Source organism: Chromohalobacter nigrandesensis (assembly GCF_023061285.1).
Classification (GTDB): Bacteria; Pseudomonadota; Gammaproteobacteria; order Pseudomonadales; family Halomonadaceae; genus Chromohalobacter; species Chromohalobacter nigrandesensis.
Map to the genome: position 1 here is coordinate 1 of NZ_JAKGAM010000004.1, position 57,671 is coordinate 57,671.

51 protein-coding genes and 4 tRNA genes (1 of these 55 running past the window's edge) are annotated in these 57,671 nt (G+C 60.3%); 38 read left to right on the plus strand and 17 right to left on the minus strand.

Translation table 11 applies throughout. From position 1 onward, the window contains the following. Positions 1 to 51: 51 nt before the first annotated feature. Together L1073_RS06750 and acnB are read right to left on the minus strand one after the other, a co-directional pair. The gene (locus L1073_RS06750) at positions 52 to 654 is read right to left on the minus strand and encodes a porin family protein (protein WP_246897856.1); all 603 of its coding nucleotides are present in this window, start codon (positions 652 to 654) and stop codon (positions 52 to 54) included. Positions 655 to 951: 297 nt separating this feature from the next. Next, positions 952 to 3,555 (minus strand): bifunctional aconitate hydratase 2/2-methylisocitrate dehydratase, encoded by a 2,604-nt coding sequence (acnB, locus tag L1073_RS06755; RefSeq protein ID WP_246897858.1) that lies wholly within the window; start codon positions 3,553 to 3,555, stop codon positions 952 to 954. 274 nt (positions 3,556 to 3,829) lie between these two features. On the opposite strand from acnB, the gene L1073_RS06760 reads away from it, so the two are divergent. From L1073_RS06760 to L1073_RS06770, 3 genes are read left to right on the plus strand one after another with little or no spacing between them, the layout of a single operon-like run. Continuing rightward, positions 3,830 to 4,297, plus strand: coding sequence for a DUF1289 domain-containing protein (locus L1073_RS06760; RefSeq protein ID WP_246897859.1), 468 nt, complete (start codon positions 3,830 to 3,832; stop codon positions 4,295 to 4,297). Positions 4,298 to 4,331: 34 nt separating this feature from the next. Continuing rightward, positions 4,332 to 4,958, plus strand: a complete 627-nt coding sequence (locus L1073_RS06765) for a MiaE family protein (RefSeq protein WP_246897861.1) — start codon at positions 4,332 to 4,334, stop codon at positions 4,956 to 4,958. Positions 4,959 to 5,001: 43 nt separating this feature from the next. Next, complete coding sequence (locus L1073_RS06770) at positions 5,002 to 8,883, plus strand: ATP-binding protein (RefSeq protein ID WP_246897863.1); 3,882 nt, start codon at positions 5,002 to 5,004, stop codon at positions 8,881 to 8,883. Positions 8,884 to 8,900: 17 nt separating this feature from the next. Here the strand turns inward: L1073_RS06770 and L1073_RS06775 are convergent, their stop codons facing one another. Next, complete coding sequence (locus tag L1073_RS06775; RefSeq protein WP_246897864.1) at positions 8,901 to 9,629, minus strand: UDP-2,3-diacylglucosamine diphosphatase; 729 nt, start codon at positions 9,627 to 9,629, stop codon at positions 8,901 to 8,903. An 83-nt stretch (positions 9,630 to 9,712) separates the two neighbouring features. Further along, positions 9,713 to 10,207, minus strand: a complete 495-nt coding sequence (locus L1073_RS06780; protein ID WP_246897867.1) for a peptidylprolyl isomerase — start codon at positions 10,205 to 10,207, stop codon at positions 9,713 to 9,715. Between the two features lie 167 nt (positions 10,208 to 10,374). Here L1073_RS06780 and L1073_RS06785 point away from each other — a divergent pair, with 167 nt between their 5' ends. Next, positions 10,375 to 12,054 (plus strand): glutamine--tRNA ligase/YqeY domain fusion protein, encoded by a 1,680-nt coding sequence (locus tag L1073_RS06785; RefSeq protein ID WP_246897868.1) that lies wholly within the window; start codon positions 10,375 to 10,377, stop codon positions 12,052 to 12,054. Positions 12,055 to 12,066: 12 nt separating this feature from the next. Then, the gene (gene cysS / locus L1073_RS06790; protein ID WP_246897870.1) at positions 12,067 to 13,452 is read left to right on the plus strand and encodes a cysteine--tRNA ligase; all 1,386 of its coding nucleotides are present in this window, start codon (positions 12,067 to 12,069) and stop codon (positions 13,450 to 13,452) included. A gap of 102 nt (positions 13,453 to 13,554) precedes the next feature. Here the strand turns inward: cysS and mtnN are convergent, their stop codons facing one another. From mtnN to folD, 3 genes are read right to left on the minus strand one after another with little or no spacing between them, the layout of a single operon-like run. After that, the gene (gene mtnN / locus L1073_RS06795) at positions 13,555 to 14,262 is read right to left on the minus strand and encodes a 5'-methylthioadenosine/S-adenosylhomocysteine nucleosidase (RefSeq protein WP_246897872.1); all 708 of its coding nucleotides are present in this window, start codon (positions 14,260 to 14,262) and stop codon (positions 13,555 to 13,557) included. A gap of 27 nt (positions 14,263 to 14,289) precedes the next feature. Beyond that, positions 14,290 to 14,757: an S-ribosylhomocysteine lyase gene (locus L1073_RS06800; protein WP_246897874.1), complete on the minus strand. Its 468-nt coding sequence runs from the start codon at positions 14,755 to 14,757 to the stop codon at positions 14,290 to 14,292. Positions 14,758 to 14,817: 60 nt separating this feature from the next. Then, positions 14,818 to 15,681, minus strand: coding sequence for a bifunctional methylenetetrahydrofolate dehydrogenase/methenyltetrahydrofolate cyclohydrolase FolD (folD, locus tag L1073_RS06805; RefSeq protein WP_246897876.1), 864 nt, complete (start codon positions 15,679 to 15,681; stop codon positions 14,818 to 14,820). Between the two features lie 208 nt (positions 15,682 to 15,889). On the opposite strand from folD, the gene L1073_RS06810 reads away from it, so the two are divergent. From L1073_RS06810 to L1073_RS06855, 10 genes are all read left to right on the plus strand, one after another. Further along, positions 15,890 to 15,966 (plus strand) — tRNA-Pro (locus tag L1073_RS06810). 56 nt (positions 15,967 to 16,022) lie between these two features. Further along, positions 16,023 to 16,099 (plus strand) — tRNA-Arg (locus L1073_RS06815). A gap of 113 nt (positions 16,100 to 16,212) precedes the next feature. Next, positions 16,213 to 16,287 (plus strand) — tRNA-His (locus tag L1073_RS06820). A gap of 33 nt (positions 16,288 to 16,320) precedes the next feature. After that, positions 16,321 to 16,395, plus strand: a tRNA-His gene (locus tag L1073_RS06825). Between the two features lie 279 nt (positions 16,396 to 16,674). Continuing rightward, on the plus strand, positions 16,675 to 18,027 hold the full coding sequence (gene tig / locus L1073_RS06830; protein WP_246897877.1) for a trigger factor: 1,353 nt from the start codon (positions 16,675 to 16,677) through the stop codon (positions 18,025 to 18,027). A gap of 96 nt (positions 18,028 to 18,123) precedes the next feature. Further along, positions 18,124 to 18,744, plus strand: coding sequence for an ATP-dependent Clp endopeptidase proteolytic subunit ClpP (gene clpP / locus L1073_RS06835; protein ID WP_246897879.1), 621 nt, complete (start codon positions 18,124 to 18,126; stop codon positions 18,742 to 18,744). Positions 18,745 to 18,833: 89 nt separating this feature from the next. Further along, the gene (gene clpX, locus L1073_RS06840; protein ID WP_246897880.1) at positions 18,834 to 20,114 is read left to right on the plus strand and encodes an ATP-dependent Clp protease ATP-binding subunit ClpX; all 1,281 of its coding nucleotides are present in this window, start codon (positions 18,834 to 18,836) and stop codon (positions 20,112 to 20,114) included. Positions 20,115 to 20,286: 172 nt separating this feature from the next. Next, on the plus strand, positions 20,287 to 22,695 hold the full coding sequence (gene lon / locus L1073_RS06845; protein WP_246897882.1) for an endopeptidase La: 2,409 nt from the start codon (positions 20,287 to 20,289) through the stop codon (positions 22,693 to 22,695). 176 nt (positions 22,696 to 22,871) lie between these two features. Beyond that, positions 22,872 to 23,144 carry an HU family DNA-binding protein gene (locus L1073_RS06850; protein ID WP_246897884.1) on the plus strand — a complete coding sequence of 91 codons (273 nt, stop codon included), beginning with the start codon at positions 22,872 to 22,874 and terminating at the stop codon, positions 23,142 to 23,144. Positions 23,145 to 23,375: 231 nt separating this feature from the next. Next, complete coding sequence (locus L1073_RS06855) at positions 23,376 to 25,184, plus strand: SurA N-terminal domain-containing protein (protein WP_246897885.1); 1,809 nt, start codon at positions 23,376 to 23,378, stop codon at positions 25,182 to 25,184. A gap of 88 nt (positions 25,185 to 25,272) precedes the next feature. Here L1073_RS06855 and L1073_RS06860 read toward each other — a convergent pair whose 3' ends face one another. The 8 genes from L1073_RS06860 to L1073_RS06895 form a co-directional block, all read right to left on the minus strand. Further along, on the minus strand, positions 25,273 to 25,533 hold the full coding sequence (locus L1073_RS06860; protein ID WP_246897887.1) for a YkgJ family cysteine cluster protein: 261 nt from the start codon (positions 25,531 to 25,533) through the stop codon (positions 25,273 to 25,275). 48 nt (positions 25,534 to 25,581) lie between these two features. Continuing rightward, entirely contained in the window at positions 25,582 to 26,421 is an 840-nt protein-coding gene (locus L1073_RS06865; RefSeq protein WP_246897889.1) for a 6-pyruvoyl trahydropterin synthase family protein, read from the minus strand. Beyond that, a complete protein-coding gene (gene queE, locus L1073_RS06870; protein ID WP_246897891.1) occupies positions 26,421 to 27,065 on the minus strand; it encodes a 7-carboxy-7-deazaguanine synthase in 645 nt (214 codons plus the stop codon). Before queE ends, L1073_RS06865 begins: the two co-directional genes overlap by 1 nt. Continuing rightward, complete coding sequence (gene queC, locus L1073_RS06875; RefSeq protein ID WP_246897892.1) at positions 27,065 to 27,820, minus strand: 7-cyano-7-deazaguanine synthase QueC; 756 nt, start codon at positions 27,818 to 27,820, stop codon at positions 27,065 to 27,067. Before queC ends, queE begins: the two co-directional genes overlap by 1 nt. 132 nt (positions 27,821 to 27,952) lie before the next feature. Continuing rightward, positions 27,953 to 28,990, minus strand: coding sequence for an asparaginase (locus L1073_RS06880; RefSeq protein ID WP_246897894.1), 1,038 nt, complete (start codon positions 28,988 to 28,990; stop codon positions 27,953 to 27,955). Between the two features lie 48 nt (positions 28,991 to 29,038). Next, on the minus strand, positions 29,039 to 29,527 hold the full coding sequence (locus tag L1073_RS06885) for a hypothetical protein (protein WP_246897896.1): 489 nt from the start codon (positions 29,525 to 29,527) through the stop codon (positions 29,039 to 29,041). A gap of 74 nt (positions 29,528 to 29,601) precedes the next feature. Beyond that, on the minus strand, positions 29,602 to 30,216 hold the full coding sequence (locus tag L1073_RS06890; RefSeq protein WP_246897898.1) for a CBS domain-containing protein: 615 nt from the start codon (positions 30,214 to 30,216) through the stop codon (positions 29,602 to 29,604). A gap of 70 nt (positions 30,217 to 30,286) precedes the next feature. Continuing rightward, on the minus strand, positions 30,287 to 30,787 hold the full coding sequence (locus L1073_RS06895) for a hypothetical protein (protein ID WP_246897900.1): 501 nt from the start codon (positions 30,785 to 30,787) through the stop codon (positions 30,287 to 30,289). A gap of 251 nt (positions 30,788 to 31,038) precedes the next feature. Here L1073_RS06895 and fliD point away from each other — a divergent pair, with 251 nt between their 5' ends. The 23 genes from fliD (at position 31,039) to L1073_RS07020 (ending at position 55,560) form a co-directional block, all read left to right on the plus strand. Further along, complete coding sequence (fliD, locus tag L1073_RS06900; protein WP_246897901.1) at positions 31,039 to 32,421, plus strand: flagellar filament capping protein FliD; 1,383 nt, start codon at positions 31,039 to 31,041, stop codon at positions 32,419 to 32,421. 10 nt (positions 32,422 to 32,431) lie between these two features. Then, positions 32,432 to 32,830, plus strand: a complete 399-nt coding sequence (fliS, locus tag L1073_RS06905) for a flagellar export chaperone FliS (RefSeq protein ID WP_246897903.1) — start codon at positions 32,432 to 32,434, stop codon at positions 32,828 to 32,830. A gap of 1 nt (position 32,831) precedes the next feature. Beyond that, the gene (gene fliT / locus L1073_RS06910; RefSeq protein WP_246897905.1) at positions 32,832 to 33,215 is read left to right on the plus strand and encodes a flagellar protein FliT; all 384 of its coding nucleotides are present in this window, start codon (positions 32,832 to 32,834) and stop codon (positions 33,213 to 33,215) included. Then, positions 33,212 to 34,426, plus strand: a complete 1,215-nt coding sequence (fliK, locus tag L1073_RS17305) for a flagellar hook-length control protein FliK (protein WP_246897907.1) — start codon at positions 33,212 to 33,214, stop codon at positions 34,424 to 34,426. The genes fliT and fliK overlap by 4 nt, the downstream gene beginning before the upstream one ends. Next, the gene (locus tag L1073_RS06920) at positions 34,419 to 34,727 is read left to right on the plus strand and encodes an EscU/YscU/HrcU family type III secretion system export apparatus switch protein (RefSeq protein ID WP_246897909.1); all 309 of its coding nucleotides are present in this window, start codon (positions 34,419 to 34,421) and stop codon (positions 34,725 to 34,727) included. Before fliK ends, L1073_RS06920 begins: the two co-directional genes overlap by 8 nt. Before the next feature lie 342 nt (positions 34,728 to 35,069). After that, the gene (gene flhD, locus L1073_RS06925) at positions 35,070 to 35,399 is read left to right on the plus strand and encodes a flagellar transcriptional regulator FlhD (protein ID WP_246897911.1); all 330 of its coding nucleotides are present in this window, start codon (positions 35,070 to 35,072) and stop codon (positions 35,397 to 35,399) included. Positions 35,400 to 35,410: 11 nt separating this feature from the next. Beyond that, positions 35,411 to 36,022: a flagellar transcriptional regulator FlhC gene (flhC, locus tag L1073_RS06930; protein ID WP_246897913.1), complete on the plus strand. Its 612-nt coding sequence runs from the start codon at positions 35,411 to 35,413 to the stop codon at positions 36,020 to 36,022. A 156-nt stretch (positions 36,023 to 36,178) separates the two neighbouring features. Beyond that, the gene (motA, locus tag L1073_RS06935; RefSeq protein ID WP_246897915.1) at positions 36,179 to 37,060 is read left to right on the plus strand and encodes a flagellar motor stator protein MotA; all 882 of its coding nucleotides are present in this window, start codon (positions 36,179 to 36,181) and stop codon (positions 37,058 to 37,060) included. Between the two features lie 2 nt (positions 37,061 to 37,062). Beyond that, the gene (motB, locus tag L1073_RS06940; RefSeq protein WP_246897916.1) at positions 37,063 to 38,058 is read left to right on the plus strand and encodes a flagellar motor protein MotB; all 996 of its coding nucleotides are present in this window, start codon (positions 37,063 to 37,065) and stop codon (positions 38,056 to 38,058) included. 24 nt (positions 38,059 to 38,082) lie between these two features. Next, on the plus strand, positions 38,083 to 40,275 hold the full coding sequence (cheA, locus tag L1073_RS06945; RefSeq protein WP_246897918.1) for a chemotaxis protein CheA: 2,193 nt from the start codon (positions 38,083 to 38,085) through the stop codon (positions 40,273 to 40,275). After that, a complete protein-coding gene (cheW, locus tag L1073_RS06950) occupies positions 40,272 to 40,766 on the plus strand; it encodes a chemotaxis protein CheW (RefSeq protein WP_133696443.1) in 495 nt (164 codons plus the stop codon). The genes cheA and cheW overlap by 4 nt, the downstream gene beginning before the upstream one ends. 78 nt (positions 40,767 to 40,844) lie before the next feature. Beyond that, complete coding sequence (locus L1073_RS17205; RefSeq protein ID WP_281506017.1) at positions 40,845 to 43,061, plus strand: methyl-accepting chemotaxis protein; 2,217 nt, start codon at positions 40,845 to 40,847, stop codon at positions 43,059 to 43,061. Beyond that, positions 43,058 to 43,930 carry a CheR family methyltransferase gene (locus tag L1073_RS06965; protein WP_425531570.1) on the plus strand — a complete coding sequence of 291 codons (873 nt, stop codon included), beginning with the start codon at positions 43,058 to 43,060 and terminating at the stop codon, positions 43,928 to 43,930. The genes L1073_RS17205 and L1073_RS06965 overlap by 4 nt, the downstream gene beginning before the upstream one ends. Positions 43,931 to 44,108: 178 nt before the next feature. After that, positions 44,109 to 45,173 (plus strand): protein-glutamate methylesterase/protein-glutamine glutaminase, encoded by a 1,065-nt coding sequence (locus L1073_RS06970; RefSeq protein WP_281506018.1) that lies wholly within the window; start codon positions 44,109 to 44,111, stop codon positions 45,171 to 45,173. 76 nt (positions 45,174 to 45,249) lie between these two features. Next, positions 45,250 to 46,962, plus strand: coding sequence for a methyl-accepting chemotaxis protein (locus tag L1073_RS17210; protein WP_281506019.1), 1,713 nt, complete (start codon positions 45,250 to 45,252; stop codon positions 46,960 to 46,962). A gap of 136 nt (positions 46,963 to 47,098) precedes the next feature. Beyond that, positions 47,099 to 47,488 carry a chemotaxis response regulator CheY gene (cheY, locus tag L1073_RS06985; protein WP_246897920.1) on the plus strand — a complete coding sequence of 130 codons (390 nt, stop codon included), beginning with the start codon at positions 47,099 to 47,101 and terminating at the stop codon, positions 47,486 to 47,488. A gap of 22 nt (positions 47,489 to 47,510) precedes the next feature. After that, complete coding sequence (cheZ, locus tag L1073_RS06990) at positions 47,511 to 48,200, plus strand: protein phosphatase CheZ (protein ID WP_246897921.1); 690 nt, start codon at positions 47,511 to 47,513, stop codon at positions 48,198 to 48,200. A gap of 199 nt (positions 48,201 to 48,399) precedes the next feature. After that, a complete protein-coding gene (gene flhB / locus L1073_RS06995) occupies positions 48,400 to 49,569 on the plus strand; it encodes a flagellar biosynthesis protein FlhB (protein WP_246897923.1) in 1,170 nt (389 codons plus the stop codon). Then, the gene (gene flhA / locus L1073_RS07000) at positions 49,566 to 51,650 is read left to right on the plus strand and encodes a flagellar biosynthesis protein FlhA (RefSeq protein WP_246897925.1); all 2,085 of its coding nucleotides are present in this window, start codon (positions 49,566 to 49,568) and stop codon (positions 51,648 to 51,650) included. Before flhB ends, flhA begins: the two co-directional genes overlap by 4 nt. Continuing rightward, positions 51,647 to 53,848, plus strand: a complete 2,202-nt coding sequence (flhF, locus tag L1073_RS07005; protein ID WP_246897926.1) for a flagellar biosynthesis GTPase FlhF — start codon at positions 51,647 to 51,649, stop codon at positions 53,846 to 53,848. The genes flhA and flhF overlap by 4 nt, the downstream gene beginning before the upstream one ends. 10 nt (positions 53,849 to 53,858) lie before the next feature. Continuing rightward, entirely contained in the window at positions 53,859 to 54,296 is a 438-nt protein-coding gene (locus tag L1073_RS07010; RefSeq protein ID WP_246897927.1) for a hypothetical protein, read from the plus strand. Next, positions 54,293 to 54,724, plus strand: a complete 432-nt coding sequence (locus L1073_RS07015; protein WP_246897929.1) for a flagellar protein FlhE — start codon at positions 54,293 to 54,295, stop codon at positions 54,722 to 54,724. The genes L1073_RS07010 and L1073_RS07015 overlap by 4 nt, the downstream gene beginning before the upstream one ends. A gap of 137 nt (positions 54,725 to 54,861) precedes the next feature. Then, on the plus strand, positions 54,862 to 55,560 hold the full coding sequence (locus L1073_RS07020) for an RNA polymerase sigma factor FliA (protein WP_246897931.1): 699 nt from the start codon (positions 54,862 to 54,864) through the stop codon (positions 55,558 to 55,560). A gap of 15 nt (positions 55,561 to 55,575) precedes the next feature. Here L1073_RS07020 and L1073_RS07025 read toward each other — a convergent pair whose 3' ends face one another. Both L1073_RS07025 and pqiB read right to left on the minus strand, forming a co-directional pair. Next, entirely contained in the window at positions 55,576 to 56,205 is a 630-nt protein-coding gene (locus L1073_RS07025; protein ID WP_246897932.1) for a PqiC family protein, read from the minus strand. A gap of 14 nt (positions 56,206 to 56,219) precedes the next feature. Further along, on the minus strand, positions 56,220 to 57,671 hold the 3' portion of the coding sequence (gene pqiB, locus L1073_RS07030) for an intermembrane transport protein PqiB (RefSeq protein WP_246897934.1). The gene runs 195 nt beyond the window's last position; the window shows 1,452 of its 1,647 coding nt (coding positions 196-1,647); its start codon lies off the right edge, out of view — the gene reads right to left on this strand; it ends in the stop codon at positions 56,220 to 56,222.

A 57,671-nucleotide genomic window follows, 5' to 3' on the forward strand; every position in this document is an offset into this window, starting at 1 on the left:
ACGCCGGGCAAGGCCCGGCGCCTTGTATAGCGCTGCACGCCGAGGCGTTCTTTAGAACTGCCAGCCTACGGATGCGGAGAAGGAATCGATCTGGTAGTCGCTGTCGAAGTCGTAGCGTTCATATTCGGCGCGCACCAGGAAGGGGTTGAAGTTAAACTGCGCACCGGCACCGTAGACCGGGTCTACGCCATCGTTGTCCTTCAGGTCGGTGCTCGCACCGCCGAGATTACCGTCGACGTCGGTTTCCCACTTCGCCATGCCCGCCTTGGCGAAAAGCTCGAACCAATGGGTGATGGGCAGCTTCCCGACCAAGCTGACGCCGTAGGCTTCTGACTCGAGGTCAGTATTGGCCGTGTCGTTGCCCTTGAGCTCGACACGCCCGAGGTCCGCATAGAACGCCTCGGTGGCGAAGTAACGGTTGAAATTGTAGCCGACGAAGCCCTTGAAGACATTGTCGTCATCGTCGGTATCGAAGTCCTCGCTACCCGACTCGATAAAGTCGTCAACGTCGTCGTCATCGTTTTCCAGCGAGCTGAAGCCGGTCCCGATGCCGACGTATAGGCCTTCGGGATTAGGAGCGGCCATGGCGTTGGGTGCGAGGACGAGCAGCCCCGAGGTGGCGACGGTGGCGGTTAGCAAAGCCTTGAGTTTCATGAGGTTCTCCTTGATTGTCTCATCACGACGTATCCTGGTGCATTGGCTTCGTTGCGTGGCACTGGGGCGGTCGTAATGGCATGGCATCCTGCCGTTCATTCCATGCCCATTTGGCATGTAGAAGCGAACGAGCGTTTTATATCTAAGCGTCTGTCTGGCCCATTGACAAGGCGAACAGTGTTAAAAAACGTACTCGGGCGTAGGCATATGGCGACGCCCATAAAAAACGCCCCGCATTGGCGGGGCGTTTCGGTGACCTGCACTCTTTCTCAATAGGCGAGCATTGGAAACGAGTGGTCAGGCTTCCTCGGCGACTGGAATAACATTCGCAGCCGCATTCTGGAACTCTTCGATTTCATGGAAGTTCATGTAGCGGTAGATTTCACCCGCCATGGCGTTGAACTCGCTCATGTAACCCTTGTATTCCTCGACGCTCGGCAAGCGTCCCTCGACGGCCGCGATGGCGGCCAGCTCGGCGGAGGCAAGATAGACATTCGCGCCATCGCCGAGACGGTTGGGGAAGTTGCGCGTGGAGGTCGAGACCACGGTGGACTTGGGCGCTACGCGTGCCTGGTTGCCCATGCACAACGAGCAGCCCGGCATTTCCATGCGTGCGCCAGCGCGCCCGTAAATGCCGTAGTAACCCTCTTCCGTCAACTGATGTTGGTCCATCTTGGTGGGCGGTGCAAGCCACAGGCGGGTCTTCAGGCTGCCGGGGGGCTGTTTCTCGAGCAGTTTGCCGGCGGCGCGGAAGTGGCCGATGTTGGTCATGCACGAGCCGATGAAGACTTCGTTGATCTTCTCGCCGGCGACGTCGGAGAGCAGGCGTGCGTCGTCAGGATCGTTGGGCGCGCACAGCACAGGCTGGTCGAGTTCGCTCATGTCGATCTCGATCACGGCAGCATATTCGGCGTCGGCATCGCCACGCATCAGGCTGGGGTCGGCCAGCCACTCTTGCATGGCCTGGATGCGGCGCTCCAGCGTGCGGGCATCGCCGTAGCCATTGTCGATCATCCACTTGAGCAGGGTGACGTTGGAGTTCAGATACTCAGCGACTCGTTCCTCGCCCAGGGTGATCGTACAGCCGGCGGCACTGCGTTCGGCGGAAGCGTCGGAGAGCTCGAACGCCTGCTCGGCAGTGAGATCCTCGAGGCCTTCGATTTCCAGAATACGGCCCGAGAAGAAGTTCTGCTTGTTTGCCTTCTCGACGGTCAGCAGGCCGTCCTTGATGGCGTAATAGGGAATCGCATGTACCAGGTCACGCAGCGTGATGCCGGGCTGGCGTTCGCCCTTGAAGCGCACCAGCACGGATTCCGGCATGTCCAGCGGCATGACGCCGGTGGCGGCGGCGAAAGCGACCAGGCCCGAGCCCGCCGGGAAGGAGATGCCCATCGGGAAGCGGGTGTGGGAATCGCCGCCGGTACCGACCGTATCCGGCAGCAGCATGCGGTTGAGCCACGAGTGGATGATGCCGTCACCCGGGCGCAGCGAAACGCCGCCACGGTTCATGATGAAGTCGGGCAGGGTGTGATGGGTCTCGACATCGACCGGCTTCGGATAAGCCGCTGTATGGCAGAACGACTGCATGACCAGGTCGGCCTGGAAGCCGAGGCACGCCAGGTCCTTGAGCTCGTCGCGGGTCATCGGGCCGGTGGTGTCCTGAGAGCCCACGGTGGTCATCTTGGGTTCGCAGTACATGCCCGGACGCACGCCGCCCATGCCGCAGGCCTTGCCGACCATCTTCTGCGCCAGGGTGAAGCCCTTGCCGGTATCGATCGGCTGTTCCGGCTTACGGAAGATCTCGGAGGTGTCGAGGCCGAGTTCGTTACGCGCTTTCTCGGTCAGGCCACGGCCGATGATCAGCGGGATACGGCCCCCGGCGCGCACTTCGTCGAGGATCACCTGCGTCTTGAGCTCGAAGGTGGTGATGATCTCGTCGCTAGCGTGACGCGTCACCTTGCCTGCATAGGGATAGACGTCGATGACATCGCCCATGTCGAGCTTGGAAACATCCATTTCGATGGGCAGGGCGCCCGCGTCTTCCATGGTATTGAAGAAGATCGGTGCGATCTTGCTGCCGAATACGAACCCGCCGGCACGCTTGTTGGGTACGTTGGGAATGTCGTCGCCGAAGAACCACAATACGGAGTTGGTGGCCGACTTGCGCGACGAGCCGGTGCCCACGACATCGCCGATATAAGCGACCGGAAAGCCTTTCGCCTTGACCTCGTCGATCTGGGTGATGGGGCCCTTGCTGCCGGGCGCATCCGGCGTAATGCCATCGCGGGGGTTCTTGAGCATGGCATTGGCGTGCAGCGGGATATCCGGGCGCGACCAGGCATCCGGTGCCGGAGAGAGATCGTCGGTGTTGGTTTCGCCGGGCACCTTGAATACCGCGATACTAATTTTCTCGGGCAGGGCCGGCTTGGCCAGGAACCATTCGGCTTCGGCCCAGGATTCGAGCACGGCCTGGGCGATGGCGTTACCGTTCTTGGCGCGTTCGGCGACATCGTGGAAGGCATCGAACATCAACAGGGTGTGCTTGAGCTGTTCGCCGGCTTCCTGGGCGAGGGCGTCATCGTCGAGGAGTTCTACTAGCGTGGCGATGTTGTAGCCGCCTTGCATGGTACCCAACAGCTTGACCGCGTGCGTCTTGTCGATCAGCGGAGAAGAGGCCTCGCCCTTGGCGAGGGCGGTCAGGAAGCCGGCCTTGACGTAAGCGGCTTCGTCCACGCCGGGCGGGACGCGGTTGGTGAGCAGTTCGAGAAGCGTTTCTTCCTCGCCGGCGGGCGGCGCCTTGAGCAACTCGACCAGTTCGGCGGTCTGCTCGGCGTTGAGCGGCTGGGACGGCACGCCTTCGCGCGCGCGCTCCTCGGCATGTTGGCGGTAGGCTTCAAGCACGTTGGGACCCTCGTCAGTCATCGAAACCAGGGCGGGGGCGATGCGCGTGGCGATGATCACTTCTTACGCACGCACATGGCGAACACGACCGACCTGGCGCAGGTTGTCACCGGTCTAAATAGGCAGCGAGATTCTACTCGAAACTGTCGACAATGTTAAGAAGGCCTTCTATGACAGGAGCTGAGAGGATGGTCAGCGGCATTGGCCCATGCACGACGGTCGCTGTAGCGGCGCGCTCGCGATACCATGCGTGCTTGGGCAAAAGGGAGTCGAGATGGCCGCCAACGAGAGCAAGGCAAAGCGTATCCAGTCGCCATGCGTGGGATTGTGCTCGACGACCGTGGGTGACCGCGTCTGTCGGGGCTGCCAACGCACGGAAGACGAAATTCGCGACTGGTTCACGCTCGACGTCGAGGCCCGTACAGCGCGCATACAGGCATTGGATGCGTTGCGTGTGCGGGTCGCCTCGCGCTTCTTGCATGTCGACGATCCGGCATGCCTGGAGGCGCAATTGATACGCCATCGAATTCGCTTTCGCAGCGAGCAGCCATCGTTGTCACGTGCCGTGGAATTGCTGCGCGTAGGGCGTACGCGCATGCAGGACTTGAGTCGCTATGGACTACGCCTACATGCAAGCGTCGCTCGACTCGCGCCCGATACCTTGTACGCGGCGCTGCAAGAAGCGTTGATGCAGGAAGCGCTCCACCGCCTGACGACAGCACCGACCGAGCCTTCCATTTAACTTTCATGACCCTCTCAATGGATAGAAGAAAGCCATGTCCACTGACGCAAACGCCTTGCTACCCCAGGAACTAGTGAACTTCTTGCCGTGCGCGACCCCGGATGCCTGGGTTCAGGCAGCGCTGGCGCATCCGTCGCTGTTGCTCATCGATCACGCGCAATGCGAGAAAAAGGCGGCCTCCACGGCGATGAATCTGATGTATCGCTATGTCGAGCATACTGAGTTGCTGACCAAGATGTCGCAGCTGGCCCGCGAGGAGCTTCTGCATTTCGAGCAGGTGGTGACCTTGATGCGCGAGCGGGGCGTGCGCTATCGCCAACTCAGCGCCTCGCGCTACGCTGCGGGTTTGCGCCAGCATGTGGGTAAGGACGATCCGCAACGCCTGGTCGATACGCTGATCGTCGGCGCCTTCATCGAAGCGCGTTCGTGTGAACGCTTCGCGTCTCTGATCCCTTTTCTGGATGATGAGCTTGCCAAGTTCTATCGCGCTCTGGTTAAGTCGGAAGGACGCCATTACGAAGATTATCTGGCGCTGGCGCGGCAGTACGCCACGCAGGATATCGCGCCGCGTATCGCCTTTTTCGCCGAGCGTGAGCGCGAGCTGATCGAATCACCGGATACCTGCTTTCGCTTCCACAGCGGTGTGCCATCGGCAGCGTGATCGCGCTCGCCGGCGGTAGCGGCCCAATCAGGGTATGACGACGATGACTCAGGAAACCCCGGCACTGCCTCGATTGACGCTGTTCGGGCATTTTTCGATGACGCTGGGGGACACCACGCTCACCCAGTTCAGCTATGACAAGGTCAAGGCATTGTTGGTCTACCTGTTGCTCAACGAGCAGGCGGCCAATCGTGCCGGGCTGGCGGAAATGCTGTGGCCCGATCAAGGCCTGTCGTCGGGGCGTACCAATTTGCGCCATGCGCTGCATTGTCTGCGGCAACGTCTCGGCGATGAGGCCGAATCGGTTCTGACGGTTTCGCGTCAAAGCATCGAATTGCGTCTGTCATCGCATTGGATGATAGATGTGCGTCGCCTCGAGACGTTGCTGCAAGCGCCGCCCGAGATCGGTGCCATCGACGAGTTGCTCACCTTGTATCGTGGCGACCTGGTCGAAGAACTGCACTTGCCGCAGTGCAGTGATTTCCAGCGCTGGTTGGTCAAGGTACGCGGCGAATGGCGCCAACGCATGATCGCTTATATCGAATGTGCGTTGGACGGCGACGATAACGTCTCCGAGGAGGTGTTGCGTCAGTTGGTGAGCCGTTTTTCGGGGTATGGTCCCTTTCATGAACGCTTGGTGCACCAACTGGCCGAGAAGGGACAAATTGCCGCCGCGCATGAGCAGTTCAATGCCTATCTGGAACTGCTGGCGCTGTCCGGTCAGCAGCCCGATGCCGAGTTTCTGCAGCTGGCGCGCTATTGGTCGGATGGCGCGCAGCCGACGGCGCCCACCTCGCCCCAGGGCGCTTTTTCGCGGACCGTGGCGCTGGACAGTGCCCCCGTGCGTGAAGACGAGATCGATTATCGCCAGCTATCGGTAATGGCGATTCGCCTGCATCTTCAGGGCGATTGGCAGGAGCGTGCGCAGGGACATGCCTGTCTGCTCCTGCAGGTGGAGCTGATGCGTTGGCTGGAGCGCCAATGCCATCTACTGGGTGGTTTCTGGCTGCCTGGCGCCACCGGCGGGCTGGGGCTGGCCTGTTTCGGCACTCACGGGCCGGCGCATCAGTTGGCGGAGCTGGTGGCGCTGTATGAGCATTGTCGTCGCCAGCTCCCCGAAGAGATTCAACGTCACTGGTCGGGTAGCGACCCTGCGCCGCGTTTCGAACTGGCTGCGGGGCTCAACAGCGGGCGTGGGTTGTATCTGCCCGAGCGCCGCCTTGCCGACCCCCTTGGGCAGGTGACGCAACCGGCGCTTGAGCTCATGAGTGCCGCTCAGGGCAGCGAGTTGGTGATTTCGCAAGAGGCGAGTCAGCACATGCCCCCCGCGCTGGATCTGCAGCCGCGCCTGACGACGCGCCTGCTGGCCGCCGACGGACGAGTACGCCTGCGCGCGTTGGTGCTGGGAGTCGACGAAGGCGGACGCGATGCCACGCCGCCGAGCCTGATCGGACGCGAAGCGGCACTGCGTCAGTTGCGTGATGCCTTGGCCAGGGTGGTCATCGGGTTGCGCCAGAGCGTGCTGGTGCAAGGTGCGCTGGGCATGGGCAAGTCGGCGTTGCTGGTGAGCTTCCGGCAACTGGAGCAAAGCCAAGAGGTTGCCCTGTGCTGGCAGCCGACGACGCGGTTGTCGACCCAGACGCCTTACGGCGTGGTGCGCGCACTGTTGCGCTGGTATCTCGACCGAGATGTCGATGCCTCGACGCTGGCCACCTGGTTGGCCAATGAACCGGCACTGGACGAATCGCGGCGCGAGGTGCTTTACCATGCGCTGAGCGATGACGATGGTGGTGACGGCGATATCGGCGAGAGTCTCGAGCCGGTCACGGAACTCTTTCATTCGCTGGTCGAGCGTATCACCGCGAGCCGCCCGCTGGCCTTGGTCATCGATGACCTGCAATGGCTCGATGAACTCTCGCTCAAGGTGTTACTGGCATTGCAGGCACGCCTGCCGATCAATGTTCCCTTCATGCTGATTGCCAGTCACCATGGGCGCGAGGCGTTGCCGGTGCGACTCAACTGGGACCAGCACATCGTGCTGGGGCGCCTGGACAGCACCCAGTCGTCACGCCTGCTGGTGCAGCTCGCCAAGCATTATCGCTTGCACATCAGCCCGCGCCTGCGTGAGCAGCTCATCGAGCGTTGCGATGGGGTGCCGCTTTACTTGCAGGAAATTTGCCGACGTCTCGACATGGATCGCCGCGAGGGGCGTCGCGTCCAGGTGGATGAGTTGCCACGCGGGTTGCTGGGGCTTCTTTCCAGCCGCATCGAGCAGCTCGATGCCGACCGCGATGTGGCCCATGTCGCGGCGGTGCTCGGGCGTCAATTCCGGGTCGCCTTCCTGCGCGAATGTACTGGGCTTGGCGAGACACGTCTAAAACAGGTGCTCGATCACATGCAGCGCCTGGAGATCATCGAGCCCTGCCATGGCGAGAGCCCGTTCGACTATCAGTTCGTTCATCAACTGTTGCAGGAAGCCGCGTACCTTTCTTGTCCTCGCGATGTCAGAGGGCGGCTACACCATCAGGTCGTCACGCTCATCGAGGAGCGCTTCCCGGCCTTGATTGGCCAGCATCCGGGATATTTCGCGTCGCACTTGCGTCGTAGCGGTGACCATGCGCGTGCAGCGCGTTACTTCGAGCTTGCTGCGCGGGCCGCTCTCAAGTTGAGCGCCAACCGCACGGCGCTAAAGATGGCCGATTCGGGGCTGGAGTGCCTGCAAGATCTCGCTTCGCAGGAAGAGCGCTATATCAGCCTGTTGACGGTGCGCGGCCAGGCGGCCTTTGCGCTCGAGGGGCATGGTTCGCCCACGGCGCATGAGAGCTTCGTGCGCGCCAAGGACATGTTGGGAACGCTGGAGGCGCGGCGCGTCGAAGACGACGAAGCGGATGATGAGCAGCCATTCCTGGTGACTTGGGGGCTATGGGTCGGCTGCAGCCAGCGCCACGCGCATGCCGATGCGTTTGCCTTGGCGGCGCGCTTGTCGGCGTTCGCCGAGCGCCTCGTCGATCCGCGTTACCAGCGCCTGGCGGATTACGCGCGGGCGCATTGCGAATATTGGGCAGGACGCGTGCGTCATGCTTTTGAGCATCTCGAGGAAATCGATCCTCTGCATCAGCCGATGGTGCTCGATTGGTTGCCGTTTTCCGATCACCCACAGGTCGCAGCGGCTTGCTACCATGCCTGGGCCTTGTGCCTGCGCGGCGATTATCTGCGTGCCGAGCAGCAGATCGAGGCGGCGATACGCCTGGCCGAGGCTATCAAGCATCCGGGGTCGTTGGCGCTGTCGCTGATTTTCGCCGCGGCCTTGTATCGCCAGCTCGGGCATGTGCACATGGCGGCGACTCGCGCCGAGCGCGCGCGCGAGGTGACGTCGACGCCGGATCTGCATCTCTGGCATTACGCGGCGCAAGGCATCCTCGGCTGGTACAAGGCGATGAGCGGCGATCCGCAAGGCCTGGCGCTTCTCGAAGAGAGTATGGAGCAAGTGGCCGAGGCTACGGGGCAGGATCGTTATCAGCGTCCTTTGCTGTGGTACGGCGATGCCTGCCTGGCGCTGGGGGAATATACCCGGGCCGAGGACTATCTGGACCAGTGCTTGATGATCGCGCGTGAACGCGGTTCGTTGTATTTACCGGAACTGACCCTGCAAATGGTACGTGTCCGTCACGCGCTGGGGTATGCACCCCAGGAAGTGCGTCGCTTGGCCGAACAGGCCTGTCGCGTGGCGAGCGAACAGGAGAATCGGCATCACCAGATCAATGCCTGCGAGATCTGGCTAACGCTGATCGACCCCGATGATGACGATATGCGGCAACGCTTCCGTCAATTGCTGGGTCAGGTTTCGTTGACCGACGCACCGATGCTGGTGCGCTGGCGCTTGCAACTGGATCGTGCCTTCGAGCCACAGCACGAGCGCTCATGATTGCAGGCTCAGTGTCGTCAGATCGCGAATTCGCGTAACTGCGGCTCGGCGCCGTCCTCGACACGTATTTCCCAGCCGCTGCCGGGTCGCCAATCGCCGAGGACGATGCGCTGGGCAGGCTGACCGTCGAGGTCGACGTCGTGAACTGCCGGGCGATGCGTGTGGCCGTGAATGAGCGTGGTAACGCCGTGCGTGCGCATGGCCGCTTCGACTTCCGCCGGCGTCACGTCCATGATCGCGTCGGCTTTTTGCGTGTTGGCATCCGCGGATTGCAGGCGCAGGCTCTTGGCGAGCTCCAGGCGTTGTTCGACGGGCAGGGCGAGAATCTGGGCTTGCCATTCGGGATCTCGCGACATGGCACGAAACTTCATGTACTCCTCATCGCCGGTGCACAGGCTATCGCCGTGCATCAGCAGCACGCGCTTATTGCCCAGGGTCACCAGGCTCGGGTCCTCGAGCAAGGTGGCGCCGGCAGCCTCGGCGAAGGCGTGACCGACGAGGAAGTCTCGATTGCCATGCATGAAATAAATCTGGGTGCCGGCGTCGCTGAGGCGTTTCAGCGCATCGATGACTTGACGCTCCAGGTCACCGAGATAGTCGTCGCCGATCCAGGCTTCGAAGATATCGCCGAGCAGGTAGAGCGTGTCGGCGTGGCGTGCCTCGGTTTCCAGGTAGTTCAGAAAGCCGTGGGCGATGTCCGGCTGGCCCGCGTGGAGGTGCAGATCGGAAATCAGCAGGGTGGTCATCGTGCTGGCGTCCTCATGGGCGTGCGTGTGGCGATCGTCAGATTCGGCCGCGCCGCGCCGAATCGGCGCGGCGTCGCGCCTTATCAGTCTTCGACGGAGGCGCGCTCGAGAATGACGTCCTCGGTGGGCACGTCGGCGTGCATGCCACGGCGCGTGGTGCGCATGTTCTTGATCTTCTCGACCACCTCCATGCCCTCGGCGACCTCAGCGAAGACGCAATAGCCCCAGCCTTGCATGGACTTGTCGCGGTGGTTGAGGAAGTCGTTGTCGGCGACGTTGATGAAGAACTGTGCACTGGCGGAGTGTGGGTCCTGGGTGCGTGCCATGGCCACGCTGCCCTTGACGTTCTTCAGACCGTTGTCCGCTTCATTGTCGATCGGCGCGCGGGTGGGCTTTTGTTCGAACTGGGTGTCGAAGCCGCCGCCCTGGACCATGAAACCATCGATGACGCGATGGAACAGGGTGTCGTCGTAATGGCCGTCGCGCACGTATTGCTCGAAGTTGGCCGCGGTCTTGGGCGCGTTTTCATGGTCGAGGCGCAGACGAATGCTGCCGTAATTGGTTTGCAGAACGATCATGGACGTATCCTGGCGAAGAGAACTGAGCGCGACTTGGCGTCGCGCGCTGGCGTCGCGCTATAATAGCGGCTTTGCACCCGCGGGCGAAACCGTGTCGAGGCGCCAGTCGGTGCTTTGACGTGCCCTCCGGCCACTCCGCGAACGAACAGAGGTTCTGTAGAAAGCCCATGAGCGTAGATAGCCACTCCGCCCCGAATTTCATCCGCAATCAGGTTCGCGAGGAAATCGAGGCCGGTCGCCAAGATGCCATCGTCACTCGGTTTCCGCCGGAACCCAACGGGTTCCTGCATATCGGCCATGCCAAGTCGATCTGTCTGAATTTCGGGCTTGCCGAGCAGTTTGGCGGTCAATGCCATCTGCGTTTCGATGACACCAACCCCGCCAAGGAAGAACAAGCCTATATCGATGCCATCAAGGCCGATATCACCTGGTTAGGATTCGAGTGGGACGGGGCAGTGCGCTATGCTTCGGATTACTTCGATCAGTTGTATGCCTGGGCGCAGCATTTGGTGCGTGAGGGCAAGGCGTATGTCGATGACCTATCCCCCGATGAGATTCGTGAATATCGCGGCACCTTGACTGAGGCCGGCAAGCCGAGCCCGTATCGTGATCGTGCGCCCGAGGAAAACCTCGATCTGCTCGAACGCATGCGCAAGGGCGAGTTCGCCGAGGGAGAAAAAGTGTTGCGTGCCAAGATCGACATGGCCGCGTCCAACATCAATCTGCGCGATCCGATTCTGTATCGCGTTCGCCATGCTCATCACCATCAGACGGGCGACAAGTGGAAGATCTACCCGTCCTACGATTTCACGCATGGCCAGTCGGATGCGCTCGAGGGCGTCACGCACTCCATCTGCACGCTGGAGTTCGAGGATCATCGTCCGCTTTACGAGTGGTTCCTCGAGAATCTCCCGGTACCGGTCAAGCCGCGTCAGATCGAGTTTGCGCGCCTCAATCTCGCGCATACGGTGACATCCAAGCGCAAGCTCAAGCTGCTGGTCGACCAGGGTATCGTGGATGGCTGGGACGACCCGCGTATGCCGACGATTTCGGGGATGCGTCGGCGCGGCTACACGCCGGGTTCGGTGCGTAAATTCTGCGAGATGATTGGCGTGACGCGGGCCGATGGCGGCATGGTGGATATCGCCATGCTCTACCATGCGATTCGCTCCGACCTGGAAGACAACGCGCCACGCGCGATGTGCGTGCTCAAGCCGCTCAAGGTGGTGTTGACCAATCTCCCCGAGGATCATGAGGAAACCTTCGAGGTGGCCGGCCATCCGGCGCGTGATGACATGGGCGTGCGCCATCTGCCGTTGACGCGCGAGGTATGGATCGACCGTGACGATTTCATGGAAGAGCCGCCCAAGAAGTTCTTCCGCCTGGCGCCAGGCAAGGAAGTGCGCCTGCGCAATGCCTATGTGATCCGCTGCGACGAGGTCATCAAGGACGCCGATGGCGACATCCAGGAGCTACGCTGCAGTGTCGATTTCGATACCCTGGGCAAGAACCCCGAGGGGCGCAAGGTGAAAGGCGTCATCCATTGGGTGAGCACCGTGCACGCCGTGCCGGTCGAAGTGCGTCTCTACGATAATCTGTTCCAGGTCGAAGCGCCGGACCGCGATCGCGACGGCGATTTTCTCGAGCATTTGAATCCCGAGTCGCTGCGTGTCGTCGAGGGCTATGCGGAGCCGAGCCTGGCCGACGTCGAGCCCGAGAGCCGTTATCAGTTCGAGCGCGTGGGCTATTTCTGTGCCGACCGTTACGCCTGCCGCGATGGCAAGCGGGTCTTCAATCGTACGGTGGGGCTCAAGGATGGTTGGGCCAAGGCACAGAAGAAAGGCTGAGAGGGGTTCGTCGTGCAGATCTACAATACGCTGACGCGTCGCAAGGAAACGTTTACGCCACTCGATGCGAGTCGAGTACGCATGTACGTCTGCGGGATTACCGTCTACGACTACTGCCATATCGGCCATGCCCGCGTCATGGTCGCCTTCGACATGATTACTCGCTATCTGCGTTGGCGGGGGTTCGAGGTCGATTACGTGCGCAATATCACCGATATCGATGACAAGATCCTCAAGCGGGCCGAGGAGAATGGCGAACCGATTGCGGCGCTGACCGCGCGCATGATCGACGCCATGCACGAGGACGAAGGGCGTCTTGGGGTTTTGCGTCCCGATCGTGAGCCACGTGCCACGGCGCATGTCGACGATATCATCGCCATGGTCCAGCGCTTGGTCGACAAGGGGTATGCCTACCCAGCCGCCAACGGTGACGTTTATTATCGCGTGCGGCGTTTCGAGGGGTACGGCAAGCTCAGCAATCGTGATCTCGATGACATGCGCTCGGGCGCGCGTATCGAAGTCGAGGCCGCCAAGGAAGACCCGCTGGACTTCGTGCTGTGGAAGGCCGCGAAGCCGGGCGAGGAGAGCTGGCCATCACCATGGGGCGCGGGGCGGCCAGGTTGGCATATAGAGTGCTCGGCGATGTCGACGTGCTGCCTGGGGGATACCTTCGATATTCATGGCGGTGGCCCGGATCTCGTGTTTCCACACCATGAAAACGAGATCGCGCAAAGCGAGGCGGCGACCGGGCAAGCCTACGTCAACACCTGGATGCATGCCGGGGCGGTGCGGGTCGATCACGAGAAGATGTCCAAGTCCTTGGGCAACTTTTTCACGATTCGCGAAGTGTTGGAGGCGCATGCTCCTGAAGTCGTGCGTTATCTACTTCTGGCCAGCCACTACCGTAGCCCCATCAATTATGCCCCCGACGCGTTGGGCGAGGCGCGTCGTTCGCTGGAGCGTTTCTATAACGCCCTGCAGGGCGTGACGCCGGCTGAAGGTGAGGTGGCGGCGGATTATCGCGAACGTTTCGTGGCCGCGATGGATGACGATTTCAATACCGCTGAGGCGTTGGCGGTGTTGTTCGATCTCGCGCGCGAGTTGAACCGCACCAAGCAGGAAGCCCCGCAGCGTGCACCCGCATTGGCTTACGAGCTCATATCGCTAGGCGAGGTGCTGGGGCTCTTCGGGCAAGCGCCCGCCGATTTCCTGCAGAAAGGGGCGGGGCAGCTGCCGATGACCGAGGACGAGATCGAGGAACGCATCGAGGCGAGGGCGCAGGCCAAGAAGGCCAAGGACTTCGCTACCGCCGATGGCATACGCGATGAATTGGCGGCGCTGGGAATTGTGTTGAAGGATAGCCGCGAGGGCACGACCTGGGTGATCGAAGGCCGCTAAGCGCTGTCTGAAACGTCGGCGAGCGCAGAAGATCCATAAACGACAGAGCCCGCGACTCGATCGCGGGCTTTGTCGTTCGGCCGGGTGCGTGTCGCGATCGACTCAGGCCGGTGTGCCCAGGCGCTTGACCATGGCTTCGACCATCATTGCCGAATGCGTGGCGGCTTTATCGATGAAGGCCTTGAAGGAAAGGTTGGACTCCTTGCCGGCGATATCGGAAAGCGCACGAATGACGACGAACGGGCAGTCGTAAAGGTGACACGTCTGGGCGATGGCTGCCGCTTCCATCTCGGCGGCCAGCATGCTCGGAAAGCGCTCGCGTGCCTGCGCCACCATGGCCTCCTCGGCCATGAAGATGTCACCCGTGCAGATGAGGCCTTCCGTGACGCGTAGCTCGCCAAGGCCCTCGATGCATTCCCGGGCGGCCTCGACCAGACGAGGGTCGGGAAGATAGGCGGGTGGCATCTGCGGTACCTGGCCGTATTCGTAGCCAAACACCACAGCATCGACGTCATGGTGGCGCACCTCACTGGAGATGACCACGTCACCGACCTCGAGGTCGGCCCCGAAGCCGCCCGCCGAGCCGGTGTTGATGATCACGTCGGGCTGGTGGAGCTCGAGCACCTGAGTGGTGCCAACGGCGGCGTTCACCTTGCCGATACCCGATTGCAGGATAACGACCTCGACACCGTGCAAGTAGCCGGTGTGAAAGGTCGAGCCGGCATGCTGGCGGGTCTGGCCGTTTTTCAGGTGCGAGGCGAGGAGTTCGACTTCCTCTGCCATGGCACCGATGATGGCGATCTTGCGCATGTGGGGTGGGATCCCTCTATCTATCGATCAGGCGAACACCTGGTTCCATTCGTTGCGTTTGGCCAGCAGGTCGCGGGCCAAGGCTTGGGCGCCTTCCAGGCTGTGGCTGGCGGCCCAACCGCACTGCATCTCGTTGCAGGCCGGCACGTCTTCGGCGACGAGGACGTCATTGAGGGTCTTGTCGATCATGTCAAGCACCTGGTCATAGTCGTCATGATTGATCAGGGTGACATAAAAGCCGGTCTGGCAGCCCATGGGGCTGATGTCGAGGACCTTGTCGGTATGGTTACGCGACAGTTCGGCCATCAGGTGTTCCAGAGAATGCAGCGCGGGCATTTCCATGTGCGCCTTGTTGGGCTGGCAGATACGCAGATCGTACTTGTGAATCGCGTCGCCATGCTCGCCGCTCTTGATGCCGGCCAGACGCACATAAGGTGCCTTGACCTTGGTATGGTCGAGGTTGAAGCTTTCGACGTTCATTTCCTGGTCGCTCATCTATCGACTCCTTTTCGCTATCCGAATTTCGGTTTAGACACTCATTGTAACGTCTGTCTGTCAGGCATGCATGTCGTCGTGGAGTTCAGCGGCAAGCAGGGTGTTTTCCAGCAGCGAGGCGACTGTCATGGGGCCCACGCCGCCGGGTACGGGCGTGATGAAACTGGCACGCTCGGCGGCGGATGCGAACTCGACATCGCCCGCAAGCTTGCCATCGGCTTGGCGATTGATGCCCACATCGATGACCACGGCCCCCTCCTTGACCCACTCGCCCTTGACGAGCCCGGGTTTGCCGACGGCCACGATGAGCAGGTCTGCGCGCCGAATATGGGATTCGAGATCGTGGGTAAACCGATGGCAGACGGTCGTGGTGCTGCCGGCGAGCATCAGTTCCAGTGCCATGGGGCGCCCGACGATATTGGAGGCGCCGACGATGACGGCATCCAGGCCGCGTGCCTGGATGCCACTCTCCTGCATCAGCGTCATGATGCCCTTGGGCGTGCAAGGGCGCAGCACGGGGAGCCGCTGGGCGAGCCGGCCGAGGTTGTAGGGATGAAAGCCATCGACGTCTTTATCGGGGCGGATGCGTTCGAGAATCGGGCGTTCGTCGAGATGCTCGGGCAGGGGAAGTTGTACCAGGATGCCGTCGATACCGGCATCTGCGTTCAGCGAGTCGACCAATGCCTCGAGTTCCGCCTGTGTGGTCGTGGTGGGCAGCTGGTGTTGCACGGAATGCAGGCCGGCCTGGTCGCAGGCGCGGTGCTTGTTGCGGACGTAGACTTCGGAAGCGGGGTCTTCGCCAACGAGGACGACCGCGAGCCCTGGGGCGCGCTTATCGGCATGGCGGCGCGCCTGGACCTGACGAGATACCTGTTCGCGGACGTTAGCGGCAATCGCCTTGCCGTCGATCAACTGAGCGGTCATCGACTCGTTCCTTTGACATGCGTGGCCCGGTGTCGGGCGGCGTTAGAAAGAAGCGTGATTTTCGCACGCTGGGAGGTGCAGTCAATGTATCCCTCGCATGAGTAAGGCGGAAGGTGGAACGTAAGGGCTTGACCTGGCAAGGAAGATGCGTAGAATACGCTGCGCATCGACGGGCTCGATTGGCCATGCCCAAGCGGTCTCGGGGCGACGGGGTATAGCGCAGTCTGGTAGCGCGCCTGCTTTGGGAGCAGGATGTCGGGGGTTCAAATCCCTCTACCCCGACCAGCATCCGGATCCTTTCGAGGGTCGGTTCAAGGTTGGGTCTGTGCCGGCGTTATAAAGCGCTCATAGCTCAACCGGATAGAGCAACGGCCTTCTAAGCCGTAGGTTGCAGGTTCAAGTCCTGCTGGGCGCGCCAGGCACAAAGCCAACGCTAGGTTCAAAGCCAACGCTAGGTTCAAAGCCCAAGATAGGCTCAAGGCCAAGAAAAGCGTCGATGTCGGGATAACTCCCGTTGCGTATCAGGTTATGGTGGATGTAGCTCAGTGGTAGAGCCCCGGATTGTGGCTCCGGTGGTCGTGGGTTCGATCCCCATCATCCACCCCATGCTTGAACGTGTCGCAACAATTCGTCGTCGTGGTGGATGTAGCTCAGTGGTAGAGCCCCGGATTGTGGCTCCGGTGGTCGTGGGTTCGATCCCCATCATCCACCCCAGCGATGACTTTCCTCCTTATTGCCCCCTTCGTTTGTTTTTTCCTAGCGTAATCTTCGTTCTTATAGGTTGTATTCTGCACGTCTGTATCGAGGCGCCTCGTTAGACTTTCTTGTCTCGTGACGATGGCCATTTGCTTTTTTCGTGTCTTCTCCCTTGTAAGATGAGACATCCAGCCCCATAAACCACGCATTGCGCTTGCCAGCGCGGATGGGGATTCATAGAATCTTCGTCTTATTACTTACGCTTTTTCAGAACGCCCAGTCGGTAGAGGATCATTCATGCAAGTTTCCGTTGAGTCGACTTCCCAGATCGAACGTCGTGTCACCGTCCAAGTGCCGGCGACCGAGGTCGATCAAGCCGTGGCTACCCGCCTGCAGGAAACCGCCAAGAACGTGCGGCTGAACGGCTTTCGGCGTGGCAGGATTCCGATGACGGTCGTACGTCAACGTTTCGGCCAAGAAGTCCGCAACGAAGTAGTGGGCGAAATGATGCGCCAGCATTATGTGCAGGCGATCACTCAGGAAAGCCTCAATCCGGCCGGTTCTCCGCAGGTCGAGCCCACCGTCGACGAAGACGGTAAGGATCTGGAGTTCGTTGCTACCCTCGAGGTGTATCCCGAGTTCGAACTCAACTCGATCGAAAACACCGAGATCGAACGCCCTCAGGCGGAAGTGACCGAGGCCGATGTCGATCAGATGATCGATACCCTGCGCTCGCAGAACGCCGAGTGGGAAGAAGTCGATCGTGCCGCCGCCGAGGGCGACCAGGTAACCATCGATTTCCAGGGTTTTCTGGGCGATGAGCCGTTCGAAGGCGGTTCTGCCGAAGGCCACGAACTGGAGCTGGGCTCCAATAGCTTCATCCCGGGCTTCGAAGAGCAACTGGTGGGAGCCAAGGTCGGCGACGATCTCGAGATTCAGGTGACCTTCCCCGAAGATTATCAGGCGGAGCATCTGGCGGGTCAGGAAGCCAGTTTCAAGGTGAAAATCCACAAGGTAGCCGGCAAGCAACTGCCTGAGGTCGATGACGAGTTCATCAAGCGCTTCGGTATCGAAGAGGGTGGTGTCGCTGCCTTCCGTGCTGACGTGCAGAAAAACATGGAGCACGAGCTATCTCAGGCCGTGACCAATCGCGTCAAGCAGCAGGCGCTCGAAGCGCTGCAGCAGGCCAATGATATTCAGGTCCCGCAGTCTCTGATTCAGCAGGAGACCGAGGGACTCAAGCGTCAGGCCGCGCAGCAGTTCGGTTTGGGTGAAGACTTCGATGTTTCCCAACTGCCCGATGAACTGTTCGCCGATCAGGCGAAGAAGCGCGTTCAGGTGGGCCTGCTGCTGGCCGAAGTTGTCAAGGTCAATGAGCTCGATGCCAGCGACGATGAAATCAAGGTGCGCGTCGAAGAGTTGGCACAGCAATATCAGCAGCCTGAGCAGGTGGTTGAGCATTACCTCAAGAACGAGGAGATGAAGAACCAGGTCAAGTCCTCGGTGCTCGAAGACAAGGCGGTTGACAAGTTGCTGGAGCAAGCTCAGGTTAAGGATGTCGAAATGTCCTACGAGCAGGCTTTGCAAGCGGCCCAGCAGCAGCAAGAAGCAGATGATGAGGACGAAGCGCAGGAAGAGACCAACGCTTAAGCGTTCTTTCGCGTGCCGTCGCAAGTGCCTGGACCCGGCTACGGCCGGGTCTCTAGTCACTGGAGCAATCAGTCACCGGATTAAGGAAGCCACGCAATGGGCAATGAGTTCGATATCAGCAACGCCGGCGGTTTAGTCCCCATGGTGGTGGAGCAGAGCGCGCGTGGCGAGCGGTCCTACGACATATACTCTCGCCTGCTCAAAGAGCGCGTTATCTTTCTGATTGGCCCAGTCGAAGACTACATGGCCAATCTGGTGGTGGCTCAGATGTTGTTTCTCGAATCCGAGAACCCCGACAAGGATATCCACCTGTACATCAATTCGCCGGGCGGCTCTGTGACGTCGGGGATGTCCATCTACGACACCATGCAGTTCGTCAAGCCTGACGTATCCACCGTGTGCGTTGGCCAGGCTGCGAGCATGGGGGCATTGCTGCTTGCCGGTGGCGCCGAGGGCAAGCGCTACTGCCTGCCGCACTCACGGATGATGATTCATCAGCCGTTGGGCGGTTATCAGGGTCAGGCGGCCGATATCGAGATCCACACCAAGGAAATTCTCAACATCCGCCAGCAGCTCAACGAAATTCTCGCCCGGCATACCGGCCAGGATGTGGAAACGGTCGCACGAGATACGGATCGCGATAATTTCATGAACGGCTCACAGGCGGTCGAGTACGGCCTCATCGATGCCATGCTGGATAAGCGCCCGGTATCCTGATAGCGTTTGACCAAACATGGTAGCGATTAGCCAGACATGCATTTATTACCGGCGGTTCGTCAGGGCCGCCGCTATAACGAGGTACACGAATGGCTGACGGCAAAGGCAAAGACGAGAGCGGCAAGTTGCTGTACTGCTCGTTCTGCGGCAAGAACCAGAACGAAGTGCGCAAGCTGATCGCGGGTCCTTCCGTCTACATCTGTGACGAATGTGTCGATCTATGCAACGACATCATTCGCGAAGAAGTGCTGGAGGCCGATGCCGAGGGCGATGACGAACGTCTGCCGGCACCGCGCGAGATCCGTTATACATTGGACGATTATGTCATCGGGCAGGACCGTGCCAAGCGGGTGCTTTCGGTGGCGGTCTACAATCACTACAAGCGTCTGCGTGCCGATGTGAAGACCGACGATGTCGAGCTTGGCAAGTCGAACATTCTCCTGATCGGCCCGACCGGTAGTGGTAAGACCTTGCTGGCCGAGACCATGGCCCGGCTGCTTAACGTTCCGTTCACGATCGCCGATGCGACGACCTTGACCGAAGCCGGGTATGTCGGTGAAGACGTCGAGAATATCATCCAGAAGCTGCTGCAGAAGTGCGAGTACGACGTCGACAAGGCGCAGCGCGGGATCGTCTATATTGACGAGATCGACAAGATTTCGCGCAAGTCGGACAATCCTTCGATCACGCGCGATGTCTCCGGTGAAGGCGTCCAGCAGGCCCTGCTCAAGCTGATCGAGGGCACTACGGCCTCGATACCGCCACAAGGTGGTCGCAAGCATCCTCAGCAGGAGTTTCTGCAAGTCGATACCACCAATATGCTGTTCATTGTCGGTGGGGCGTTTGCAGGGCTGGAGAAGGTGATCCGTGATCGCATCGAGAAAGGTGGCATCGGCTTTAACGCTGAGGTGAAGAGCAAGGACTCCGAAAAATCGATGGGGGATGTCCTCGCGGGCGTCGAGCCTGAGGACCTGGTCAAGTTCGGCTTGATTCCGGAATTCGTGGGCCGTGTGCCGGTCATCGCGACGCTGACCGAGCTCACCGAAGAAGCTTTGATCCAGATCCTCACCGAGCCCAAGAACTCGCTGATCAAACAGTACACGCACCTGTTCTACATGGAAGGTGTCGAGCTGGAGTTTCGCGAGGATGCCCTGCGAGCCGTGGCGCATAAGGCCATGGAGCGCAATACCGGGGCACGTGGTTTGCGGTCGATCCTCGAATCCGTGTTGCTCGAGACCATGTATGAGGTGCCATCGCTCGAGGATGTCACCAAAGTGGTCATCGACGCCTCGGTCATTACCGGGGACAGCGAGCCGCTGCTGATCTACTCTCAGCAGGAAGAAAGCAAGGTGGCTGGCAAGGACGGCTGAGTTCTGGCCAGAGTCACCGTGGGGGCCTAAGGGCCCCCTTTTCGTATGCGCCCTGCCTCGAGCCATGAAACCGACGGGCTGCACGGTTGCATCATGCTGGATGCGCCCCCATTTCTCTGTCATTAGCGCCGTCTCGCGGCCCATCCACCGAATTTGTTGAGGAACGTCTGCGATGGAGCAGAACGCTGAACAGACCTTGAGTCTTCCCCTTTTGCCGCTGCGCGACGTGGTTGTCTATCCGCAGATGGTGATTCCGCTGTTCGTGGGGCGCGAGAAGTCGATCCGCGCACTCGACACGGCCATGGAAAACGACAAGCGGATATTGCTCGTCGCTCAGCGCGAGGCCGGTCAGGACGACCCTGAATTCGGCGATCTCTTCGATGTCGGCACGGTAGCCGAAATCATGCAGCTGCTGAAGTTGCCTGATGGCACCGTCAAGGTATTGATCGAAGGCGATTACCGTGCCGATATCCGCGATATTCATGAAGACGATGCGGGTTACGTCTCGGCGGAGGCTTTGCGCCGCGAAAGCGAGACGTTGACCGAACGCGAGCAGGAGTCGTTGGTGCGCGTGCTGCTCAATCAGTTCGAGCAGTACGTCAAGCTATCCAAGAAGGTGCCCAACGAAGTCCTTAACTCGTTGTCCGGCATCGAGGACCCCAGCCGCTTGGTGGATACCATCTGCGCCCACTTGTCGCTCAAGATCGGCGACAAGCAGGAATTGCTCGAGATGGATCGTGTGCGTGACCGCATCGAGCACCTGATGGCGCTGATCGAATCCGAGATCGATTTGCTGCAGGTGGAAAAGCGCATCCGTTCGCGGGTCAAGGACCAGATGGAGAAGTCACAGCGCGAGTACTATCTCAATGAGCAGATGAAAGCCATCCAGAAGGAAATGGGTGAGCTCGAGAATGCGCCCAACGAGGCCGACAAGTACGAGCAACTGATCGAGTCCACGGGCATGCCCAAGGAAGCGGCCGAGAAGGCGCGTCAAGAGCTAGGCAAGCTCAAGATGATGGCGCCGACCTCGGCAGAGGCGACAGTGGTACGTTCGTACCTCGATTGGTTGGTGGCCGTGCCCTGGAAGAAGCGCTCGCGCGTCAAGCACGATCTGGTGAATGCGCAGAAGGTGCTCGATGAAGACCACTATGGCCTGGAAGAGGTCAAAGAGCGGATCCTCGAGTATCTGGCCGTCCAGAAGCGCGTCAAGAAGCTCAAGGGGCCGGTGCTGTGCCTGGTAGGCCCTCCGGGGGTCGGCAAGACCTCGTTGGGGCAATCGATCGCGCGTGCCACCAACCGGCGCTATGTACGCCTGGCGTTGGGCGGGATTCGCGATGAGTCGGAGATTCGTGGTCACCGGCGTACCTATATCGGTTCACTGCCAGGCAAGATGATTCAGCGCATGAGCAAGGCCGAAGTGCGCAATCCGCTGTTCCTGCTCGACGAAGTCGACAAGATCGGCATGGATCATCGTGGCGATCCCTCATCGGCGCTGCTCGAAGTGCTCGACCCGGAGCAGAACAACAGCTTCAGCGACCATTATCTGGAACTGGACTACGATCTGTCCGATGTGATGTTCATCTGTACCGCGAACTCGATGAATATCCCCGAGCCGCTGCTCGATCGCATGGAGATCATTCGTCTGCCCGGTTACACCGAGGACGAGAAACTGGCGATTGCCAAGCGGTATCTGGTGCCCAAGCAGCTCAAGGCCAATGGGCTCAAGGACGACGAGCTCAGCTTCTCCGATGAAACGCTACTCGAGCTGGTGCGCTATTACACGCGTGAAGCGGGCGTGCGCGAGCTGGAGCGTCAAATCGCCAAGGTCAGCCGCAAGGTACTGCGCAAGCGTGTCGAGACCGAGAAGCAGCAAGGCGCGCAAGGCCCTCAAGTGCTTGCCGCACCGGATATCGAAGCTTACGCCGGTGTACGTCGCTTCAGCTATGGTCTGGCCGATCAGGACGACCAGGTGGGGCGTGTCACCGGGCTTGCCTGGACGTCGGTGGGCGGTGAGCTGCTCAATATCGAGTCGGTGGTATCCCCGGGCAAGGGGCGACTCAACAAGACGGGGTCGCTTGGCGATGTCATGAAGGAGTCCGTGGATGCCGCGCATACCGTCGTACGGGCCCGCGCTACGGCGCTGGATATTGATCCCGACCGTTTCGAGAAAGAAGACCTGCACATTCACGTGCCGGAAGGGGCGACGCCCAAGGATGGACCCAGTGCCGGCGTTGCCATGGTCACCGCGATGGTGTCGGCATATACTGCGCGTCCGGTCCGTTGTGACGTGGCGATGACCGGTGAAGTCAACCTGCGTGGCGAGGTGATGCCAATCGGCGGCCTCAAGGAGAAATTGCTGGCAGCGCGACGCGGTGGTATAAAGACGGTGCTTATACCGGAGGAAAATCGCCGGGATCTCAAGGAAGTGCCGGACAATATCAAGGATGCGTTGGATATCCGGCCCATTACATGGATTGATGAAGTTCTCGACGCGGCGCTGGTCGGAAAAGCAGAGGTTGAAACCGGTGATTCCCTAGCGGAAACTAGTCAGCCTTCGCGCTCCAATATCAGCACGCATTGACAGAATTTAGCGGCCATGCCGTGGTATGAACTCACGCATGGCGCGGCTCGGCGCGAAGCTTTCTTGACAAGAGTTTCGTGGCATTGCTATAAATTCCAGCCTTTGTTGTGACGCTTCAAAAAGTGGAAGTTTCGCGCCGATTTCCAGTCATTACCGAAACAGTCAAGGGGTGAAGTGTGAACAAGTCTGAGCTGATCGAAGCCATTGCTGCATCTGCCGACATTCCCAAGGCGGCTGCAGGCCGTGCGCTCGACGCCATGGTCGATACCGTCTCCGATAGTCTGAAAAAGGGCGATTCCGTCGCACTGGTTGGCTTCGGCACATTCTCCGTCAAGGAGCGTGCCGCGCGCACTGGCCGTAACCCGCAGACCGGTGAGACGATCGAAATCAGCGCCGCCAAGGTGCCGACGTTCAAAGCAGGCAAGGCGCTCAAGGATTCGGTCAACTAAGACCGGTCGAGCGGGGCCGAGGTGTTCGTCATGGGCGCGATGCATGCAGAAAGCCGTGTCTGAAGCGAGATGTCGTGTCGGTTCGGTCCAGCAAAAGAGGCGTATCGCGTAAGCGGTGCGCCTTTTTCATGCCGGTAGCCATGCGTAAGCGTGCCCCTTTTTGACCGGGACACACTCGTTGCCGGTATAATCCGTTCTAGTTTCAAGAATCTCCATCACGTCGAGGCAAGCATGCTGCAACGAATTCGAGAGGGTTCCCAAGGGTGGGCCGCCAAAGTGATCGTCGGCGCGATCATCGTGACGTTCGCACTCTTCGGGGCCGAGTCCCTGGTCGGGGTCTTTACCTCCGGCAGTGATGATGCCGCGACCGTGAACGGCGAACCGATCGGCAAGCGAGCGGTCGAGATGCAGGTGCAACGCGCCATTCGTTCGGGGCAAGTACCGCCCGATCAAGAACGTGAGCTGCGTAAACAGGTCACTGATCAACTGATCTCTACGGAATTGCTGGATCAGTACGCCGAAGAAGGAGGCATGCATCTCTCCGATGCGCAGATCGATCAGCTCATCGTTGGCCGTCCCGAGTTTCAGGATTCGGAGGGTAACTTTTCTCAGGAACTCTTCTCCAACCGTCTCTCCCAAGCGGGCTATACACCCTTGTCGTTTCGCAGGGAGCTACGCAGTGATTTGAAGCGTCAGCAGCTTCAACAGGGGATCGGGCTGTCGACTCTGGTGCTCCCGGGGGAGGCCAAGCGCCTGCAGGCCTTGGAGAATCAGACGCGTGACTTCCGCTATGCCGCGTTGACAGAAGATGATCTCGACACTCCGGTCGAGGTGAGCCAAGACGACATGCAGTCCTATTACGATGCGCATCAAGATCAATATCAGCGCCCCGAGCAGGTCAAGATCGAGTCGGTGGTACTGAATCAGGAAGATGTGGCTCAGGATGTCGAGGTCGATGAGCAGGAATTGCGAGACGCTTACGCAGAAGAGCGGCAGGACGCGCCTCGCGAAGTCGCACACATCATGGTCGATTATGGCGATGAGCGTTCTCGCGACGAGGCCATGACGCGTATCGAGGAAGCTCAGGACAAGCTCGACGACGGTGAAGACTTTGCAGCGGTGGCGGCCGAATACTCCGACGATACGGCATCCGCCGACCAGGGCGGCGACTTGGGCGTGATCAATCGCGGCTTCTTGGGCGACGCGTTCGATGAGGCTGCTTTCTCGCTGGGCGAAGGCGACGTGTCGTCGGTCGTCGATGGTGGCGATGGCCTGCATCTAATCAAGGTCACCGATATCGATTCCCCCAGCTTCGATGAAAGGCGCGAGCAGCTCGCCGAGCAAGTACGTCTCGACAATTCCAGTGATGCGTTTAACCAGCAGGTGCAGGCACTGGAAGACCAAAGCTATGCGGCAGAAGACTTACAGAGCGTTGCCGACGAGCTGGGCTTAGAGATGCAGACGAGCGACTGGGTCTCCAGGGACAGTGCCGATGGCGTGCTCGCTGAGCCTGGCGTGATGGATGCCGCTTTCAGCGAGGATGTGCTGGAAAACGGCTATAACAGCGATGTGCTGGAACTCGATGATCAACGCCGTGCCGTGGTGCGTGTCGCCGACCATCGTGACGCCACGACCCTGCCGCTCGATGAGGTGAAGGATCAGGTGCGTGAAGCAGCCAAGGACGTCAAGACGCGCGAAGCGCTTGAAGCCCGTGCCAAGACATTGGTCGAGACGCTCAAGAAAGGGGATTCAGTGTCACTCGACTGGCAGAGCGTCGAAGATGCTACACGCGACGGCAGCGATGCGCCCGAGGGTGTGCTGCGTCAAGCCTTCCGTCTGCCGCATCCCGATCAGGGCAGCAGCTTCGGGCAAGCTGCTGCCGATGAGGGTGTCGCCATCATCGAATTGACCGATGTGCGCGACGGCGATACAGGTGATGCGAGTGATAGCACGCAAATGACCCAGCGGTTGCGTGCGCAGGCCGCCATTCAAGGTCTGACCGAGACCCTACGCGAAGAAGCCGATATCGAGCGTCATTGATCGACGCCCACGGGTAAAGATAAAAAGCGCGGCTCCCAGGAGGCGCGCTTTTTTGGTTCATCGTACTTTACCGGTCAAGAGAAGAGGCTTAGGAAGACGTTTCGGTATGCCGCTCCAGGTCATCGAGGATGGTCAGTGCTTCCTCGCGATTGTCACCGCAAACCGCGCGGTCGTAATCGAAGGCATGGCAAACGGTGGGTCGCCGGGGATCGCCGAACAGGCGGCAGCGATTGTCTTCATCGAGTTGCACGCAACGTACGCCGGCCGGCTTGCCATCGGGCATGCCGGGGATGTAGGAGCTGATGGTTGGCGCAATACAGCATGCGCCACAACCGATGCGACAGTTCATGGGACATATTCCGTTCGACGAATGAAATGCGATCACCAGCGGTGCCGTTTACGATGCTTCGGCGATGGCGCCCTTGTCGATTCCCTCGAAGGCCTGGACGCGAATCCGGCTGTGCGTCTCCTGGGCGATCTTCTCCGCGAGCCAGGCGGCGATATGCTCGATGGTCGTGGGTGTGGATAGCAGATGGCAGCGCTCGCGGGGCAGCGTCAGGTGGAAGTGCCCTTGATCGGCGCGATAGGCCACACTCAATGTATCCAGAGACTCATCGGCTTGCGGCGCGAGGTCCTCGTCGTGAATCAAATAGCAGGCATCCAGTGCCTGCGCCCATTGGCACTCCAGGTCGAGGTCACGTTTTCCGTTCCGCCAGATATGCAGACGTGAGCGGTGGCCGTGGGCGATGCGTTGGCAATTGCCCGCATGATGCTTGAGGCCATGGCTGTACGTATAGGCGGCCGACTCGATGTCTTCATCGCGTAGACGCAGACGGATCGTCTCGACCTTGGCGGGCGGTCGACGGCTGAGTTCGTCGGAGAGGTGCGTAGCCAAACGCTGCGTGGTGATCTCTGGCCAGGGCAGCAGGGTAAAGCTTTGACGCGGGCCCCGAAGCTCAATGGGATAGGGGAATTGAGTGCGTAGGCACAGCCCCTCGGCGCAATCGAACACCTGGATCCCCGGTGCCTGGGTCGGGACCAGCAAGGTGTGGTCGAGGCCCTCGTCGAGCCGTGATTTGATCCAGGGTTTAACCTCGCCGAAGTCGAACAGCATGCCGTCGGGGCCGAGTTCGCCCGTGAGCTCGGCATCGACATGCCAGCTCACGCCGGTCAAGCCACGTTCCGGCGACCACAGCGAGGCGTCTATATGGGTGAGGTGGTTGACGAAAAGCGTCATCAGTCGATTCCCGCGATCTTGTGAGTTTGCAGCGACAGGCGCCACTGTGGATGAGCAAGGCAGTAAGACACAGTGTCTTGCATGGTCGTGCCTTGCCCGCCGCGCGGGACGAGATCCATCGGCTGCAGGAAGAAATGCCTGAAGGCGAGATGCGTGAAGTGCTCGGGCATGGCATCGGACTGCGGAAACACCAGCTTCAGCTCATCGCCTTGCGTAATGCGCAACGCCGCGTCGCCTTTGGGGCTGACGCATAGCCAATCGATGCCGGCGGGCGATGGGAGCGTGCCGTTGGTCTCGACGCCGATTTCGAATCCCTGGGCGTGCATGGCCTCGATAAGCGGTTTATCGAGCTGCAGCAGCGGCTCGCCGCCGGTGAATACCACGTAGGGTACGGCAGCTTCCGGCGCGTGAGGCCAAAGATTCATGAGATGAGCCGCCAAGGCGTGGGCATCCTCGAAGCGACCGCCGTTCTGGCCATCGGTCCCGATGAAATCGGTGTCGCAAAAGCGGCAGTGACTGGTGGCGCGGTCTTGTTCACGCCCCGACCAGAGATTGCAGCCCGTGAAGCGGCAGAACACGCTGGCACGTCCGGCGTGTGCCCCTTCGCCCTGGAGCGTATAGAAGGCTTCCTTGACGCTGTACATTACGACACTTTCTCCGGCGCGGCGTAGGCCAGGGGGTCGTCGACTCCCTGTGCGGCGAAGGCCGCCAGACGCTCCCGGCAGCTACCGCATTGTCCGCAGGCATACTCGCCTCCCAGGTAGCAGGTCCAGGTCTGGGCGTAATCGAGTCCCATCGCGACGCCGTCGGCCAGGATGTCGTGCTTGCTGGAGTGCAGATAGGGGGCGGCGACACGCACGGGATTGAAATCGGCGATGGCGGCAACGGCGTTGACGCCCTCGACGAATTCGGGGCGGCAGTCGGGATAGAGCACATGATCGCCGCCATGGGCGCCATAGAAGCAGACATTGGCACCGATGTTGATGGCGTGACCTATGGCCAGCGAGAGCAGGATCATGTTGCGGTTGGGCACCACCGTGGCGGTCATGTTGTCGGCATCGTAGTCGCCTCCGGGCATGTCGCGATCGGCATCGGTAAGGGCGGAATTGCCGATCAGGCCGTGGATGGCGCGGATGTCGACCACTTGGTGGGCGACGCCCAACTGCTGGCAGACCTGGCTTGCCGTCTCGAGTTCACGCGAGTGGCGTTGTCCGTAGTGGAACGACAAGGCATGGACGTCGAACCCGGCGCGCAGGGCGCGATGCAGAACGGTATAGGAGTCCATCCCGCCGGAGTATATGACCACGGCCTTGGCGGTATCGTCGGGTGTGGTGAGTGCGGTAATAGTGCTTGCCTCAGCGCCGGATGGCTGAGGGGCATAGTGCGGTGTGTCGGTCATGAGGTTTGTCCTGAGCGGAGAATTTGTAGCCTCCCGCCAGTGTCACGACACTGGCGGAAAACACGCCCGGGATCCGGTCCGGACGAAGCGCGCACAGTGTAACCGGCGAACCATTCGCCGGCTAGCGTGGCGTCAAGCCAGTGCGCTGCGCTCGCCGCATAAAGAGGTCAGGAACTGGCGTCGGCGCTGGGCCTCAGGGAGTGGCTGTGAGACCAGGTGAACGAGTTTGGTAAACGCCGCTTCGGGCGTCATGTCGTCGCCGGCGAGCGCGCCGATATCCTTGAGTACATTGCCGCTGGCATAGGTGCCTAGCGTCACGGGGCCGTGCGGACACTGGCTGATGACGGCGAGCAATGTGCCACGGCTACTAGCGGCGGCCAGTTCACCTGCCAGGGCCGTGTCGTCGGGAATATTGCCGCTCCCCCAGCTTTCGAGAACGGCGCCGTGTACATTGTCGTCATCGAGCAGTTGCGCGACCTGACGTGCTTGAATGCCGGGCCATAGTGGCAGACGTATGACTGACGACGTGGGCACGAGGTTGGGTAGTTCGAAGCGCGGCGCACCGTTAGGCGAAAGACATCGCTCAGTATAGAGAACCGGCTCGTCATCGACGATTTCGCCCAACAATGGCCAGTTGGGGGCGTGAAAGCCATCGAATGCTTGGGTATCCCATTTACGCGTGCGGCAACCGCGCATGAGTTTGCCGCCGAAGGCGATGGCGACTTCGGTGAGGTCCGTCCGGGCGGCGAAACGCAGCGCCGTTGCGACGTTGTCGAGGGCGTCGCTGTGAGGTGCTTCCAGCGGTTTCTGCGCTCCGGTGACAACGACGGGTTTGCCCAGACATTGCAATTGGAAGGCCAGGCTCGAGGCCGACCACGCTAAGGTATCGGTGCCATGCAGGACCACGAAGCCGGCATAATCCGCATATCGCTCGGCAATGTCGCGCGCCAGTCGCTGCCAATCGGCGGGCGTGGCACTGCTCGAATCGATGGGCGTAGTGTATTCGAGCATTTCGAAAGGTGGTATGGCATCGCGCCGAGAGGCGGCGAGATGCGTGAAGGCCTGACGCAGGCGCGCCTCAAAATTGCCGCCGGGGTGGAGGCCTCGGGGGCCGTCGAGCATGCCGAGGGTGCCGCCAGCATAGAGGACGAGAATAGTGTTGGCAGTCATGGTGTCACGCGTGTCTCGTAAGATAACAGGATAGGCGTGTGGCGATCGTTAGTCGTCGTCTCGTTTGGCCAGCGACCAGCCATCGGATTGGCGCGGTGGTGTTGTCGAAGCGTTCGGCGTAGCAGCCTTTTCGCGTATTGCGGCGACGTCTTCGTGGCTGACGAAGCGCAATTTACCGTCGTTGCGCTGGGGCTGAGAAATCAGCGGGCCCTGGAAGCGCCAGCAGCGTTCCGGCACCCAGGAAACGTGATAACGCCGACCCGCATACTCGGCCTCACCCTCATCGATCAAGTGTATCTCGCTGCGTAACGGGAGCCGTGCGAAAAGATCGGAGTGCAACACCTCGTGATGCTCACCGATACGCACCGGTCCCACGAAAGTGCCGCGGGCCAATGCGCGTCGACGACGCGACATCCGCTCCGTTCCTTCTGCCATCCCCTTGCCGCAAAGATGCAAGGTCGTGTCGTCGAGTTGTTTGACGACCCAGATGGCAATGCCTTGTTGGCGGGACAGGCGATCCTGCAACCACTCGAGCATGCAAAGCTCCTTCGACCGGCGATAAGCGTCGCCGGGCTCGGGCGTGGGCGGCACCGAGCCCGGTGGGGCACGCGTTACAGGTCGTGCCCGAGAATGACTTGGCAAATGGCGGCGAAGCTACGCGCTTCCGGTGGATGATCGAGGTCGATCCCCAGCGACCGACTGATATCGGAGGCCGAAACCAGCCCGCGAATGATCGGACCTTGTTCCCCAGGGGCGGTAATCAGCAAGTGCTGGTCGCCGGATGCCTTGAGCGTTTCCACGAGGTCGCCGACACGTGCGGTCTCCAACTGTGCTAGCGGCAGGGAGTGCAACTGCGCACGCGGCGTCTGGATCATGTCCACGGTGACTTCCTCGCGGGGCACATCATGTTGCTGCATGGCGATGGTGATCTTGCGTCCTCCGACCAATTCGCGAGCGTTGATGACACCGGTGAAGCGCCCGTCAGGGCCCATGACCATGAGCAAGCGTACGCCTGCCTGTTTCATGGTATTGAGAGCCTGCGAGATGGTATTGGAGGTCAGGGTGGTCTGGGCGCGTTGAGTGCTGAAATCGGTCAAGAGTCGCGCCGCCGGACTGTCCAGCGTCAGTTTGTGATGGGTGGCGCGCGGTTGAGCGATGCCGGTGACGCCGTCGAGTTCCGACAGGGTCAGCGTGGAATAGAGGCGCGGTGTGGAGGATGTCGTCATGACGAACTGCCTCGTATGCTGAGCCGCCAGGCCGCGTCGGAAATCGTGGAACGAGGCTTGGCGACAGGGTTCACATGTGCTGGCGAAGATCGCCACGCACACTGTCGAGAAAGGTAATGAAATGGCGGTCTCGATCATCGTCCTGACGGTCGATGCGGCACCCCATCTTCATGGTGCGTTTGACGAGAATCTCATCGTAAATATCCAGCGTGACCTTGATGGCTGGCTTGTCGCCAGGCGTGAGGCTGCCATCTTCGAGTGTGAAGCTTTCAAGCAGCGTCCCGCGTACGCGCGTGATACCGCCTTCGGCAAGAACGCGACGTACGAAGAGCCAGCCTTCGCATGCCAGCGAGGTTTCATGAGGGCGCTGACGCAGAAATAGAGTACGGTAACAAGCGCCCTCGGCAGCACCTTTTTCCGCCATGCTGCGGTAGCCCTCGGCGACGCGCGACGCCATTGCGCCTGACTCGGCCAGCTTGCGCACGGCAGCATTATGTTCGCGATGAAGCTGGTCTTGACGCTGAAAGCGTTGCCAGCGTGCGTAGTCGGCGAAAAGCGATGTCGAGTCCATCGTGGCTGTGGCTCCTGGGGGTCGATTCGAATTGCCTATCATCGCCCATCGAGGCGTGAAAATGCCAGCGTCGACGGGCGGGCGCGGGACGTGTCGCCTTGCCTCGAACGGTGAGAAGCGATGACGAGCAAGGGCTAAAGTTTACGCTCCCGGGGCCGATGTATGAATAACGCTCGTAAAGTCAGTCTTTTCGACGCTAGCGTCGACGGGCCTCGTGGTAAAAAGATCAACCTATTCGCTGAGGGCATGTCATGCCTACGATTACTTCCTTGGGTGTCGGTTCGGGGCTGGACTTGAGTGGCTTGCTGGACGATCTGAAAGAAGCCGAGAGCGCGAAGCTAGAGCCGATTACCGAACAGCGGGCAAGCTACAAGGCCAAGCTGTCGGCGTTCGGAAAGCTGGAGAATGCCTTGGGCTCGCTGCGCGAGTCGGTAACCGCGCTCAATGATCCCGAGACCTTCCAGGCGTTGAGCAGCAAAATGCAGGGCGATGCCGTCAGCGTATCGACCGACAATACTGCCGTCCCGGGGCGTTACCAGGTTGAAGTGAGCGCCTTGGCTCGGTCGCAGACGCTGGCTTCCGAGGGGTTCGAAAAAGAGGCCACGCTCGATACCGGCGAGCTTTCTTTCAGTGTTGGCGACGAGGCGTTTTCCCTCATCCTCGACGATAGCAACAATACTCTGGAAGGCTTGCGGGACGCGATCAATGCGGAAGGGACCGGCATCAGTGCCTCGATCATCAACGATGGCAGCGATAAGCCCCAGCGTCTGGTGCTGACTGCCACCGAGACGGGGGCAGCCAATCAAATCGCGATTTCCTCCGAAGAGGCCGGGTTGCAGGCAGCTTTCGGTTTTGATGCCGCCGCCCCCGAGACCAGCGACATGCGTCAAACGGTGGCCGCCCAGGATGCACAGTTGAGCGTGAACGGGATCGCCATCACCAGTGCGTCGAATCATGTCGAGGGGGCGCTGCAAGGCGTGACCTTCGATCTGCAGGCCACCAATGAGGGCGAGGCGGATGCGCTGACGCTCAGCCGCGACGACGGCGCGATCAAGGATTCTATCAATGATTTCGTCAAGACCTACAATTCGCTGCAAGAGCGCATGTCGAGCTTGACGTCGTTCGACGCCGAGTCCGGAGCAGCGGGGAAGTTACTCGGCAACGCCACGCTGCGAGGCGTGGAATCGCAACTGCGTAATGCCATGGGGCATGTTGGAGACGGCGATTTCGCGTTGCTGTCCAATATGGGAATTTCCTTGACGCTCGATGGCACGCTCGAGATCGACGACGACGCCTTGGATGAAGCGATCGAGGACAATCTCGACAGTGTCAGCGCGTTTTTCGCTGGCAATGTCGACGATGAAGAAAGTGACGGCTTCGCTGCTAGTCTGGATACGGTGTTGGGCAACCTGCTGGATGAGGGAGGAACACTGGACACTGCTACCAGCGGTATCGATACCTCCATCGAGCGCCTCGGCGAGCGTTACACCAGTATGCAAGCCTCTATCGATGCGACGGTGGAGCGCTACCGCAAGCAATTCGCCGAGTTGGATTCACTGGTGTCGCAAATGAATTCGACGAGTTCTTATCTGACCCAGCAATTCGATAGCTTGAATGCACAAATGAACCAGTAGGGGAACTATCATGAATATGATGCGAGGCGCCCAGGCCTATGCCCGTGTCGGTGTCGAATCCGGGGTGATGTCGGCCAGTCCACATCAATTGATCGTGATGCTTTTCGACGGCGCGCAAGCCTCCATTCGGGCCGCCAAGATGCACATGGAGGATGGCAATATCTCCGCCAAGGGGCAGGCGATCACCAAGGCCCTGAATATTGTCAACAACGGGTTGGCGGCGGCGCTCGATCATGAGCGCGGCGGTGAACTCTCGGAGCGCTTGGGGAGTCTGTATGACTATATCGCGCGGCTGTTGTTGAGAGCCAACTTGCGCAACGATCAGGCGGCGCTCGACGAGGCTGCACGCCTGTTGGAAAATATCGGCTCGGCCTGGCGTGAAATCGCCCCGCAAGTGGATGGATCATGAGATGAGCAATGCGTCGGAGCGTCTGGACATCTATGAGGATATGCTCGAGCGCTCTCGGGCAATGCTTGAAAGCGCTCGTCACGAGGATTGGGAGACCCTGATACAGCAGCGTGCTCGCTATGTGGACGATGTCGAGGTATTGCGGCGCACACCTCAAAGCGATCGGTTCAATGCGCAAGAGCGCCAGTACTGCGCGCGCATGATCGAGGAGATTCTCGAGAACGATCGCGTCATTCGAGACCAGCTCGATGCCCGCTGCGAGGAGCTCACGCAATTGATCGGCAGTTCTCGGCGTCAGCAAGCGTTGGTGCGTGCCTACAACCAAGGACAAGGCACGCTATCGCAGCGCACTCGCCCCTCTCGGGGCACTGAAGGGCGCACGTGAGTGGTATCACGCCGATTATCGACACTCTGCTCCATCAGGTATTGGGGCAACGAGTCGACGCGCCTCGTACGAACGACCTGCCCGCGCCAGTCAAGCCGATACTCTCTGGAAATGCCATAGAATCATTGACCCGAGAAGGCGGTGGGCTTCAGCAGCGCGGCTCTGCACAAGCCGAGTTGACCTCGGCGCGTGCTACGGCGCTTCTCGAATCGGGTGTGCCCTCAGGCAAGGCGGGAGAGCCTGCGTCGACGCCCAACTCGTCCACCACGCATTTCAGTACCGCCGCGCGCACTATTGCCGATGTGCTGGCGCGTTTTCCCGCACCGCCTTCCTCGATTACCTCGCCGCAGCCGTTACTTCAGGAGGGTGATGCGTCGCCGAGGCTCCTGGCGTCTCAATTGCAGCAAAATATTCAAAACAGTGGCGTGTTCTACGAATCGCATCTGGCGCGTTGGCTGAAGGGTGAATGGTCCACTGCCGCGCTGTCCCGCGAACCGCAAATGGCGTTGGCACCGCGTTTGTCGGCAGCAACTGGTCTTGCCACAGCCGAAGCGCCTCATGCGGGGCGTATGGCGGACACGGGGTCGCCCACTCGCGCGGCCATGGCCGAGCTGGCATCACCGCTTGCGTCGACTGTGCTGCGCCCCGCGACCGCTGCCAACCGTTTCGCCGAAGCGCCCTCGCCAGCACAGCAAGGCGCTTCTCCCGAGATGCTCTCGGCGCGTGGGGAGATGCTGACGAGCGAGCAGCGTCATACCCTGGCGAGTTCGGCCTTTCAGCAAATCGGCACGGATCAAAGCGATACCTTGCAGTCTGTCGTCCGCCATCAACTGGAGATGTTGGTGACACCGTCACTGCGTTGGGAAGGTATGCTATGGCCGGGCATCATGTTGGCCATGACGCTGCAGCAATGGTCGGGAAGCGATGGCCAGGATGCCGACGGTGAGGGGCAATCGCAGGGGCATGACAAGTCGCCTTGGCATAGTGAGATGAATATTTCCTTGCCGCATCTCGGTGACGTGCATATCGCCATGACACTACGTGCCGAGCGAGCCTCGTTGTCGATCTCGGCGCCTGAAGGTCCGGCCTTGGAGCGCCTTTCGGAACAGGCGTCGGCGTTGCATGAACGCCTTGATGCTTTAGGAGTGCAAGCCGTGATCGACGTGCACCGTATGCCTGATAACGACGCGAGTGAGGAGCGCCATGAGTGACACGTCCGACGAAAGGCGACGCGCCGTTGCGTTAGCTTATCAAGATCCTTCGGCGGCGCCTGTCGTGGTGGCCAAGGGATACGGCGACCTGGCTGAACGGATTGTCTCGACAGCCAAGAAAGATGGCATTTTCGTGCATGATGCCCCCGAGTTGGTGGCGCTTTTGATGCAGGTCGATCTGGATGCTCAAATTCCTCCCACGTTGTATCAAGTCATTGCCGAGTTGCTGGCCTGGGTCTATGACCTGGAGCGTGAGGAAGCGGCCTCGAATAGCGAGTCAGGCGCGTCCATGCGTCGTTGAATTGCGACGAAAGACTGCGGCTTATTGACGCACCCTCTTTTTATAGCTTGCTAATAATTATCCTGATGTGGCAGGTGTCCAAAGCGTCGGCAATGCTTGCCACTCATGGGCTAGTCGTCCTCTGCAGCATGGCTAATATCGCACTTATGAGTGAGAAGCCTCATTCTTTTTTTGTAAGGATTTGTTTGTTTCCATGTAGGAGATGTTGAATCTTTTCATAAAAACGTCTCAAAATGATGCGACGGTAAGAATCGAGTCAGCCGAAAAACCAAAAAAATGGCTCATGGGAGAGAGGTCGTAGAAGCCTCCTCCACCACAATAACGTCGTACGCAGGGATTTATATGGAAACCGATAGCCTTCTGGATGATATCCAAGATATCAACCTGTCCTACCTGCTGCTTGCGCAGCGCATGATCAGCGAAGATCGCACTACCGCGCTCTTTCGTCTCAAGATCGACGACGAAATGGCGGATCTCATCGCTTCCTTGTCGATCAAGCAACTGACACAACTCGCACGAACGAATCAACTGCTCTGCCGGCTCTGCTATGACGAGCCGCAGCAACTTCGCAAGCTGACACACAATCAGCGGGAGCAGGGGTTGGGGCAGACGCATGCTGCCCTGTTGATGGCGAGCGCACGCAACGAGCGCTCGTCTGTCTCTTCGAACTGAGGAGTATCGTCGTGAGCGAGAAAAGTCTAGTGGGCGAAATGTTGCAGGTGCAGCTCGCCATCGAGTTGATCGAACTGGGAGCACGTCTGCAGGTGCTCGAGACCGAGACGGATTTGAGCCGAGGGCGCTTGATCAAGCTCTACAAGGAAGTGCGTGGCATGTCGCCCCCCAAGGGCATGCTGCCGTTTTCGACCGACTGGTTCATTACCTGGATGCCGAACATCCATTCCTCGTTGTTTTACAACATTTACTCGAGCCTGCTCGACGATTGCGGTTGTGAGCGAATGTCGGCTTTCATCAAGGCTTTCAGGCTTTATCTAGAGCAAGTCAGTCTTGAAGAAGGGGAGCCGGTGCTGGGGTTGACGCGTGCCTGGACACTCATTCGCTTCTTCGAAAGCGGCATGATGCAACTTTCGGCCTGCACCAACTGCGGTGGCCGGTTCGTCGCTCACGCCTACAGTCCCGATCACGACTTCGTCTGCGGTATCTGTCAGCCGCCTTCGCGTGCCGGCAAGACACGCAAGAAACGGCAGCCCGAGGAGCGGGTGGCGACGCCGCATCGTCAGTTTGTGCCGGCGTCCGAGGCTGTGAGTGTGACGGCGCGACGTCTCGTCGCTAGATAGGTTTTTCATCTCTAGCGTCGTCGTGGGCGCAGAGATAACGACCGATACCGGGAAGCGACACGACGCATTTCTGCGTTTTTTCATTCAAGGCGTGTCGCTTCCTGCCGATAGAGATATCAACGGGCCAGTCATGCATGCCGCTAGGAGCGTTCTGCTGTGTTGATTCTAATCGGCTATTTGGTTGTTATCGCATCGATCGGAGGGGGCTATACCCTCGTCGGTGGGCACTTCGGTGCGCTATTCCAGCCATCCGAAATTCTCATGATCGTCGGTGCTGCCGTGGGCGCCTTCATCGCTGCCAACAATGGCAAGGCGATAAAGGCTACCTTGCGTACGTTTTCGAAGCTCAAGCGTACCAATAAGTACAACAAGGCGATGTACATGGAGTTGATGGCAATGCAGTACCGCCTGCTGACCAAGGCGCGGCGGGACGGCATGCTGGCTATCGAGCGCGATATCGACTCCCCCGAGGATAGTGCGATCTTCTCCGACTATCCCAAGATCTCCAGTGACCCCTTGATCATGGCGTTCATCACCGACTACTTGCGTTTGATGGTCAGTGGCAACATGGATCCATTCGAGATCGATGCACTCATGGAGCACGAGATCGATACCTTTCAGCATGAAGCGGACATTCCCGCCCATTCCTTGCAGAGTGTCGGCGATGGCCTGCCTGCATTCGGCATCGTGGCCGCCGTCATGGGCGTCGTTCATGCCCTGGGGGCAGCCGATCAGGGAGCGGCGGCCATGGGGCAGATGATTGCCCAGGCGCTGGTGGGAACTTTTTTGGGGATTCTGCTCGCCTATGGGTTCGTGTTACCCGTCGCTCAGCGACTGCAACTCCAGATCACCGAAGCCATCAAGATGCTGCAATGCATTCGCGTGACATTGATGGCGAGCCTGAACGGCATGGCGCCTCAACTGGCGGTAGAATTCGGGCGCAAGGCCCTGTTTCTTGCTGAACGGCCTTCGTTCACTGAGCTCGAAGAACATGTGCGGGCCGAGGGAAACGGTACACGTGATACTGGGACGGGCTAAGCATGAGTAGCGAACGCCGTCCCATCATCGTCAAACGCAAGAAAGTCGTCAGTAAGGGGCATCATGGGGGCAATTGGAAGATTGCCTATGCCGATTTCATGACTGCCTTGATGGCGCTTTTCCTGGTGCTCTGGATATTGTCGATGGTGCCTGAAGACGAACTGGATCATATCGCCGAGTATTTTCGTACGCCTCTGGCGGTGGCGATGACCGGCGGTGACAAGTCGACGGCCAGTACCAGCGCGATCCCCGGTGGCGGGGCGGATCCTACCTTCTCCGAAGGCGAAGAGCGGCGCATTGACAAACGCCAGCACTCCCGCCCCAGTGACGAGATGCGACGTCTGAGAGTGCTTCGCGATCGCCTGGAGCGCCAGGTCCGCGAAGATCCGAATCTGCGTCAGATGAGCTCCCAACTGCGTACCGACTTCATTCCCGAGGGGCTGCGCATTCAGCTCGTCGATACCGACAAGCGCCCCATGTTCGAGCTGGGCAGTGTTCGGCTCGCACCCTACATGCGTGATCTCTTGCAGGCGCTGGCCCCGGAGCTCAATGACGTCCCCAATGCGATCAGCCTCACTGGACATACGGATGACCTGCGTTATGCCGGAGGTGAAGCAGGATATAGCAACTGGGAACTTTCCGCCGACCGTGCCAATGCGTCGCGTCGCGCCTTGGTCGCGGCCGGGCTCGATTCCGACAAGCTGCTGCGCGTCGCGGGGATGGGATCACGCGTCAATCTCGAAGGAACGAAGCCGAGCGAGGCGGTCAATCGACGTATCAGCATCGTCGTGTTGTCGGAGCACGCCGCCGAACAACTGCGAAATCAGGGCGAAGCCGGTTCGGCGAACCCCGAAACGATACTCGATAGTACGGATGACACGCAGCGAGAAGGGTTGTCGCCGACGCAGGGCGCTGACTCATTAATGCGTAACGCACTCCCGCAAGTGTATGAACGCACTACCGGTGGCGGTGAAGGGCAAGATCAGCCATCGCCCTAACGATCACGATCACGTGGGATGAGCATGGATATAACCGAATTCTACGAGACCTTTTTCGAAGAGGCCGAAGAGCTACTGGGCGACATGGAGCGCCACCTGCTCGAGCTGGATCTCGACGAGCCGGATCCGGAGCAACTCAACGCCATTTTTCGTGCCGCGCATTCGATCAAAGGTGGCGCGGGTACCTTCGGGTTCAGCGTGTTGCAAGAAACTACGCATATGCTCGAAAACCTGTTGGATTATGCCAGGCAGGGCGAGCTCATCTTGCGCACGGATATCGTCGACCTCTTTCTGGAAACCAAGGATATGCTTAACGACCAACTTGATGCCTACCGCAATGGCGCCGAACCGGATCCGGAAGCCTTTGCCCGCATTTGCCAGACGCTGAAGAAGCTAGCGCTGGAAGAGCTGGGACATGGCGTGGGCAGTGAACCTGAGGCCGATACCGTGCCGCCCGAGCGGGTGGCGGATGAGCCCCCAAGCTCGGCGGCCGAGGATAAGGTCGACGAAGAGGCGTCGGAAGGGCAGACGCAGGAAGTTCAGGACGCCGTCGCTGATAGCGGCTGGCTACGTGTCGTGCTGTTGAACGTATCCGACAAGGACCGTGAGCTCCTCGTCGAGGAACTCGGTAATCTCGGCGAGGTGAAAGAACAGCACGGTGATGCCGCGCGTTATGAGGTGGTACTGGAGAGTGCTTCCAGCCGCGACGATATCGAAGCCGTGATGTGCTTTATCGTCGAGCCTGAGCAACTGGACATCGCTGCGATTGCCGCGCCGACCGACGAGACCACGCAGGGAGAGGCCGATGCTGCTGCGGCACCTGCTGTGTCTCAGGACGATACGCCGGCACCCGAGGCATCGGCCTCTGCCGATGCCGAGCAGGCGGCGGCTCCCGCAGAGAAAGCACCGACACAGGCAGCGTCCAGCGACAAGCCTGCGAATGCGGCGCCAGCTAACAAGGGGGGGGGCGGTGCCAAGAAAAAGGCGGGTGCGGAGTCGGCGACGATTCGCGTGCCGGTGGAGAAGGTCGATCAGATCATCAACCTTGTCGGTGAACTGATCATTACCCAGTCCATGCTCGATCAAACCGCCAGCGAACTCGACGTGGCCGCCCATGGGCCGCTGGTCAATGGCATGAACCTGCTACAGCGCAACGCGCGTGACTTGCAGGAGTCGGTGATGTCGATCCGTATGGTGCCGATGGACTATGTGTTCAGTCGCTTTCCACGCCTGGTGCGCGATCTTACCGGCAAACTGGGCAAGGAGATCGAGCTGGTCACCGAAGGCCAGTCCACCGAGCTCGACAAGAGCCTGACCGAGCGCATCATCGATCCGTTGACGCACCTCGTGCGTAATAGTCTCGATCATGGCATCGAGATGCCGGATGTGCGCGAGGCTGCAGGAAAGCCACGTACAGGCCAACTGACGCTTTCTGCCCAGCACCAGGGCGGTAACATCCTCATCGAAGTGAAGGACGATGGGGGCGGTCTCAGCCGCGACAAGATCCTCGCCAAGGCGGCTCATAACGGATTGACCGTTTCCGACAGCATGAGCGACGACGAGGTCTGGCAGCTCATCTTCGCGGCAGGGTTCTCGACCGCCGATCAGGTCAGCGACGTTTCCGGACGTGGCGTGGGCATGGATGTCGTCAAGCGCAATATTCAGGCCATGGGTGGCCATGTCGAAATTCAATCCTGGCCCGGAAAAGGCACCACGACCCGCGTGGTATTGCCGCTGACCCTGGCCATCCTCGACGGCATGTCGATCAAGAGCGGGTCGGAAATCTTCATCCTGCCGCTCTCGGCGGTACTCGAGTCACTGCAGCCCAGCAACGATGATATCTACTCGATGGCAGGCAACGACAAGTTGCTCAAGGTGCGCGACGAGTACCTACCGCTGATCGCCTTGCACGACATCCTGCACATCGACGGCGCCGAGCAGGACCCGACCCAATGCATTGCGGTCATACTGCAGGCCGAAGGGCGGCGCTATGCCTTGTTGGTTGACGATCTCGTCGGCCAGCAACAAGTGGTCGTCAAGAACCTAGAAACCAATTACCGCAAGGTGCCGGCCATATCGGCGGCAACGATTCTCGGGGATGGCAGTGTGGCGCTGATCCTCGATATCGCCGATATCAACCGTTTGCACCGTCAGCGTGCCAACTCTCCCAAGCACGCTGAACTTACCGCATCACGCCAGGAGGACGTAGTTTCATGAGTGATATGACCCAGGCCGCCGAGGCGGCAATCGATACGCAAAGTCAGGAATATCTGGTGTTTTCCCTGGGTAGCGAGGAATACGCCGTCGACATCCTGAAAGTGCAGGAAATTCGCGGTTACGAAAACGTGACGCGCATCGCCAATGCCCCGGATTTCATCAAGGGCGTGACCAATCTGCGCGGCGTGATCGTGCCGATCGTCGATCTGCGCATCAAATTCCACCTCGACAAGGTCGAATACGAAGGGCAGACCGTGGTGATCGTGGTCAATGTCGCCGACCGAGTCGTGGGTATCGTGGTCGATGGCGTGTCCGACGTCATGACGCTTTCTTCCGATCAGATCAAGCCCGCGCCCGAGTTCGGGGAAACGCTGTCTGCCGATTATCTCAGCGGCTTGGGCAGTCTCGAGGATCGCATGCTGGTCATCGTCGATATCGAGAAACTGCTGACCAGCGAGGAAATGGCGTTGGTCGAGCAACAAGCCCAATAAGTCCAATAAGCTGTCGCGAGCCGCCGCCAGAGCGCGCCGAGACAAATCAATAAAAAACGAACACCAGGGAACCGTATCATGCGCAATAACCAGCCCGTTACTCAACGTGAGCATGAGCTCGCGGATGAAGATTACCTGTTGTCCCGTACGGACTTGAAAGGGGTCATCACCTACGCGAATCCGGCTTTCGTCGAGATCAGCGGCTTTACCTACGACGAGTTGGTAGGGTCGCCGCACAACCTCGTGCGTCATCCGGATATGCCGCCATCAGCCTTCGAGAATATGTGGGCGACGCTGAAGAAAGGCGAAATCTGGGGCGGGCTGGTCAAGAATCGTTGCAAGAACGGTGATTTTTACTGGGTACATGCCACCGTGACGCCGATTTTCGAAGGTGGCGAGATCGTTGGCTACACCTCGGTGCGTGTAAAGCCCTCCGCCAAGGCGCGTGCCGATGCGGAGCGCACCTATGCGGCCATGTCGGCTGGCAAGCATCGTGGGGTCAAGCTCGAACGTGGCGAGATTCAGCATACCGGTGTCTTGGCGCGTCTCAAGCGTCTCAAGTTCAATACCTTCAAAGGTCGCCTGGTGACCATGATCGTCGTGGCGGTGTTGATGCTGGCGGTCAGCAGTGCTCTCTCCATGGTCAACTTGCAGCGTGCCGGCGACAAGCTTCAGGCACTTTCCGAGCAGGGCCTGGAAGACGTCGCCCGCTTGCAGAAAATCGATCAGTTGATGGCGAGTGGTCGAAATCTGGTCGACAAGCCCGTGAGTAACCCCATGTCGGGGGACATGGAAGCGGTGACGGCCGAGGCCGAAGGACTAATGACTAGTCTCTCCGAAGCCTGGAGCGCGTATTACGACGAACGTCCCGCCAATCACACTGAGGCCGCCGAACGTTTCGATGCCTCCGTCCAGCGTTATCTGGACGATGGGTTGCGGGTGGTCTTGGATACCCTGAATTCCGGCGACTTCTATGAAGCCTATGTGGCTTACAACGATGTGCTGGAGGGCGAGCGTGCAGAGGTCAGCGACCAGCTCAACAGCTTGGTCGATGAGAAGCGCAACGCTGCTATGGAGACGGCCAGCGAAGCGGCCGAGACGCAGCATGACATGCTGCTATGGCAGGTGGGCGTCTTCATCTTCGGGCTGGTGGTGCTGGTGGTGCTGGGGATCGTCACGGTGCGCTCGACACTGCGCCCGGTACGTGAGGCGTTGGATTTCTCGTTGCAGATTGCGGCCGGTAACCTCGGGGCCAACCTCAAAGGCGGTCAACAGGATGAAATCGGACGCCTGACGCGCGCTCTGGACACCATGCGTCGCAGTCTTGGCAACATCGTCAAGGAGGTCAACGAAAACGTGGGTGTGGTAGCACCGGCGACTCGTAACATTGCTGAAGGCAATGAAGACCTTTCTTCACGTACCGAGCAGCAAGCCGCTTCGCTCGCCCAGACGGCTTCCAGCATGGAAGAGATGACCGCCACCGTTAAGCAGAATGCCGACAATGCGCGCCAGGCGAGCCAGCTCTCGAACACTGCCAGTGAGTCGGTGCGTCAGAGCGGCCAGGTCATGGGGGAAGTGGTCAACACCATGGGGCGTATCCGCGATAGTTCGCATAAGGTAGCCGATATCGTCGGCATGATCGACTCGATTGCCTTTCAGACCAACATCCTGGCCTTGAATGCTTCAGTCGAAGCCGCACGTGCCGGCGAACAGGGTCGTGGCTTCGCCGTCGTCGCAGGTGAGGTGCGCAATCTCGCCAGTCGCAGCGCGGACGCCTCGAAGGAGATTCGCGCCTTGATCGACAATTCGACGCAAGAGATCGAAGGCGGCACCGACCTGGTGCGCAAGGCCGAGGGCAGCATCGAGGAGGTCGTCAATGCGGTGACGCGCGTCAACGACATCATGAGCGAGATCACCGCCGCCTCGGACGAGCAAAGCAGTGGTATTGAACAGATCAATCAGGCCATCACGCAGATGGATGATGTCACTCAGCAGAATGCCCATCGCGTACAGCAGACGGCCTCGTTCGCCGCAGAGCTTGAATCCAGCGTCACCGATCTATCGCGCTCCGTGGCTGTCTTCCGCCTGGCCGGTAGCGGCGTCGAAACGGTGCGCCGCAACAAGAGTTCGGCAAGCCTTGCCAAGCCGCAGGCCCCCGCGAACCACGGTGACGGTAAGCAGGCGACGTCATCTTCAGCGCAGCGTCAAGAGACCTCTCTGGTGTCTCAGCGCCAGGAGCCGCCGAAGGCGGGCGCTCACCAGGCATCACATGAAGAGGAGTGGGAGTCCTTTTGAGCGAATTTCATCAGTCTCCTGCACCGCAGGAAGAGCATCCTAGCTTGTTCGGAAGCGCCGATCGAGATCTGGAATTCACGGAAGCGGATTTCGAAAAGATACGCACGCTCATTTATAAGCGCGCCGGTCTCGTGCTGGCATCGCACAAGCGTGAAATGGCCTATAGCCGCTTGGCAAAGCGGCTGCGGTTACATGGCATGCGCCGCTTCAGCGATTATCTGGCGCGTCTGGATCAGCATCCCGACTCGCCGGAGTGGGAGGCGTTCACCAACGCGTTGACGACGAACCTGACGTCGTTTTTCCGCGAGGCACATCATTTCTCGCTACTCGCGGAGCACGTCAAGCAAGCGACATCGCCCGTGCGTATCTGGTGTGCGGCGGCGTCGACGGGGGAAGAGCCCTACTCGTTGGCGATCACCCTTAGCGAGGCGCTGGGTAGCCGGGCCTCTCAGGCACAGATCCTGGCCACCGATATCGATACCGACGCGCTGAACAAGGCACGCAAGGGTATCTACGCGCTGGATCAGCTCGAGAAGGTTTCCGAGGCATGTCGTCGAAAGTTTTTCCTGCGAGGCAGTGGCGCACGTGCGGGGATGGCGAAGGTTCGCCCTGAACTGACCGCGATGATTGATTTTCAATCACTCAATCTGACGTCGGGTAATTGGGTGGCAAAGGGGCCGTTCGACGCTATCTTTTGTCGTAACGTGATGATTTATTTCGACAAGGAAACCCAGGCGCGCATCCTGGAGCGTTTTGCACCCTTGATGAAACCCGATGGCCTTTTGTTTACCGGCCACTCGGAAAATTTCTCCTACCTGACGCAGCGTTTCAAGTTGCGGGGGCAAACCGTGTATGAATTAGCGCGTTGACCCTTCAGTATTGACGCGACTGGCCGATAGAACATGCATGTGGGTTTGCCGTGCACGGCAATTGGTCGGCGGTTTCCATGCGTGAGGCCCCGGGATCTCCCTGTAACGAACATTAAGCCCTGTCTGAAAGGCCGGCGAGTGCTGGCCGCTTTCAGACAGAGCGTAAGGAGTGGTGGCGTTGTCCTCGAATAAGATCAAGGTGCTATGTGTCGATGATTCGGCGCTGATTCGTGACCTAATGAGCAAGATCATTGACAGTCAGCCGGATATGGAGGTCGTTGCCACGGCACCTGATCCCCTGGTCGCCAGGGATCTGATCAAGCGCACCAATCCCGACGTGTTGACGCTGGACGTGGAAATGCCGCGCATGGACGGTCTCGATTTCCTCGAGCGTTTGATGCGTTTGCGTCCCATGCCGGTACTGATGGTGTCTTCGCTGACCCAGAAAGGTTCCGAGATTACCCTGCGCGCACTGGAACTAGGTGCCGTCGATTTCGTCGCCAAGCCGGAAATGGGCATTCGCGAGGGCATGCTCGAATATACCGAAATGATCGCCGACATGATCCGAGCGGCGGCGCGCTCACGTCCGAAAGCCGTGTCCAAGCAGCCGCCGGCCAAGGACAAGGCACCGCTCAAGGCACCGCTGCTATCGAGCGAAAAGGTGATCATCATTGGGGCTTCCACGGGTGGCACCGAAGCCATACGCCATGTGCTGGAGCCTTTGCCCGCCAATAGCCCGGCGATTCTGATCACCCAACACATGCCGGGCGGCTTCACGAAGTCCTTCGCCGAGCGCCTCGACAAGCTGTGTCGTATTTCCGTAAAAGAAGCCGTGGACGGCGAGCGTGTTCTACCCGGTCACGCTTATATCGCCCCGGGTGACTGGCACATGAAACTCGCCCGCTCGGGGGCCAACTATGTCATTCGCTTGGACGATGCGCCGCCGGTCAACCGGCATCGTCCATCGGTGGACGTACTGTTTCATTCTGCTGCGCAAAGCGCGGGCCGCAACGCTCTCGGTGTGATTCTCACCGGCATGGGCAAGGACGGCGCGGCGGGCCTGCTCGAAATGCATCAGGCAGGTGCCTATACCATTGCTCAGGATGAAGCGAGTTGCGTGGTGTTCGGCATGCCGCGCGAAGCAGTGCTTCTCGGTGGCGCCGCCGATACCATCGCGCTTTCCGATATCCCCGCTGCCCTAATGAAACGCGCCGAAGCCTCCGGGCGCGCGCAGCGGGTATAAGACTCTCGAACGAATTAAAAGAACAACGCTCGACTCATCATCTCAATCTACGCCAGGGAACTTGTCAGGAGACGACATGGGAAAAATACTCAATGACCTTTCGGTCAGGGCCAGTCTGACGATCGCGCTGACCATCATGGTCGTGATGATCGTGATCATTACTGGATTAGGGTTCTACTCCAATCAAAAAAGCGCCGAGGGGCTGGATACCATCAATAACCTCGGGTTCCAGCAAGCCAGCGCCGTCAATCGCGCCACGCTCAATCTAGTGCGTGCACGGGCATTGCTGGCAAGTTATCGCAACGCGGTGGAAGCCGGGGATACTCAGCGTGTGCAAGAGCTGCAAACAGCAGTAGAAAGCGCGATGGATAAGGCCGGTGACCGGATCCAGGCGTTCGATCAAGTGGCCAGGACCGATGCCGGTGAAGAGTACGCCGCGCGTATCGACGAATCCTTTGCGGCTTTTCGCGATGAGGTCCAGCGTCAGCTGAGTGCCGGCGAAGACGCCGTTCGCACAGAGGACGACCAGCGTATCAATCCGCTGATGGATAATCTGGATGATAGCGTGCGTGACTTTATCCAGTACGCCGAGGGTCGCGTGGAGAATGCCATTCTTGCCGACGCTGATAGAAGTCATTGGATCGAAGTTGTCGAGATCGTGTTGCTGATCCTGTCGGTTATCATCGCCGTCCTGGTGCGCATGGTGCTGGTCAAGAATGTGGTCAAGCCGTTGGATGAAGCGGTCGAGCATTGCGAGCACATAGCCAAGGGCGATCTCTCGCATCGCATCGCCGAACGCGGCAGGAACGAGATCGGCCGCCTGTTCGCCGCCATGCGCGACATGCAAACCGGTTTGGTGGGCACGGTCACGTCCGTACGTGACGCCAGCGGTTCGATTCATGGTGGCGCCCGCGAGATCGCGTCCGGGAATGCCGATCTGTCGTCGCGTACCGAGCAGCAGGCCGCCTCGCTCGAGGAAACCGCTTCGAGCATGGAGGAACTGACCTCCACCGTTAAACAGAATGCCGACAATGCGCGCCAGGCGAGTTCCCTGGCGAGCGATGCCTCGACCACGGCAGGACGTGGCGGCGATGTCATGCAGGAAGTTTCCACGACCATGCAGGGCATCACCGATAGCTCCAAGCAGATCTCCGACATCATCGGCATGATCGACTCGATTGCCTTCCAGACCAACATTCTGGCGTTGAACGCCTCGGTCGAAGCAGCGCGTGCCGGCGAACAGGGACGTGGCTTTGCGGTGGTCGCCAGTGAGGTGCGTAACTTGGCCAGCCGCAGTGCCGAGGCCGCCAAGGAAATCAAGGGCCTGATTCATACCTCGACCACTCAGATCGAGCAGGGCTCCGAGCTGGTGAGCAACGCCGAGACCACCATGCGTGATGTTGTCCAGGCGGTGAAACGCGTCAGCGATATCATGGACGAGATCTCCGCAGCTTCGCAGGAGCAGAGCGATGGTATCGAGCAGGTCAGTCAGGCCGTGACGCAGATGGACCAGGTGACCCAGCAGAACGCTTCTCTCGTCCAGGAAGCCTCGAGCGCATCCGCGTCGCTCGAAGAGCAGGCGCAGCGCTTGGAAGACGTCGTCTCGGTCTTCCGTTTGCCAGGCGGTGGATCACACCAGGCCCAGGCATTGCCCGGGACGCGCGCGCCAGCGACCAAGTCGGCGGTGTCGGCACCGACCGCAACGTCCAAGTCGTCAGCGCAGACACGTCAGGTGCCGTCGAAGCATACTTCGACGACGCAAGAAGAAAACGAGTGGGAAGAATTCTAGGCCTTGTCTGATCAAGCGCAGGTGCTTTTCAGACAATGTCTAAGCCATACCGCCAGAGTGGTGTGCCAAGCGCACCACCCAGATGAACAAGCTTGCGAAGCGAATCACTAGCCAGATTGAATGAATCGGAGGATGTATGGCAGACAAGAAAATGAGCATTTTGGTCGTGGATGATTTCCCGACCATGCGGCGCATCGTGCGCAGTTTGCTCAAGGAACTTGGCTTCAATAATGTCGATGAAGCGGAAGACGGCCAGGAAGCACTCAATAAGCTGCGTGCCGGTGGTTTCGAGTTCGTGGTTTCTGACTGGAACATGCCCAACCTCGATGGCCTCGCGATGCTCAAGGAGATCCGTGAGGACGATGCGTTGTCGGAACTCCCGGTATTGATGGTGACGGCGGAAGCCAAGAAGGAAAATATCATCGCCGCTGCACAGGCCGGGGCGAATGGGTATGTCGTGAAGCCGTTCACTGCTGCGACGCTGGAAGAGAAGTTGGACAAGATTTTCGAGAAACTGGGCAAGTAAGTTCGCACGAGGAGGGCAGGCCATGAGCGGTGAAACGCAGCCGGAGAACAGTGCGGATGGCACCCACGCTGACGATCTGATCTACAAGATCGGCAAGATGACGCGCATGCTCCACGAAAGCATGCGCGAGCTGGGGCTCGACAAAGAGATCGAAAAGGCGGCCGAAGCGATTCCGGATGCGCGGGACCGTCTCAGTTATGTCGCCTCCATGACCGAGCAAGCGGCAGAGCGTTCATTGAATGCGATCGATCAGGCGCAGCCGTTGCAAGAGCGTATGGAGTCGGGCGCCGAGAAGCTCGATCAACGCTGGGAAGAATGGTTCGCTGCGCCTGTCGAGCTGGACGACGCCAAGGAGTTGGTCAAGGATACGCGTGACTACCTGCGTGATGTGCCGACCCAGACCAAGGCAACCAATGCGCAGTTGCTCGAAATCATGATGGCCCAGGATTTTCAGGACCTGACCGGTCAGGTCATCAAGAAAATGATGGATGTCATTCGCGAGATCGAGCAACAGCTAGTGCAGGTGCTGATCGATACCGCGCCTGATAGCCATAACAAGGAAGAATTGCAGCAACTCGCCGACGAACGCTCGCGTAAAAGCAAGAAAGATGATGAAGAGCTGCTCAACGGGCCGCAAGTCAAGCCCGAAGGTACCGATGTCGTCAATAACCAGGACCAGGTCGATGACCTCCTGGATAGCCTGGGTTTCTGATCCCTTCCTGTGCTGCCGGTGCCCGCCGGCAGCATTTCAGCCCCGCGTCCCCTGAATAGCATAGCTAAGTAGCCGCTATTCCAGTGATCGGCTGTCCCGCGTTCCCGAGAAAATAGCGCCCATTCGATGAATGCGGTTGTTCGACGCTTAGGTATTTACCTTGGCGAAGGGCTTCTAGCGCCACGACGTCAGAGGGCTCATGGCTGAGGGTAGCGACAGCGACGAGGAAAAGACCGAAGACCCGACACCACGACGACTCGACAAGGCGAAGGAAGACGGTGAGGTTGCGCGTTCGCGCGAGCTGACGACCTTCATGCTGTTGGCGGCGGGGGTGATGGCGCTATGGTCGCTCGGCGGCCACCTCTACGACAGCTTGGGGGTGGTCATGGAACAGTCATTCATGTTTTCACGCAGTGAAGCATCCGATACTACCGTGCTGATGTCGCATGTCTGGGCGTTGGGTAGAAACGCACTGATGTCCTTGTTGCCGTTGTTTCTCATCGTATCGGTCGTCGCGCTGGTAGCGCCGGTCATGCTGGGTGGCTGGTTGATATCAGGGAAAGCGTTGCAGCCCCAAGTGTCCAAGCTCAATCCGCTGAAAGGATTGAAACGCATGTTTTCATCGCAAGCAGTCGCGGAATTGGGCAAGGCCGTTGCCAAGTCGGTATTGGTGGGGGGCGTCGCTGTCGTCTTCCTGTGGTGGCATCGTGGCGACCTTCTAGGCTTGATGAACCTGCCTTTGAGTGAAGCGCTGGCGCGGGGTATGGATCTTGCCGCGCTGTGTCTCGCCTTTTGCGTAGCGACACTCATCGTCGTGGTGTTGATCGATGTGCCGTTTCAGTTGTGGAGCTTTACCAAGAAGCTGCGCATGACCAAGGACGAGATCAAGAAAGAGCACAAGGAAACCGAGGGCGATCCTCAGGTCAAAGCCCGCATGCGCGCCCAGCAGCAGTCCATGGCACGGCGGCGGATGATGGCCAAGGTGCCGGATGCGGATGTCATCGTCACCAACCCCACGCATTATGCCGTGGCGCTGATGTACGAGGGGAGTCAGATGGAGGCGCCGCGTGTCGTGGCCAAGGGCTCGGATCTGGTTGCCACGCGTATTCGCGAGTTGGGCGAGGCGCATGGCGTGCCCTTGCTGGAGGCGCCGCCGTTGGCGCGCGCCCTGCATCAGCATGTGGACCTCGATCAAGAAGTCCCCGCGAATCTGTATACCGCCGTGGCGGAGGTCCTGGCTTGGGCCTACCGCTTGAAACGTGTGCGCGAGGAAGGAGGTGACTGGCCGCAAACGCCACATGACCTGCCCGTGCCCGACGAGTTAGATCCGTCTCGGCACAACGTTGCCGACGCCAAGGACACACCATGAATGCGTTGAGTCAGTTATGGGGCCGTCGTGGGTGGCTGAACGACACCCGCTTGAAGGTGCTTGCCGGTCCCGTGCTTATCATCATGATTCTGAGCATGATGATTCTGCCCTTGCCGGCGTTCATACTGGACCTGCTTTTTACCTTCAACATCACCCTGGCCGTGATGGTGCTGCTGGTGAGCATGTTCACGCAGAAGCCGCTCGATTTTGCGGCCTTCCCGGCAGTCTTGTTGTTTTCGACCCTATTGCGGTTGTCGTTGAACGTCGCTTCCACGCGCGTAGTGTTGATGGAGGGCCACGAAGGCGGCGATGCGGCCGGCAAGGTGATCGAGGCCTTCGGTGCCTTTCTGATCGGCGGTAACTTTGCCGTCGGTTTGGTCGTGTTCATGATTCTGGTGGTAATCAACTTCATGGTCATCACCAAGGGCGCGGGCCGTATCGCCGAGGTCGGCGCGCGTTTTACGCTGGATGCCATGCCCGGCAAGCAGATGGCCATCGATGCCGACCTCAATGCCGGCTTGATCGGTGAGGATGAGGCGCGGGCGCGGCGCCAGGAAACCTCTCAGGAAGCCGATTTCTACGGCTCCATGGACGGGGCCAGCAAGTTCGTGCGCGGTGATGCCATCGCCGGCATCATCATCATGATGATCAACTTGATCGGCGGCCTGGCGATCGGTATGGCGCAACACAGCTTGAGCTTTTCCGATGCCGGGCATACCTATACCTTGCTGACCATCGGCGACGGCCTGGTGGCACAGATCCCGGCGCTGGTGATCTCGACGGCGGCGGGTGTCACCGTCTCGCGGGTCAACACCGATCAGGATGTCGGTCAGCAACTGATCAGCCAGCTCTTCAACAATCCGCAGGTCCTGATGCTGGCCGCAGGCGTCATGGGGCTGTTGGGCCTTGTGCCGGGCATGCCCAACCTGGTCTTCTTGCTGTTCACCGCGTTGCTCGGGGGCTTGGCATGGTGGATGTGGCGGCGCGACCAGCAACAGGTCACCCAAGAAGCGTCCCCCCAGACACCGCCCCCACAGCCCGAAGTGCCCGAGGCAACCTGGGACGACGTGCAACTGGTCGATACGCTGGGGCTTGAAGTGGGCCACCGCTTGATTCCGCTCGTCGATCACCGCCAGAAGGGCGAGTTGCTGGGGCGTATCAAGAGCGTGCGCAAGAAATTCGCTCAGGATGTCGGCTTCCTGCCGCCGGTGGTGCACATCCGTGACAACCTCGAACTTGGGCCGTCGACCTACGTCATCACACTCAAGGGCGTCGAAGTGGGGCGGGCCGATGCGCATCCTGGCCAATGGTTGGCCATCGATCCTGGGCAAGTATCGGGTAATGTGGAAGGTACGGCGACCCAGGACCCGGCGTTCGGTCTGCCCGCCGTGTGGATCGACGCCGCGCAGCGCGAGCGCGCCCAGGTCTACGGCTATACCGTGGTCGATGCGAGTACCGTGGTGGCCACGCATCTCAACCACCTGCTGCATCGCCACGCCAATGACATGCTGGGACGTCAGGAAGTACAGCAATTGCTCGACAAGATCGCGGCCGACAACAAGTCGCTGGTCGAGGATGTGGTGCCCAAGCTGCTGAGCCTGACCGCGATGCAGCGGATCTTGCAGAATCTGCTCGCCGAGGAAGTCTCGATTCGCGACATGCGCACCATCCTCGATACGCTGGCCGAGCATGCGTCCCAGCAGACCGATCCCCACGAGTTGACCGCCATGGTGCGTGTGGCGCTGGGACGTGCGATCACCCAGCAGTGGTTCCCGGGCGACCAGGAGATGCATGTCATCGGCTTGGAAGCCAATCTCGAGCAAGTCCTGACCCAGGCGCTAAGCAATGGCGGTGGCCTGGAACCGGGACTCGCCGATACCCTCATGGAACAGGCGATGGCTGCCGTGGAGCGTCAGGAAGCGCGTGGCGAACCGACGGTGCTGGTCGTCCAGCATGGTCTGCGCGCCTTGCTGGCTCGCTTCCTGCGTCGCCGCATCACCCATCTGGTGGTGATGTCCAATGCCGAAATCCCTGATGACCGCACCTTGCGTGTCACCGCTACCGTCGGAGCCCGTTCATGAGTGTGATGCGTTTTCTCGGTGCCACCAGTCGCGAGGCGATGCGTCAGGTGCGAGACGCACTGGGGGACGACGCCCTGATTCTTTCCAACCGGCGCATGGATGACGGCGTCGAAGTCGTTGCCGTGGCCGAAGAGGCCCAGTCGTCACTGGTCGAACAGGCCGAGGACGTGGCCGTGCCCGCGCAGGCTGATGCGCCGTCCGATGCTGCACCGTCCGCGCCGGGGCAGGATCGCCTATACGCCGAGATGCAGGCCATGCGCGAACTGCTGATGTCGCATATCGCCGAGACACCACGCCCACGCAGTGCACGCCCCGGCGTGCGCGGTGTCTTGCGCCAGCGTCTGATTACTGCCGGCTTCAGTGCCCGTCTGGTGCGCGAAATGCTCGAGACGCTGCCCGACGAACTCGCCGAGGTCGATGCCGATGATCCGCGTCTGCTGGCCTGGAGTCGACGTCAGCTAGAGACGCGTCTCGAGGTGCTCGACGACGAGGCGACGATGCTCGAAGGGGGCGGTGTGTTTGCCCTGGTGGGGCCGACCGGCGTGGGCAAGACCACGACCACCGCCAAGTTCGCGGCGCGCTACGTGATGCGCTTCGGCGGGGACGACGTAGCGTTGGTGACCACCGATGATTACCGTATCGGCGCGCATGAACAATTGCGTATTTATGCCCGCCTTTTGGGTGTCGATGTGCATGCCGTGCATCATGAAGATGATCTTGAAGGCTTGCTGACACGCCTTGAAGGCAAACGCATGGTGATCGTCGATACCGTGGGCATGAGCCAGCGCGATCAGCGCGTGACGGGGCAGATCGCGCGCCTTGGCGGTGCCAGCCGTCCGGTGCGGCGTCTCTTGCTGCTCAATGCGGCAAGCCATGGCGATACGCTCGAAGAGGTCGTCGAGACCTATCAGCGTGCCTCGCGGGATGCCGGTGCGCCGCTTTACGGTTGCCTGTTGACCAAGGTCGACGAAGCGCCGCGCTTGGGGGCTGCGCTGGATGTCGTGATGCGCCATCGGCTATGCCTCTATTACGTCTCCCATGGTCAGCGCGTGCCCGAGGACATTCGTCTGGCCGAAGCGCCAACGTTATTGGACGAAGCCTTGGCCGTGGGGCAAGGCTCGCCGTTCACCTTCGATGATGGCGTGCTTACTGACATGCTGCGGCCGACCGCTTCGGGACAGGGCCTGCAAGCATTATCGCGGGATCTCCTGGCACAGCGCGATCAACTGACGCGGGTGATGGAAACGCTGCGACGCGACGTGCCGGGCGTGTCCTGGCTCGACGCCGCGTGGCGCCGTCGCGAGTCGCCGCGTGCCATACAGCAAGCCTGGCTCGAAGAACACCTGGTACCGCCGCCGATGATCAAGGCATGGCATGACGCCGAGGCGACCGGGCTGTTCTGGCCGGGTGGCAAGCCACGAGGAATGGATTGGGCAGCACCGATGCTGCCGTTGGATGCCAACGGTGATGTATTGCCGCTGGCTTGGCCCTTGCATCGCTGGCCGCCCTCCGATACGCAACGCCTGACCCTGGCACGTCGCCATCTGGGCAGTCATTGGCATGTGTTCGCGCGGGTACCCGACGCCGATGTCAGGCAAAAGCTGCGCGAAGCGGACAGCCCCTGGCTGGCCCGTACGCGGGTGCAGCAGCGCGTCTGGCATGCCGGTGAACGTCTGGCGATAGGCGAGTTGGTCGATCTGGCCGAGCCCTGTGGCCAGCATACTTGCCGCCTGCGTGGTCGCACGCGCCGTGTGACGCTGTCGCGCTTACCCGTGACTTTGGCCGAGGCCGATACGACGACTCTGCAATTGTGGATCGCCACGAGTCACGACCCCGAGAGCGAGCGTCGGCGTGGCGTCTATCACTGGCTAGGGCATGGCGGCGATGCGCTGGAGATCGATATGCGCGCCTTCGTCTATCGCCAGCTCGAACAGGACGATCTGCCGCGTTTGATGCGCACGGCGTGGCAACAGTTGGGGGCGTCGGCACCTCTCGACTGCGAACTGCGCGTCTACCTGGCAGGGCAATTGGCGTCCTTGGCGCTACGCATGGACTTGAGCGAGGACGGCTGGGCGGTGGATGCGCGTCCGGTGGTGAAGCGTCTCGCCGGTGAACGCAAGCGCCGCAGCCCCGATACCCTGCTGCAGGGGTTGATGCACTTGCTGACGGCGCATGCAGCACTGTCACAGGCATCGTAAGGTGACGACGATGAACGATCAAGCAGCAGGATTACGCGCCTATGCGAGTCAACGCCGCGATAAGGCAGCTCTGGTGACGATCGGCCATCCGTCGCCTCAGGCGGTGACGGCGACTTGTGAACGGTTGGCGTCACTTAGTGGCCTTACCTGGGAGACTTTGCCCCTCGCCGTGGGCGAGGTGACCGCCGCCCAGCGTTCCTCGCCACATTGGGGAGTCTGGGTGGCCCCCGGCGCGGAAGGTCTGCAGCGTGCCTATCGCGAACTCAAGCAGTGGTCGCAGCGCGAACGTCTACCGCGTCTGCTGGTGATACGCGATCCGGCTAGCGCGGGCGATATGCCGCTTGGCAACCTGGTGGACACGGCGCGCCGCTTCCTGGCGGTCGAGCTTTACGTCGACGCTGCCGAGTGGCTGGCGCAGACGCTACCCTCAAGCGAGCGCCGCTCGTGAAAACTCTGGGCTGCGTCATGGCATTGCTGGCCGCGTTAGGCGCCACGCTGAGCATGACGCCATTCGCGCACGCCGTCGAAGCCGGCAGTTGGGCGGTGACGCTGCCGCGTGGGCCGCTGCTGACGACGCCGGGGCGTGACGAGCGCACGGCGCCCCTGGAGCCGCCCAGGTCCCACGCGGTCGGCGATGGCCGTATCACGCGAGTGTCCTGGCGTTACACCACGAAGGGACCGGGCGAAGTGCGGGCGTGGCTGTGTCATCCGCATCGCTGTGTCGAAATGGCAACGCGTCGCGGAGGGACGCAGGCCTTGGAAGATCTTTCCGCCGAGGGACCTTTTGTACTGCGCTTTCGGCGAGCTGACTCCCGGAGCGCGCCGCGCGGGGATGTGCGTATCGAGGATCTACAACTGATCGTGAATTACCGCTGAAAGGGCGCGGTGGAAACGAATTCGGGAAAAGGCCCAACAAGCGGGGGTTATTCCGGCCTTGGCTGGCGGACCGGAAGCTCGATAATGTCAGCGGGCGTCGCGTCGCGCGTCGACCCCGAACATCCGAGGCGATAGAGATGTATACGGCACAGGGCAAAATCGACCAACGCGCATTGCTGGAGCAATACACGCCCCTCGTGCGGCGTCATGCGCTGGCATTGCAAGTACGCTTACCGGCCAGTGTCGAACTCGATGACTTGATTCAAGCCGGCATGGTGGGCTTGCTCGACGCGCTGGAACGTTTCGATACCGCCCAAGGGGCGAGTTTTTCCACCTTCGCCAACCAGCGCGTACGCGGCGCGATGATCGATGAACTGCGCAGTCGCGACTGGATGCCGCGCAGCGTGCGTCGCAGTGTGCGGGCGCTGGATCAGGCGGTACATAAGCTCGAACAGTCGCTGGGGCGTGCCCCGGACGAGCGCGAGATCGCCAGCGCGCTGGATATGAGCGTCGACGAATATCATCAGCTGCTGCTGGATGCCAATAACGGCTATCTGCTGGGCTTTGACGAGGTGGTTTCCGAGCTTGGCGAGCCTCCGGCAGGTGAAACCGCCCCCGCGACGCCGCTCGAGTCACTATTGAAAGGCGATGCGCGTACCCATTTGGTCGAGGCCATCGAACATCTCCCCGAACGCGAAAAGCTATTGCTGGGGCTTTATTACCAGGAAGAACTCAACCTCAAGGAAATCGGTGCCGTGCTCGGGGTCAGCGAGTCGCGGGTATGCCAACTGCATAGCCAAGCCGTGGCGCGTCTCAGGGGGCGGCTTGCCGCCTGAGACCCGCCAGGCTCATTATTTCTTCGCTGCATCCCCCACCTCTACCAGGGTATTGGCCAAGCGGTCACCGAGGGTGCCCCAGGCCGCCCCTAGCGCTCTCACCAGCGCGGGATAGCCATCGTCTTCCAACGGGCGCTCGATCTCGAAGGACTCGCGTGACAGTGTGCGATCGTCGTCGTCACGGATGCGCCACTGACCGCCGACCACGGCCATGCCGTCGTCGCGGCCCTGGAAGCGGTCGACGTCGAGCTGGACATGCAGCGCCGGTGTGGAGGGCTCCCCGGATTGCCCACGACGCAGCACGTCGGCGTTGGGCAGTGCCTGTCCGAGATGCTGGCGCATGCGTTCCTGCAATTGGCGATCCAGGGGTTCGGCCCATAAATAGTTGCTTGCCTGGTGGATGCGAATGTCGTCGAGTTGCATGACGATACCGTCATCCTTCAGGTAGCTGGCCATGCGTGGCGCCGCCAGAGAGACGCTACCTTTGAAGTCACCGGCGACTTTGACGTTTTGCGTCTCATCGGGGAGCGTATAGCGCGACTGGTCGATGCCTTGTCCGGCGCAGCCGACCAGCAGCGACATGAAGAGCCCCAGCCCGGCGGCGGCGAGAAGCCGCATCGGGCGCGTCGGGCATCGCGTATGCATTAATGTTATCTCGGTCATTGGCGTGGGGCCCTGGGTTGCGGATCTGGGGCGTCTTCGCTATCGAAGATCAGAGCGTTGGGCTTCTCGCTGAGCGTGCGCGCCACGGGTTGCAGGTCGCGCATCAATGACTCGAGCCGCGAGAGCGTATCGTTGAGTTCACGATAACCCTGCGAGTCGGGAGAGAAACCATCCAGCGTGTCGCGAGTCTGGCGCAGCGTCTTGTTGAGATTGCCGGGTAGCTCGCGCGTTGCCGGGTCGTCGAGCAGCGTGTCCACTGAAGCGGCGATCTCGTTGACTTGCTGCATCGTGTTCTGCGTGGTCGACAGCGTCTCGTCGAGAGAGTCGAGGACGGGCTCGATCTGCACGTCGTTGAGTTTGTCGAGCAGGTTCGAGACCTTCTCCTCGATCTGCGCCAGGCTGCCGGTGGTGGTCGGGAAGACCTGCTTGTCCTCGAACGTACGCGACTCGTAAGGCTCGGGATCGTCGCGGAAGTTCAAGTCCACGAAAAGGCCACCGGTGAGCAGATTGCCTCGCTTGAGTGTTGCGCGAAGGCCGTTCTCGAACATGCCCTGGAGACGATCGCGCCATTCATCGGCATCGAAATCGTCCTGGGTGTCGTCGAAGCGCTGGGGTTCGATGCGAATCAGCACGGGAATGGCGAAGCGGTCCTGGGAGTCGTTGGACTGCGGCGCCGAGAAATGCCACGGCACGGTTTCTACGGTACCGACGCGCACGCCGCGATATTCCACCGAGTCGCCGTGGCTAAGCCCGCGCACGGTATCCTCGACCATCAGCACATAGTCGAGATAATGATCGAAGGTCCCTTCACGGGCACTTTCCTCGTCGCCAAACAACTGATAGGTCGTCTCCGGTTCGGCAGGTTCGCCCATCTCCACGTCTTCGGGGACCCCGAAGGTCACGCCACCGCCGATGAGCGATTCCATCGACTCGATATTGACCTGGAATCCCTGAGAGTTCAGGCGCAGGTCGACGCCCGACGAGACCCAGAAGCGTGTGGTGTCGGTGACCAACGAATCGTAAGGCGCCTTGATATAAAGTCTGTGCTGCATCTCCTTCTTGTCGGGGTCGAACTCGGTGTTCTCCACGCGGCCTACCGTGAAGCCTTGATAGGTGATCGGGTCGCCGGCACTCAGGGAACTGCCCACCTGGCTGACCAGGTTGATGCGGATGCCCGGGGCGTCGGGGGGCGCGACCGGGGGCTGGTCGAGCACATCGAAGTCGCGTTGCGGCTCATCGCCGTGGCCGGGTAGCAATTGAATGTAGGCCCCCGAGAGCACGGTCCCCAGGCCGCTAATGCCTTCGCGGTCGATGCGTGGCTTGACCACCCAGAAACGCGCATCGTCATTGAGCATGCGTTCGGTATCGGGCTGCATGCGCGCGGTGATCACGGTGTGCGACATGTCGTCGGAAAGCGTCACATCCTCGACGCGGCCGACCTCGACATT

Coding starts and splice junctions, on each gene's coding strand:
- L1073_RS06750 (WP_246897856.1), bottom strand. CDS start 654: ATGAAACTCAAGGCTTTGCTAACCGCCACCGTCGCCACCTCGGGGCTG.
- L1073_RS06760 (WP_246897859.1), top strand. CDS start 3,830: ATGGCCGCCAACGAGAGCAAGGCAAAGCGTATCCAGTCGCCATGCGTG.
- L1073_RS06765 (WP_246897861.1), top strand. CDS start 4,332: ATGTCCACTGACGCAAACGCCTTGCTACCCCAGGAACTAGTGAACTTC.
- L1073_RS06770 (WP_246897863.1), top strand. CDS start 5,002: ATGACTCAGGAAACCCCGGCACTGCCTCGATTGACGCTGTTCGGGCAT.
- L1073_RS06775 (WP_246897864.1), bottom strand. CDS start 9,629: ATGACCACCCTGCTGATTTCCGATCTGCACCTCCACGCGGGCCAGCCG.
- L1073_RS06780 (WP_246897867.1), bottom strand. CDS start 10,207: ATGATCGTTCTGCAAACCAATTACGGCAGCATTCGTCTGCGCCTCGAC.
- L1073_RS06785 (WP_246897868.1), top strand. CDS start 10,375: ATGAGCGTAGATAGCCACTCCGCCCCGAATTTCATCCGCAATCAGGTT.
- mtnN (WP_246897872.1), bottom strand. CDS start 14,262: ATGCGCAAGATCGCCATCATCGGTGCCATGGCAGAGGAAGTCGAACTC.
- L1073_RS06800 (WP_246897874.1), bottom strand. CDS start 14,757: ATGAGCGACCAGGAAATGAACGTCGAAAGCTTCAACCTCGACCATACC.
- folD (WP_246897876.1), bottom strand. CDS start 15,681: ATGACCGCTCAGTTGATCGACGGCAAGGCGATTGCCGCTAACGTCCGC.
- tig (WP_246897877.1), top strand. CDS start 16,675: ATGCAAGTTTCCGTTGAGTCGACTTCCCAGATCGAACGTCGTGTCACC.
- clpP (WP_246897879.1), top strand. CDS start 18,124: ATGGGCAATGAGTTCGATATCAGCAACGCCGGCGGTTTAGTCCCCATG.
- clpX (WP_246897880.1), top strand. CDS start 18,834: ATGGCTGACGGCAAAGGCAAAGACGAGAGCGGCAAGTTGCTGTACTGC.
- lon (WP_246897882.1), top strand. CDS start 20,287: ATGGAGCAGAACGCTGAACAGACCTTGAGTCTTCCCCTTTTGCCGCTG.
- L1073_RS06855 (WP_246897885.1), top strand. CDS start 23,376: ATGCTGCAACGAATTCGAGAGGGTTCCCAAGGGTGGGCCGCCAAAGTG.
- L1073_RS06860 (WP_246897887.1), bottom strand. CDS start 25,533: ATGAACTGTCGCATCGGTTGTGGCGCATGCTGTATTGCGCCAACCATC.
- L1073_RS06865 (WP_246897889.1), bottom strand. CDS start 26,421: ATGACGCTTTTCGTCAACCACCTCACCCATATAGACGCCTCGCTGTGG.
- queE (WP_246897891.1), bottom strand. CDS start 27,065: ATGTACAGCGTCAAGGAAGCCTTCTATACGCTCCAGGGCGAAGGGGCA.
- queC (WP_246897892.1), bottom strand. CDS start 27,820: ATGACCGACACACCGCACTATGCCCCTCAGCCATCCGGCGCTGAGGCA.
- L1073_RS06880 (WP_246897894.1), bottom strand. CDS start 28,990: ATGACTGCCAACACTATTCTCGTCCTCTATGCTGGCGGCACCCTCGGC.
- L1073_RS06885 (WP_246897896.1), bottom strand. CDS start 29,527: ATGCTCGAGTGGTTGCAGGATCGCCTGTCCCGCCAACAAGGCATTGCC.
- L1073_RS06890 (WP_246897898.1), bottom strand. CDS start 30,216: ATGACGACATCCTCCACACCGCGCCTCTATTCCACGCTGACCCTGTCG.
- L1073_RS06895 (WP_246897900.1), bottom strand. CDS start 30,787: ATGGACTCGACATCGCTTTTCGCCGACTACGCACGCTGGCAACGCTTT.
- fliD (WP_246897901.1), top strand. CDS start 31,039: ATGCCTACGATTACTTCCTTGGGTGTCGGTTCGGGGCTGGACTTGAGT.
- fliS (WP_246897903.1), top strand. CDS start 32,432: ATGAATATGATGCGAGGCGCCCAGGCCTATGCCCGTGTCGGTGTCGAA.
- fliT (WP_246897905.1), top strand. CDS start 32,832: ATGAGCAATGCGTCGGAGCGTCTGGACATCTATGAGGATATGCTCGAG.
- L1073_RS06920 (WP_246897909.1), top strand. CDS start 34,419: ATGAGTGACACGTCCGACGAAAGGCGACGCGCCGTTGCGTTAGCTTAT.
- flhD (WP_246897911.1), top strand. CDS start 35,070: ATGGAAACCGATAGCCTTCTGGATGATATCCAAGATATCAACCTGTCC.
- motB (WP_246897916.1), top strand. CDS start 37,063: ATGAGTAGCGAACGCCGTCCCATCATCGTCAAACGCAAGAAAGTCGTC.
- cheA (WP_246897918.1), top strand. CDS start 38,083: ATGGATATAACCGAATTCTACGAGACCTTTTTCGAAGAGGCCGAAGAG.
- cheW (WP_133696443.1), top strand. CDS start 40,272: ATGAGTGATATGACCCAGGCCGCCGAGGCGGCAATCGATACGCAAAGT.
- L1073_RS17205 (WP_281506017.1), top strand. CDS start 40,845: ATGCGCAATAACCAGCCCGTTACTCAACGTGAGCATGAGCTCGCGGAT.
- L1073_RS17210 (WP_281506019.1), top strand. CDS start 45,250: ATGGGAAAAATACTCAATGACCTTTCGGTCAGGGCCAGTCTGACGATC.
- cheY (WP_246897920.1), top strand. CDS start 47,099: ATGGCAGACAAGAAAATGAGCATTTTGGTCGTGGATGATTTCCCGACC.
- cheZ (WP_246897921.1), top strand. CDS start 47,511: ATGAGCGGTGAAACGCAGCCGGAGAACAGTGCGGATGGCACCCACGCT.
- flhB (WP_246897923.1), top strand. CDS start 48,400: ATGGCTGAGGGTAGCGACAGCGACGAGGAAAAGACCGAAGACCCGACA.
- flhA (WP_246897925.1), top strand. CDS start 49,566: ATGAATGCGTTGAGTCAGTTATGGGGCCGTCGTGGGTGGCTGAACGAC.
- flhF (WP_246897926.1), top strand. CDS start 51,647: ATGAGTGTGATGCGTTTTCTCGGTGCCACCAGTCGCGAGGCGATGCGT.
- L1073_RS07010 (WP_246897927.1), top strand. CDS start 53,859: ATGAACGATCAAGCAGCAGGATTACGCGCCTATGCGAGTCAACGCCGC.
- L1073_RS07020 (WP_246897931.1), top strand. CDS start 54,862: ATGTATACGGCACAGGGCAAAATCGACCAACGCGCATTGCTGGAGCAA.
- L1073_RS07025 (WP_246897932.1), bottom strand. CDS start 56,205: ATGCATACGCGATGCCCGACGCGCCCGATGCGGCTTCTCGCCGCCGCC.